We start from the raw sequence: 55,153 nt of genomic DNA, 5'->3' as shown, positions 1-55,153 counted from the left end.
TGCTCACCCGAGACCCCGAGCTGCGCGGCTCTCGCGCGATCACCGCGGCCCAGGCCAAGCGCGAAGCGGCGTCACCCGATGCGGCCTACGCACTGCTCGCGATCGCGGATTCCGCCTCGCTGTCTGCGCTGCAGCGAGCTCAGGTCGCGCGCATGCGCGCGCAGATGGACTTCGTCCGCAGCCGGGCCGGCGCAGCGGGAGCTCCGAAGGTCGGCGATGCGGCTGCGCACCTTCTCGCCGTCGCGCGGACCCTCGATGGACTCGACGATGACCTGGCCCGCGAGACGTACCTGGAGGCGCTCACCGCTGCGATGTACGCCGGGCGTCTCGCTGACCCCGGCCTGCTGGCAGAGGTGGCCGCGGCGGGCGGAACAGCGGTCGGCCGGGTGGCGCGGCTCGAACGTCCGCACGACTTCCTGCTGCGGGGCATGTCGTCGCGGATCATGAACGGACCCGGTGCGGGGTCCGCCGATCTGCGTGCGGCCCTTGAACTCTGGAACACCCACGCAGAACAGAGCCCGGGTCAATGGCTGTTCTGGCCGTTCCCCGTCGCGCAGGAATCGGCCGCGCATGAGATGTGGGACGACAAGGTATTGGAGCGCATCGCCACCGACACCGTGCGTCGGGCCCGGGAAGCGGGAGCGCTGGCCGCTCTGCCGCCCGCTCTCGGGTACCGGGCCGGCGTGCATTTCTATCGCGGCGAATTCGATGCAGCGACAAGGCTTATCGAAGAATCGAATGCTATCAACGCATCGATGGGTTATGTGCCGGTGCGCTACCACAGTTTGACGGTGGCAGCGTGGCGGGGCATGCACGACGAGGCCCTCGCCATCATCGCGGGAGCCGCCGCCGACGGGGCGGCCAGGGGCGAAGGACGGCTGCTCGGGCTTTGCGGCTTCAGCACCACGGTGCTCTACAACGGTCTCGGCCGCTACGAGGAGGCCCTGGCGGCGGCACAGACGGCCTGCGAATACGAGGACCTCGGGTTCTACAGCTGGTGCTTGTACGAACTCATCGAGGCGGCGGTGCATCTCGGTGACCGGGAGTCCGCCATCGCTGCGCTGCCGGCATTTCGGGAGCGGGCGGAAGTCAGCGGTACTGACTGGGGCCTTGGTGCACTGGCGGCGGCGCAGGCACTACTGGCCGACAACGAGAACGCCGAGGCCAGATTCGTCGAGGCGATCGAGCGATTGGAACGCGCCGATATCGCCTTGCACCTGTCGAGGGCCCGGCTGTCCTACGGGGAATGGCTGCGCCGGGTGAACCGCCGCACCGAGGCCCGGCGCCAACTCGCTGCAGCCCACGACATCTTCACCAAGATGGGCGCGCAGGGATTCGCCGAACGAGCCCGCCGGGAGTTGTTGGTGACCGGGGAGAAGGTCCGCAAACAACCGGTGGTGTCTGGTGATCAGCTGACCTCGCAGGAGGCGCAGATCGCCGGCCTGGCCCGCGACGGGCTGACCAATCAGGAGATCGGCACACAGTTGTTCATCAGCAATCACACCGTGGAGTGGCACCTGCGCAAGGTTTTCGTCAAGCTCGGCATCACCTCGCGCCGCCAATTGCGCACAGTGTCGTGGTCTGGATAGTTCTCGCCGCCCGGGGGCGTTCTACGGGAAAGGCAGGTCATGTCGACCGTGTCTCAGCCCTCAGAAGGAGAGAACATGAGCTTGGATAGCATTGCGCACCTTGGTAATCGGGGTCTCGATGAGTTGGTCCCGTCGCGCTACGCGGTGCAGGTCGGCGACATCGAGGTGCTGGTGATCAGCGATGGGGTGCTGCCGATCACCGCTTCGACGTTGGCCACCAACGCCGAACCAAGCGAGCTGGCGGGCTGGCTCGGCGACAATTTCCTGCCGCCCGAGGTGGTCGACTGGCCGCTGAATGTGGTGGTGGTGCGCACCGGCGAACGAACCATTCTCGTCGACGCCGGACTGGGGCTGGAGTTTCCGGATTTCCCGCGGGCCGGCAATACTGTGCAGCGACTCGAGGCGGCCGGTGTCGATCTGACGTCGGTGACCGATGTGGTGCTCACCCACATGCACATGGACCACGTCGGCGGGCTGATCACCAAGGGCGTCAAGGAAAGACTGCGCCCAGACCTGCGGGTCCACGCCGCGACGGCAGAGGCCGAGTTCTGGGAGTCACCCGATTTCTCCCGCACTGTCATGCCGCAGCCGATCCCGGACGTGCTGCGCCGGGTCGCCACGCAGTTCCTCGACGAGTACCGCGGGCAGTTGCGAACGTTCGAGACGGAGTACGAGGTCGCACCGGGCGTGCTCATCAGCCGCACCGGCGGACACACCCCCGGACACAGCGTGGTCCGCCTGGACTCCCGGGGCGAGAAGCTGACTTTCGCCGGCGACGCTGTGTTCGCGCCAGGTTTCGACAACCCCGAGTGGCAAAACGGATTCGAACACGACCCCGAGGAGGCGGCCCGCGTCCGGGTCGATCTGTTGCGGGAGCTGGCGGCGACCGGCGAGTCATTGGTGGCCACCCACCTGCCGTTCCCGTCGGTCTGCCGCGTTGCGGACGCCGGAGACGCGTTCCGCTGCGTTCCGGCTGTCTGGGACTACTGAACGCCTGTCGGATCGGGCTCGACGTGGCCGCCACCACGGATCGGACTACGGATTTTCAGGGGTCCGCGTAGGGCCCGCACAGGTGAGGCTGGATCCAGACGGAAACCAACTCTCACCTGGAGGTTCTCAACATGGATGTGCTCGACGCCAATACGCCGGCGGCGCAACAGTGACGCTGACATCTGTCCCGGACACATCGGACACCGCCGAATCCGACGCCGAGATGGCGGCGCGGTTCACCCGGGAGGCCGGCCCGCTGCGCGATGTGCTTCAACGCGGGGCCCGCCGGCTGACCCGAACCGAAGCCGACGCCGAGGATCTGTTGCAGGACACCCTGTTGCACGCTTATGCGGGCTTCCGCAAGTTCCAGGCGGGTACCAATCTGCGGGCGTGGTTGTTCCGGATCATGTACAACCGGTGGGTCAGCAACCACCGGGTTACGCAACGGCGGTTGGCCGAGATCGCGGTGGAGGACGTCACCGACCGTGATCTGGCTCGTGTTGCCGTGTACCGCTCCGACAGTCTGCGTTCCGCGGAGACCGAGGCGCTGGGCGCACTGCCCGATCCCAGTCTCACCGAGGCGTTGGCCGAACTCCCCGACGGCTACCCGGCGGTGCTGTATTACGCCTGCGTCGAGGGATACACCTACGCCCAAACCGCCGCCATCCTGAACATCCCGGTCGGCACCGTGATGTCGCGAGCATCCCGTGGGCGGCAGCGGTTACGGGAATCGTTGGCGCCGCCCGAACAACGTATCGCCTAGTCAAGGAGGCGCAGTGGAATTATCCCAGCAATGCGCGCTGGTCACCGGCGGCACCGCCGGTATCGGGCTGGCTTCGGCACGGCTTCTGGCCCAGGCTGGTGCGTCGGTCATGATCACCGGCCGTGATGCCGACCGCGGTGCCGCCGCGGCCGCCGGAATCGGACCGCGCGCCCGATTCATCCAGGCCGATCTGTCCGACATCCGCGCGGTGAAAGAGCTTGTGAAGCAGGTAGACACGGTCGACGTCCTGGTGAACAACGCAGCGAGCTTCCCGGCCGCGCTGACCGTCGACCAGGAAGTCTCGTCCTTCGAGCGGACGTATGGCACGAACGTCCGTGGACTCTATTTCCTCACCGCGGGGTTGGTGCCCGGGATGCTGCAGCGGGGACGGGGCAGCATCGTGAATGTGACCACCATGGTGGCGACGAAGGGTATCGCCGGTGCGTCGGCCTACAGCGCCTCCAAGGCGGCGGTGGAATCCCTGACTCGCACATGGGCGGTGGAATTCGGCCCAGCCGGGGTGCGGGCGAACAGCGTAGCTCCCGGACCGACCAGAACCGAAGGCGTGCAGGCGGAATGGGGCGAGTCCAACGAGGAGCTCGGTCGGTCGCTGCCGTTGGGCCGCACCGCGGACCCCGAGGAGATCGCCCAGGCGGTCCTCTTCTTGGCCTCGCCACGTTCGAGTTTCGTCACCGGTTCGACATTGCACGTCGACGGTGGCGGGAGTGCCCTGTGAACCGTTCGGTCGGTACCGGATTGAGGAGCAGCCATGACGAAGAAATATGACCCGGCTTGGGAAGGCGCACTGACCGTGGTGCACGAGGTGGTGCCTCCGTTCCTTCCCCACGGGGCACATGCGATGACGGTGGTCATCGAGTATCCACCGGGCAGCGCAGGTGCACCCCCGCACAAACATCCCGGTGGCCCCGCGTTCGGCTACATGCTCGAGGGGGAGATGCTCTTCGAGCTGGAGGGTGAACCGCCCCGTGTCATCCGCGCGGGGGAGGCGTTCTGGGAGCCCGGCGGCGATGTCATCCACTACTCGGATGCCAACCACCGCGACGACATCCGCAGCAGGTTCCTGGTCACCATGTTGTGCGTACCAGGGCAACCGATGCTGACCCTCGTCGACGACGAAGAGCTCGCTGCGCGGGCGCACCTGCGCGTTGTCGCCGAAAGCGAAGGGTGACGGCCCGTCGGCAGGAGGGCCTGGTGTATCGGCGAACGTGCCATGCGCCGAGGCGATTGCCAAGGGTATCGGCCGGCCGGCCCGTCAACGAACCACGGATTACTCGCCCCGCGCTGCGTAAGTAATGCCACGGGCGATCCCGCTGTACCGTGAGCGTGCGTGTCTGTCGGTGGACGCGGACTACGACAGTGCGCTCGCGCGGGTCAGGCAATTTACGTCGTGCCCGTCGCCGGCGGTTCCCGAGTCTGTCAACCGCCCACTGAGGATCTCGCAGGCCAGGCTCCCGGCATCGCCGATGATCGGGTCCGCACCCACCATCTGGTCGCCGACCCCGCTACTGAACAACGTCGCCTGGCCGCCGCAATGCGTGCCGGTCAGCAGAGTGCCCGCCGGACCCGAGGGCGTTGTGATGTCGATGCAGTTCGCGCCGGTCCATCTGACCACGGTCGTGTAGCCGCCTCCAGCTGTGGTGGCGGGGACGGCCGGAACCGGTGCGGCCGGGCCGGTCGCGGCCGGACCGCTGCCATTCCCGTCGTAGAGCGGGAGCCCTCCGCCGCCGGATGCCGACCCTCCTCCGGTCTCGCACGCGACGCCGTCGCCGTCCCGGTCCAGTTTCGTGCTGTAACCGGGTTGGCCCGCATAGAGGGGAGCGGCGCCGGCGGCTCGGGCCGCTGCGCAATTCGGGTAGGCGTTGGCGATCGGCGCCGCGAGGAGTGAGCTTGTTGCTGCGGCAGACATCAGGATGAGGGCGAGTAGGCGCATACCAGTGGTTCCGATCTTCAAATTGACAACTACGCAAATTGCTGACCACCGCATGATGCGCCGCCGGACTCAAGATCGAGAAGAAATCCGAGAAAATCGGGAATTGAATCGGACCACGGTCCGGTTAGTGTTTGGTGAAGGTGCCGGACCGACCGGCTCTCGAACCAAGGAGACACCATGACCGTCGCAGTAGCCACCGACCTGACCGCAGGCACCTGGGCCATCGACCCCGTGCATTCGTCGATCAACTTTTCGGTTCGTCACCTGATGGTGAGCAAGGTCCGCGGCAGCTTCGAGGCGTTCAGCGGCGCCGTCACGGTTGCCGAAGACGGCACCCCGTCGGTCAACGCCACCATCGACGTCACCTCGATCAACACCCGCAACGAGCAGCGCGACGCCCACGTGCGGTCCGCAGACTTCTTCGACGCCGAGAACCACCCGACCGCCACCTTCGTCTCGACCGGTGTGCGTCCCGACGGCGACGACTACATCGTCGACGGCGACTTCACCCTCAAGGGCGTGACCAAGCCGGTCTCGCTGAAGCTCGAGTACAACGGCGTCAACCCGGGTATGGGACAGGGTGCAGTCGCGGGCTTCGAGGCCTCGGTTGTGTTGAACCGCAAGGATTTCGGCATCGACATCGACATGCCGCTGGAGACCGGTGGCACCGTCGTCGGCGACAAGATCACCGTCACCCTGGAGATCGAAGCCCTCAAGCAGGCCTGATCCCGTGCCTTGTCGCGCTGGAGTGGCGCCGGCCAACTGCGCCACTCCAGCGCGACAACGGCGAGCTACAGGCGAGCAGCCAACTCCGTGCCCTGCTTGATGGCCCGCTTGGCATCGAGTTCGGCTGCGACAGCGGCGCCCCCGATGATGTGGGGCTCGATCCCGGCGGTGCGCAACGCATCCTCAAGATCGCGCACCGACTCCTGCCCGGCGCAGATCACCACGTTGTCGACGGGCAGCACCCGTCGGTCGCGGCGCTCGGTACCGAAGCTGATGTGCAAACCCTCATCATCGATGAGCTCATAATTCACCCCGGAAAGCTGTTGTACCCCTTTGGCTTTCAGTGACGCACGATGAACCCAGCCACTGGTCTTGCCGAGGTTGCGGCCCTGTGCGCCCTTGGTGCGCTGCAGCAGATACACCTCGCGGACCGCGGGGGCCGGCAATGCAGTGGTGAGTGCGCCGCGGGTTTCCTGGGGATCGGCCGCACCCCACTCGGCCTTCCACTCCTTGAGATTCAACGTCGGCGACTCGTCGGTTGTCAGGAATTCACTGACGTCAAAACCGATTCCGCCCGCGCCGATCACCGCCACCGACTTGCCCACGGGCGCACCGGTGATGGCCTGGGCGTAGGTGAGGACCTTCGGATGGTCGATGCCGGGAATGGCGGGAAGCCGCGGCGTCACCCCGCTGGCCAGGACCACGTCGTCGAAGCCGGACAGGTCGTCCACCCCAGCCTGGACCCCCAGTCGCACGTCGACCTCGAGCTTGTCGAGCATGGTGGTGTAGTACCGGATGGTCTCGTTGAACTCTTCCTTGCCGGGAATCCTTCTGGCCAGGTCGAATTGCCCGCCGATCGCCGACCCCGCCTCGAACAGGGTCACCCGGTGGCCGCGCTGGGCGGCGCTGACGGCAGCGGACAGTCCGGCCGGCCCGGCGCCGACGACGGCGACGGACCGGGCGCGGCGCGTCGGGCTGAGCACCAGCGAGGTTTCCCGCCCGGCCCGCGGGTTGAGCAGGCACGAAACCTTCTTGTGTACGAAGGCGTGATCGAGGCAGGCCTGATTGCAGGCGATGCAGGTGTTGATCTCACCGACGCGCTCCTCAGCGGCCTTGAGCACCCAGTCCGGATCGCTGAGGAAGGGCCGGGCCATCGAGATCAACCGCACGTGAGTCTCGGCCAGAGTCTGTTCCGCGGTCTGCGGCATGTTGATCCGATTGGACGCCACCACCGGGATGGAGATGTGCTCGGCCACCGCGCTACTGATGTCGACGAACGCGCTGTTGGGCACCGAGGTGACGATCGTGGGCACCCGTGCCTCGTGCCAGCCGAACCCGGAGTTGACCATCGTCGCTCCGGCCGCCTCGACTTCGGTTGCCAATGCGATGATTTCGTCCCAGCTCTGACCGTCCTCGACATAATCGGCCATCGACATCCGGTAGCAGATGATGAAATCGGAGCCCACCGCCTCGCGCACGCGGCGCACGATCTCGACCGGGAAGCGGCGACGTTTCTCCGGGGTGCCGCCCCACGCGTCGGTGCGCTTGTTGGTGCGCGGGGCCAGGAACTGGTTGAGCAGGTAGCCCTCGCTGCCCATGATCTCGACTCCGTCATAACCCGCCTCGCGGGCCAGCAGCGCGCAGCGGACGAAGTCGTCGATGGTGCCCTCGACATCGCGAAGCGCGCGTGGCCGGAACGGGTTGATGGGGGCCTTGATCGCGGAGGCGCTCACCGAAAGTGGATGGTAGGCATAGCGTCCGGCGTGCAGGATCTGCAACAGGATCTTGCCGTCGGCCTCGTGCACGGCGCCGGTGATCCGGCGATGCCGCCGTGCTTCTGACGAGGACACCAATTGCGAGGCGAACGGCAGCAGCCAGCCGGTCTTGTTCGGGGCGTAGCCGCCGGTGATGATCAGGCCGACGCCGCCGCGGGCCCGCTCGGCGAAGTACTCGGCCAGCTTCGCGGTGTCACTCGCGCGATCTTCCAGGCCGGTGTGCATCGAGCCCATCACCACCCGGTTGCGCAGGGTGGTGAACCCAAGGTCCAGCGGTGACAAAAGGTTCGGATACGCCAAGCCCATGTCGGCAGGGTAGGTGGGACCGTCGGTCCTATGCAACTAGTTGACTGACATTGCCGGGGGTACAAGTAATTGTCGTGGCGACTAGGCGAGGGGTATCTGCAACGTTTAGTATCTGTTACCACGCGCCACCCTTAAATGGTGACGCGCGAAGTTAGGGCACACTGAGACGAGCGTGCAGGTATGCGCAACGCATACTGTGACGTCGACTCATCAGAGTCCCGAACACCGAGCCCAGCAGCCCACTGGACAGGAGAGACATCAGTGACGTACGTCATTGCCGAACCCTGCGTCGACGTCAAAGACAAGGCATGTATCGAGGAGTGCCCGGTCGATTGCATCTACGAGGGTGCACGCATGCTGTACATCCACCCCGATGAGTGTGTGGACTGCGGCGCATGCGAGCCGGTCTGCCCGGTCGAGGCCATCTACTACGAAGATGACGTCCCGGACCAGTGGAGCAGCTACGCGCAGGCCAACGCTGACTTCTTCTCCGAGTTGGGTTCGCCCGGCGGTGCCTCCAAGGTCGGCCAGACGGACAACGACCCGCAGGCGATCAAGGACCTGCCGGCCAAGGCCGAGGACTGAGCACGGTCGAATCCGGCTTCGAGACTGACGTGGTGCGACAGCGTCGTTCGGCGGCATTGCCAGAGTTCCCATGGGACACCCTGGCCGACGTCACGGCTCTGGCTCGTTCGCACCCCGATGGGATCGTCGACCTTTCGGTAGGCACCCCGGTTGATCCGGTGGCGCCGGTGATCCGGGATGCGCTGGCCGCCGCCAGTTCCGCTCCGGGCTATCCGACGACCGCCGGCACCCCGGCCCTTCGTGCCTCCGCCGAGGCGGCGCTGCGACGCCGGTACGGCATCACCGACCTGGCGCCGGATGCGGTCCTGCCGGTGATCGGCACCAAGGAGCTGATCGCCTGGCTGCCGACGCTGTTGGCGATCGGTCCCGGCGATACCGTCGTCGTGCCCGAACTGGCCTACCCCACCTATGAGGTGGGCGCCCTGCTCGCCGGGGCGCAGGTCCTGCGGGCCGACTCGCTGACCCAGCTCGGGCCGCAGCGTCCCGCGCTGATCTACCTGAACTCACCCAGCAACCCCACCGGCCGCGTGCTCGGGGTGGACCACTTGCGCAAGGTGGTGTCCTGGGCCCGTGACCGCGGCGTGGTGATCGCCTCCGACGAGTGCTATCTGGGCCTGAGCTGGGAGGTCGAGCCGTTCAGCGTGCTGCACCCGTCGGTCTGCGACGGCGACCACACCGGGCTGCTGGCCGTGCACTCCCTGTCCAAGACTTCCTCGCTGGCCGGCTACCGCGCCGGGTTCGTCGCGGGCGACCCTGCCGTGGTGGCCGAACTGCTCGCGGTGCGCAAGCACGCCGGGATGATCGTGCCGACGCCGGTGCAGGCCGCGATGGTGGCCGCGCTCGACGACGACGAGCACGAGGCCGTCCAACGCGAGCGGTACGCGAATCGTCGTGCGGTTCTGCTGCCCGCCCTGCAGGCGGCCGGATTCACCGTGGAGCACTCCGAGGCGGGCCTGTACCTGTGGGCCACCCGCGGCGAGCCCTGCCGCGACACCGTGAAGTGGTTGGCCGAGCGCGGAATTCTCGCTGCGCCGGGCGAGTTCTATGGTCCGGCCGGCGCGCAGTACGTGCGGGTCGCGCTGACTGCGACCGACGAGCGCATCGCCGCCGCGGTCCAGCGGTTGGCCGCCTGAACCCTCGCGAGAGAAACCTCAGTCGAGCAACCCGAGCGACATCGCCGTGGTGACCGCCGCCGTGCGGTCGGACACCCCCAGCTTGTGGAACGCGCGCAGCAGGTGCGTCTTCACCGTGGCCTCGCTGATGTGCAGGGCGCGGCCGATATCGGCATTGGTGGCACCCGTGCCCACCAGCCCCAGCACCTCCGCCTCGCGCGCCGACAGCGTCACCGACGGTGCACGCACCGCATGCACCAATCGGTCGGCGACGCCCGGGGCGAGCACCGTCTTGCCGCGCGCGGCGTCGCGAACTGCGCGAGCCAACTCGGCCCGCGACGCGTCCTTGAGCAGATAGCCGGTCGCGCCGGCCTCCACGGCGCGAAGGATGTCGGTGTCGCTTTCGTAGGTCGTGACGACGACGATGTGCGTCGACGGATTGTCGGCCAGGATTCGCGCGGTCGCGGTGACGCCGTCGATCCCGGGCATCCGCAGATCCATCAGGATGACGTCGGGCCGCAGCGTGTGGGCCAGCCTGATCGCCTCGGCCCCGGAGCCGGCCTCGCCGATCACGGTCAGGTCGTCCTCGGCGTCGATCATGCCGCGCAGCCCTTCACGGACCACGGGGTGGTCATCGACCAACAGAACCGTCGTCATGCCGGCACCGCCACGACGACCCGCACCCCGCCGCCGTCCGGCGTGGAAACCGTCAACGTGCCGCCGACCTGATCCAGCCGGGCCCGCATACCGCGCAGGCCGAACCCGTCGACGTGATCGGTCTGTAGACCGATGCCGTTGTCGGACAAGGAAAGTCGTACTCCGTCCGCGGCCTTCTGCAGCCGCACGTGGAGCTCGCTGGCGTGGGCATGCCGGCGCACGTTCGCCATCGCTTCCTGCGCGCTGCGCAGCAGCACCACATCGGTGGCCATGCCCAGCTGCGGCAGGTCGTCGTCGATACGTACGTCGACGGCGATGCCGGTCTCGGCGGCGAGCCCCTCGGCCTGACGGCGCAGCGCGGCGGACAGGGTGCCCTCCTCCAACGCCGCGGGGGTCAGCCGGGTCACCATCGTGCGGGCCTCGGCCAGGTTGTCCCGCGCGGTGCTGCGGATCAGCTCGACGTGGCGGGTGGCGGCGGCCGGATCGCTCTCACCTTCGGCCTGCACGGCCTGAGCCAGCGCCACGATGCTGGTGAACCCCTGGGCCAGGGTGTCATGGATTTCCCGGGCCAGCCGCTCCCGCTCCGCGGCAACCCCGGCCTCGCGGGACAGCTGAGCCAGCTGGGCCCGGCTCGCCGCCAACTCGGCGACCGTGTCGGCTAACTGCTGCCGCTGCCGCGTGGTCGTCATGATCGTCGTGCCGATGATCGGGGCCGCCACCGCGCCTACCAGCGTCACCGCGGCCACCGCGGGCAGACTCGGCCACCCCAGCCCGTGGATCGCCACGGCAAGGCCCAACGGCGCCAGGGTGACCACGAACGTCAGCGTCAGCGCCGCCGCCAGCGGCAGCGTGGCGAAGATCAGCGGGAAGAGCGCCGGAATCGCCGCGACGGCCGGCGCCGCGGCCAGCAGGGCGATCAGCCACAGGCCGATCATCACCGCCACGAACGTCGCGGTGCGTGCCCGCACCGGGCCGGTGATCGGATCCGCCTCATGAATGACGTTGCGTCCGAACACCAGAACGATCACGACCATCGCGGTGAGGGCGCCGCAAGCTACCGGTACGTTGCCGCCGAGTGTGTGCCGCAGCACCACGACCGCGACGATCGCCGCGATGCACAGCCCGCAGACGTAGGTCTCCCACATCCAATGCCAGTCCGACGGCTCGCCTACGGCCGGCCTCGACGTTGTGGGTGGACCGGTTTCGGTCATCTGCCGATGCTAACGGTCTGAGGCCACCCAGTTGCCGTGGAAGCCGTGTGGAACTCGGACCGGAATATGCACGGTGGCAACGGGTGCCAGGCTCGCGGCATCGAGCAGCACGAGATCGCTGCGGTTCTCGGCGCGGTTGTAGACGAATCCCATGACCACACCGTCGTTCTCGTCGGCGTCCGGACCGGACGGGACGAAAACGAACTCGCCGGGTTCGCGCCCCGGACCGAAGTCGACCCGATCGGTTGTGCCGTCACGCAGGTCGTGACGCAGGATGGCGTCCGGTGCCGCGTCCGGTGCCGCGTCCGGTTCCGATGGGAGGCTGACGGTGTAGCCATACCTGTGCGGCAGTCCGGTGAGCCGATCGTCGACGCGCGGGAACTCCTGGGCCGAGTCGTCGAGTCGCTGCTCGCGCACCCGGCCGGTACGAAGGTCAATGGTCCAGCGGTCCAACGTGATCGAGTCGGTGAACAACCGGTCCCCGGTGGTGAACACCTCCGGGTGCCGGACGACGTCGAGCACGATCTGCTCGCCGTCGGGCCCGGTCTGGTCGTAACCGTTGAGGGCGTGGAACACGTAGCACGGCGGCACGTCGAACCAGCGGATGTCGGTGGCCGAACCCTCCCGCGGCAGCACCCCGAGACGGGCACCATGTTCAGGTGCCCACCGGTACGGCATCGACGTCGTCGGCAGTGCCGCGCGTTCGGATCCGCGCATCGCCGCGCGCAACACGAAGTCCGGTGCCGCGTGCCGCGCGGCGAATCCGGTCAGCAGCCGCGCCGCGGCCCGCACCGGAGCGCTCTTGACCATGGTGGTGAGATCCAGCTGTACCGGCAGGTCGTAGATCACCACGTGCTTCTCGGTCAGGGTGAAGTCATGCATCATCGTGTGTGTCGGCAAGGCGATGTCCACAGTGCGCCGCACCCTGCCGTCCACGCCGGTGACGGTGTAGCTCACCAGGTTTCCGCGCAGCGGGTTGTATGAGACGGCGTGCAGCTCACCTGTTTTCGGGTCGTGCTTGGGGTGGGCGGTGAATCCGCCGAACAGTGTCCCGCAGAAATCGGACGGCCCCACCGTGTCGAGTTCGTCGGTGAGCTCGTACGGCCGCGCACCGGCCTCGGTGATCACCAGCGTCTTGCCGGCGTGGCCGATGATGTTGGTGTTGGCCGGGAAATCGAATCCTCCCGCGTGCGCGCCGCCGGCCCACTTCTCGCCAAGTAGGCGGGCCACCGACGCTGACCGAACCCAGCGGTTGCGGTACCAGGTCGCGGCACCGTCGCGCAGCCGGATCCCGTGCGCCATGCCGTCGCCAAGGAACCAGTGGTGGTGCTGCGGGTCCGGTGCCTTCAGCGGGTTGGGCCCCGTGCGCAGATAGCGCCCATCGAGGTAGTCGGGAATGGTCCCGGTGATCCTGAGGTCGGTGACGGTGACCTCGTCGTGCACCGGTGCGAAGTTTCCGCTCAGAAACGGATGTTCGGATTCCTGCTGGACCGCTTCGGTAGTCATACCCATACGGTGCCGCTTCGGCGGCTTCGGCGCGACGACTTCACGGCTGATTCGTCTGTCAACCGAACGATGGACAGGGCCGCCTCACGCCGTCGCGCGCAGACTCAACGCGAGCAGCAGTCGCACATCGGCATCGTTGAGCGAGGCCCCCAACAGCTGCTCGGCCCGGCGGATCCGGTAGCGCACGGTGTTGGGGTGTACGTGCAGATGCTGTGCCGCCGCAGCGACGTCACCGAAGCAGTCCAGGTACACGCCCAGGGTTTCGGCGAGGGTCGGCTCCTCGGCCCGCAACTGTTGCACCCGTGGATCGATCAGCCGCTCGTCGGCCGCGATCGCGGTGACGATCTCGTCGAGCAGCACGGTGGTGCGTGCCTCGGCCAGTGAAGTGACCGGGGCCAGTGTCCCGGGGTGGCGTTCGGCGGTGTCGAGCACCCGGTCCACGTCGGTGCGGGCAGCGGCCGCACCGGACAACCCGGCCACCGGGCTCGCGATGACCGCATGCAACTTCAGCCCCAATTCGGCCCGCAGAGCCGCCACGGTGCCGCGTACCCACGAAGTCACTGCCTTGCCGGTGCTGGGGAACAAGACGTAGACGCGCGAACCCACCGAGGCCATCTGTGCGTCATGGCGAAAAGCGCTGGCGCTCAACGCCAGAACATCAGCGAGCCGAGTGCCGGCAGTTCCGCCGTCGAAGCCGATCACCGCGGCTCGGCCGTCGACTGCCACCCCCAGTTCGCGGGCGATCAGGCCGATGTCGGACGCCTCGTCCGGCTCTCGCAAGCCCAGCAGTTCCTGCACCCGCACGGCATGCGTCGACGGGGCGGCGGCCAACCGGGCCATGATGCGTGCGGCCAGCACCGCGGCGCCGCGCAGCACCTCCTCGGAGTCGTCGGCGAGCGGGCGGCTGCCCTGCTGCACCCAGATGGTGCCGACAAACGCCGGGGCCCGGCGCTCGTCGACCGCGGGTGCGAAGATGCCGATCGCCAGCCGGGGGCGCAGTCCGAGTTCGGGACGCTCGGCCACCCGTACCGCCTCCGGCCGGGAGCGCAGCGCGTCGAAGATGCCCCACTGCGCGATCCAGGCCAGATGCTCCGGTGGCCCGGCCCGGCCGAGGATGGAGAGCCGCCGTAACTCGTCGGCCTCGTCGCTGGACGCCGAATAGGCCAGCACGTGTGACTGGGCGTCCTCGATGCTGACCATGCCGTGCGTGCGTTCGGCCACGGATTGGGCCAGGCTGAACAGATCGGTGCCCGAATCGTGCAGGCCGCCGTCACCGTGGTGCTCGAAGACATGGTTGACCAACCGGTAGAGCCGCTCCCAGCGGGCCCGCGGATCGACGGCGACCACCGCGGTGCCTGCGGCCACTGCACGGCTGACCACCGTCGCCGACGGCTCCTTGACGAAGATCGCGGTGGGTGCGCGGCGCGCACTCTGCTGCTCGACCCAGCGCAGCGCATCGTTCTCGGAGACGCCGAGCAGGAAGAACACGTCGGCGGCCCCCGCGGACGGTGCCAGGCCCAGCCGCACATCGTCGGAATCGATCAGCGCGGCCGAGGCCACCGGCAGATCCAGGCCGCGTGGTGCCTGCACCAGCCGGACCAGCGTGGCGTCCAGCGCCAACAGCAGTTGGCCCAGGCTGACACCCGTCGTCCGCATGTTGTCCGATTCTACTGCTGTACGCGGTTAGGCTTGTCTGATCGGACAAGTGTTGTGTGGGTCACGTCGGGGATTCTTGACTCATGGATGCCATCACCGACGTGCCCTCGCCGGCCAACGAGCCGGTCCACGACTACGCACCGGGCTCGGGCGAACGCGCCCGGCTCATCACCGCGCTCGGCGACCTCGCCGGCGCCCCGATCGACCTGCCCCACGTCATCGGCGGCAAACACACGATGGGCAGCGGCGCACGGATTGACGTCGTGCAGCCGCATCGCCACAGTGCGCGGCTGGGCACACTGACCAACGCCGAACACTCCGACGCCGGCGCGGCCATCGAAGCCGCCCTGGCCGCCAAACACGAGTGGGCGGCGATGCCGTTCGACGAACGCGCCGCGGTATTCCTACGGGCGGCCGACCTGCTGTCCGGACCGTGGCGCGAGAAGATCGCCGCCGCCACGATGCTCGGCCAGTCCAAGACCGCCTACCAGGCCGAGATCGACGCCCCCTGCGAGCTGATCGACTTCTGGCGGTTCAACGTCGAGTTCGCCCGCCAGATCCTGGCCCAGCAGCCGGTCAGCAGCCCCGGCGTCTGGAACCGCACCGACCACCGGCCGCTCGAGGGCTTCGTCTACGCCATCACCCCGTTCAACTTCACCGCGATCGCCGGCAACCTGCCCACCGCGCCCGCATTGATGGGCAACACCGTGGTGTGGAAACCCTCACCCACCCAGACCTTCGCGGCCTACTTGACCATGCAGCTCCTGGAGGTCGCCGGGCTGCCGCCCGGGGTGATCAACCTGGTGACCGGTGACGGAATCGCGGTTTCCGATGTGGCGCTGGCCGATCCGCGTCTGGCCGGCATCCACTTCACCGGGTCGACCGCCACGTTCCAGCACCTGTGGCGCGAGGTCGGCGCGAACATCGATCGCTACCACACGTATCCGCGGTTGGTCGGTGAGACCGGCGGCAAGGACTTCGTCGTCGCGCACGCCTCGGCCCGCCCGCATGTGCTGCGCACCGCGCTGATCCGCGGCGCCTTCGACTACCAGGGACAGAAGTGCTCAGCGGCCTCGCGGGCCTTCATTCCGCGGTCGGTGTGGCACGAGATGGGCGACGATTTCCTTTCGGCCACATCGGACCTCAAGTACGGCGATGTCACCGACCTGACCAATTACGGCGGAGCCGTGATCGATGAACGCGCCTTCGCCAAGAATGTCGCGGCGATCGAGCGGGCCAAGGGCGCCGCGGGCGTCACAATCGCCGCCGGCGGCGAATATGACGACAGCGAGGGCTATTTCGTGCGACCCACCGTGCTGTTGTCCGACGACCCAACCGACGAGGCCTTCTCCACGGAGTACTTCGGCCCGATCCTGGCCGTGCACGTCTATCCGGACGGGGAGTACGAGCGCATCCTCGACGTCGTGGACACCGGCGCCCGCTACGCCCTGACCGGCGCGGTGATCGCCGACGATCGCGCGGCGGTGCTCACCGCCGCCGACCGGTTGCGCAACGCGGCGGGCAACTTCTACGTCAATGACAAACCGACCGGGGCGGTCGTCGGCCAGCAGCCGTTCGGCGGATCACGGGCCTCGGGCACCAACGACAAGGCCGGCTCGGCGCTGAACCTGTTGCGCTGGACCTCGGCCCGCTCCATCAAGGAGACGTTCGTGCCGCCCACCAACCACACCTACCCGCACATGGAGGCCTGAGATGGGCGTGTTTCAGCGGGTTGCCCGCCCGACGATCCTGGCCGCATCGCACTCGTTGCGGCTGCGCCACACGGCCGAACGCCTCCCGATCACCCGCAAGGTGGTGGACCGCTTCGTCGCGGGGGAGACCGTGCCCGACGCGCTCGACACCGTTGGTGCGCTGCGGGATTCGGGTCGGTTCGTCACCGTCGACTACCTCGGCGAGGACACCACGAGCAACGAGGACGCCGAACGTACCGTGCAGGCCTACCTGGCCCTGCTCGACGGGTTGGCACGCCGCGGTGACGGTGATGCGGCAGTGCGTCCGCTGGAAGTGTCGCTCAAGCTCTCGGCGCTCGGGCAGGCGCTGCCCCGCGACGGCGAGAAAATCGCCTACGAGAACGCGCACACCATCTGCGCCAAGGCCCGCGACGTGGGGGCCTGGGTGACCGTGGACGCCGAGGACCACACCACCACGGACTCGACCCTGTCGATCGTGCGTGACCTGCGCACCGAATTCGATTGGCTGGGAACGGTTCTGCAGGCCTATCTGCATCGCACCGAGGCGGATTGCCGCGAGTTCGCCGCGGCGGGGGCCCGGATCAGGCTCTGCAAGGGCGCCTACGACGAACCCGCCTCGGTGGCCTACCGCGACGCCGAGGAGGTCACCGGCTCCTACCTACGGTGCCTGCGGGTGCTTATGGCCGGGTCGGGCTACCCGATGGTGGCCTCACACGACCCGGTGATCATGGACGCGGTACCGGCACTGGCCTCTGAATTCGGCCGTGGCGTGGACGGTTTCGAGTACCAGATGCTCTACAACATCCGAGACGCCGAACAACGCCGGCTGGCCGAGGCGGGCAACCATGTGCGCGTGTACGTTCCGTTCGGCAACGAGTGGTACGGCTACTTCGTGCGGCGATTGGCCGAGCGGCCGGCCAACCTGATGTTCTTCCTGCGCGCCCTGGCCGAGCGGCACTGAGCCGGCCGCTATTTCAGCGTGTCGATCCGTGCCGAGAGCAGGTCGGCAAGGAGTTCGGTTTGCCGTGTCGTGAACCCGATTTCGCTGCAGCGATGAGGCCACTGTTGGGCCGCGTCAACGAGGTCGTCGGTCATCCGGGCCACCGCCCGGCTGCGCAGCCCGAGCCGTTCGGCAGCATCGAGGAACCAATTCCGATCAAGACGGTTGGCACGGCCATACAGGCTCATGGCCATCGGATCCCGCCAACCGGTGTAGGGCTGCGTGGTCAGCAGGTCGTATGCCGGTGTTGGCCGCCAGAAGCCATCGGGGCAGTAGATCGACAGGTTCTTCCCGTGCAGGTCACCGTTGCCGATCAACCAGGAGAACATCACGATTCGCAACAACTCGAGGGTGGCGGCTGCCCCCGATCCGCCGCCGCGAGCGCACGCGTCACCGAGGGCGCCGATCGCGGTTTCGGTGTGGATGCGGTACTTCGAGGCCGGATAGACGCCGGCGACCTGGCAGGCGTCCTCCTGCGCGATGCGTAGATCGCCTTGACGGTCGAAGCGCTCCACCAGCAGCGCGCTGCGTCCCTGTGCGTCATGCAGGAGATGTGTCCGAGCGGTTCGAAGTCCACAGTCAGCCGCCATCTGCATGAAGAAGTGCTCATTCTCCACCAGGCGCGGAAACCCACTGGGCGGGTTGAGTTTCAGGATTGCCGGCCCTGAGGTGGTACGCGCGGGAGTCGACCACATCGCGGCGCTGACCTTGGGCTGGACTCCGGACAGCCCGACGGGGTCCGCCGCGAGGGATCCGGTGAGGTCGGCGAAGACCGCGCGAAAGTCGTTGCTGTGCTTCGGGTCGAACATCGGGGTCAAACTGGGCGCGGCGGTGCCGGACGGCAGGACGCGGACATTGCCGACGGTGTCGGCGCCGATCGCGAGAAGCAAGGTGAAGTGATCATCGGCCGACGTCTTCGTCGACGCGGTCACGATCCCCAGCCGAACCCCTTCGGGCAGGAGCCCGGCGAAGAACGTCGGAACCGCACCGCCGTGCGTCACGAGCGGGTAGTCCCCGTCGCGGGGCAGCGACCACGACACCGACCGGGCGCGGTCTGACGACCCCGGCTCCGGCGCCGCACCGGTGTAATTGAAGACAATCTCGTCGCCGCGGTCACGGGCCAGCCTCGCGACTGCGTGATCGCCGAGATACACGTCGGCCTGCTCGATTTCGCGCAGCGCCTCGAAGTCGGTCATGTGGCGGTGACCTGAACCCTGAGGCCGAGAATGTCGGCGATCTCGATGACCGAGGCCAATTTGATTGAGCCCGTGCCGTGTTCGAGGGCTTGAATGCTGTAGCGCGAGACGCCGGCGAGGTCGGCCAGGACCTGCTGGGTGAGCCCCAGCTGGATTCGCCTGGCAGCGAAGGCTGCCCCCAGTTCGGCGATCTCGGGCGTCGTCGACCTGGGGGCCGGCTTGGTGCGGCGTGGCTCGGGCATCCGTCCTCCTTATGCTCGGATTTTCATGCACAAGGTGGGTTGGCCACTGCTATTCGGGCCGGAGCGGCCTTATGCTCAATTTTCCAGGCATTGAGCCCATGGTCTCGCTCTGGTGGGCCGTTGTCAACGATTATGAGTGAAATTTCAGGCATAGCGCTGGTGTAGCGCCAGTAAGGTCAGGGCCGCCAGGCTCTGGGCATCGGTGATCTCACCGTCCCGGATCATCCGGTCCAGCTCCCCGCGGGAGAACCACGCGCTGTGCATGTCCTGTTCCTCGGGCTCGCGTTCGTGCTCACCCTCGGTGAGCCCGGTCGCCAGGAACACCCACCCCCGCTGGCTACTCATCCCGGCAGCCACGTCGAGCTGGCCCAGACGTTCCATGCTCTCGGCGCGCAGCCCGGTCTCCTCACGAAGTTCGCGGTGGGCCAGCGCAGTCGGATCCAGATGTTGCTGTTCGGGTGCGGTGCCCTGCGGGAACTCCCAGCGCCGCAGCCCCAGCGGGTACCGGAACTGCTCGACGAGGTGAAACCGATCGTGAGCGGGGTCGTACGGGATCACCAGGGCATAGGTCGGCTTGTCCACAACGGCGTAGACGCCGGTGCTGCCGTCGGGCCGGACGACGTCGTCCTCGCGCAGTGTCAACCAGTTGTTCTGGTACACCTCGCGCGTCGCAGCCTGCCGGATCGTTCCCATCGTCTCCGTTACCCGTCCACGCGCAGGCGGATGTGCAGCCGCTGTGCTTCGACGTCGCCCTCGTCGATCTCGTCGGCGAGCGTGGCGGCGAACTCGGCCAGATTCGCCACATCGATGTCATGGGGCGACGGTTGGTCGACCAGAGAAAGCCGTGCCGACGCGCGTCTCAACAGGGCCGAGGCACCGGTCCGATTGCCGCGCTGCACATGGGTGATGCCCACGGCCAGCTGTGCCAATCCCTGCCAGAGCGCACGCTCGTGATCCGGGCCGTTCTTCCACGCCGCTTCGAGTACCTCGTGAGCACCGAACGCCTGACCACGGTCGAGCAGATCCTGGGCGTACGCGAGAGTTTCAGCCGGTGAGAGCTCCAGGTCATCGGGGATCCGGGCGACGCCTTCACTGCCGTACGGCAATGGCCGGCCAAGTGCGTCGCGCGGGCGGGTGCTGCGGGGCCGGCCGGAGTCATCGCGATCGCGCGTAGCTGTGCCCATGAGCACCAGCCTCGCGCCAACTCCGCATCCTGTCGAGTGCGTGGGATCGACGGACGGCACGCCGGTAGCCTCACAAGAGTGTTGCTGGCCTCCCTGAACCCCGCAGCCGTCGCCGCCGGCGCCGAGCTCGCCGACGCTGTATCCATCGACGGTGCTGTGTTGAGCCGCAGTGATCTCGTCGGCGCCGCCACCTCGGTGGCCGAGCGCGTGGCTGTCGCGCAACGCGTCGCCGTCCTGGCGACACCGACCCCGACGACCGTCCTCGCCGTCATCGGATGCCTGATCGCCGGTGTGCCGGTGGTCCCGGTACCTGCCGACGTCGGCGCGGCAGAGCGTCGACACATCCTCGCCGACTCCGGCGCCCAGGCCTGGCTGGGGGAGCGGCCAGAGGAGACCGAGGGACTGCCGCACATCCCGGTGCGGCTGCACGCCCGGTCCTGGCACCGCTATCCCGAGCCGGCACCGAATTCGACCGCGATCATCATGTACACCTCCGGGACGACCGGAGCGCCCAAGGGCGTGCCGATCAGCCGCCAGGCCATCGCCGACGACATCGACGCGCTGGCCGCGGCATGGCAGTGGACCGCTGCCGACACCCTGGTGCACGGGCTGCCGCTGTTCCACGTGCACGGCCTGGTGCTGGGTCTGCTCGGCTCGCTGCGGATCGGAAACCGCTTCGTACACACCGGGAAACCGACACCGGCCGCGTACGCGCAGGCGCAGGGCACGCTCTACTTCGGGGTGCCGACGGTGTGGTCGCGGGTGGTCAAGGACCTCGACTCGGCGCTGGCGCTGTCCACCGCACGGCTGCTGGTCTCCGGCAGCGCGCCGCTGCCGGTGCCGGTGTTCGACGAGCTGGTGCGACTGACCGGGCACGCGCCGGTGGAGCGCTACGGCAGCACGGAATCGCTGATCACCCTCAGCACTCGGGTCGACGGTGAGCGCAGGCCCGGCTGGGTCGGGCTGCCGCTGGCCGGAGTGCAGACCCGGCTCGTCGACGACGACGGCGCGCCGGTGCCTCACGACGGCGAGACGATCGGACGGCTGCAGATCAAGGGCCCCATGGTGTTCGGCGGCTACCTCAACCGGTCCGAGGCCACCGCCGACGCCTTCGATTCCGACGGCTGGTACCGCACCGGCGACGTCGCGGTCATCGATGCCGACGGGATGCACCGCATCGTCGGGCGGGAGTCGGTGGACCTGATCAAATCGGGCGGGTACCGCATCGGCGCCGGTGAGATCGAGACCGTGCTGTTGGGTCATGACGGCGTCGACGAGGTGGCCGTGGTCGGGGTGCCCGACGACGATCTGGGGCAGCGCATCGTTGCGTTCGTTGTCGGCAATGCCGCACCCGATACGCTGATCGAGTATGTCGCCCAAGAACTTTCAGTGCACAAACGTCCTCGCGAAGTGCGACTCGTGGACAGCCTGCCCCGCAACGCCATGGGCAAGGTGATGAAAAAGGAACTGGCGCAATGGGGTTGAGGTTCTCCGAGATCTGCATCGACGCACACGATCCCGAAGCGTTGGGCGCCTGGTGGTCGGAAGCGCTGGGCTGGCCCGCACACACCGATGCCGACGGCGACGTGCTGCTCACCCCGCCGCCGGGCGCCGGCCCGATCTGGCTGTTCACTGCCGTGCCGGAGGACAAGGTGGTCAAGAACCGTCTGCATCCGGACTTCACCCCCGACGATCAACAGGCCGAGGTGGACCGGTTGATCGGCCTCGGCGCCCGCCACGTCGACGTCGGCCAGGGTGACGAAACGTGGGTGGTGCTGGCCGACCCAGAGGGCAACGAGTTCTGCGTGCTTGCTGCCGAGCAGGGGTAGCTTGGGAAGTGACGGGGCGTAGATCGCACGTCACGCCCTGCCTCGGTTTGGAGGCACGTATGAGTTTCAAAAAAGTCGCGGGAACGGCGATGATCGCGGGTGCGCTCGGCCTCGGCTCCCTCGGGTTGGGCGCCGGTTCGGCACAGGCTGACCCTGGTTGGGGTCCCGATATTCCGTGGATTCCGGGGCCTGGTTGGGTTGACTGGAATCCTGGGGTCAACTGGGGCCCGCCCGGACAGGTCAAGAAGTGGTGCCCGTGGCAATCCCCGCCAGGTCACTGGGTGGGTGGCCCGCACGGGATTCCTTGCACCTAGGGCACACTCGCGCGCTGCTTGAGGTCCGACGACACCACGAGGACCGACAACACCGCGGCCACCAGAATCAGCGCAGCGACATCACCCCACAGATGTCCCATGTGGTGACCGTCGCCGAACGATTGCACCGCCATGATGACGGCGTGGACAAAGCTTGAGCACACGGTGAACCAGATCAGGCTGAGGTTCGCCTCGGGGCGCCGCGCCGCGATCCAGAGGAAAACACCGAGGGTGGCGTAGACCCCGACGATCATCATGAAGTAGTTGGACTGATAGGGGGCACCGGGATGCCAAGCCCATCCGGACGGCCAGACCACCGCCAGCGGATAGAGCAGAAGCATCACGGTGCCGAACAGGGCCAGCGCGATCTGTAGAAGTTTGTAGCTGGTTGAGGGTGCCATTGTGCGCTCCCAGGGACCGGTTTCATCGACCGCTGACGCGATCGTCAATTCACGGTACGCTGGCGGTCCCTGCTCCGGCGCTAGTTGGCGTGCAACGCCTCGTTGAGCGTGATGCCGGTGCCGTCACGCTTGACCACCTCGACCGCACCCGAGAGCGAATTGCGGCGGAACAGCAGGTTGTTGGCCCCGGAGAGCTCGACGGCCTTGGTGGTCTGCCCGTCAGCGGTGGTCACCTTGGTGCCGCCGGTGACATACAGCCCGGCCTCGATCACGCAGTCATCGCCGAGCGAGATGCCCAGGCCGGCGTTGGCGCCCAGCAGGCAGCGCTTGCCCACCGAGATCACCTCTTTGCCGCCACCGGACAGGGTGCCCATGATCGACGCGCCGCCACCGATGTCGGAGCCGTCGTCCACCACGACACCGGCCGAGATCCGGCCCTCCACCATCGAGGTGCCCAGTGTGCCGGCGTTGAAGTTCACGAAACCTTCGTGCATGACAGTCGTGCCCGCGGCCAGGTGCGCACCCAGGCGGACGCGGTCGGCGTCGGCGATCCGCACGCCCGACGGCAACACGTAGTCGACCATCCGCGGGAACTTGTCGACGCCGTAGACCGCGACGGCACCGCGGCGGCGCAGCTTGGCGCGCACCGTCTCGAAGCCCTCGACCGCGCACGGCCCGAAGTTCGTCCACACCACGTTGGCCAGCGCTCCGAAGATGCCGTCCATGTTGGCCTCGTGCGGCTTGGTCAGCCGGTGGGAGAGCAGGTGCAGCCGCAGGTAGGCGTCATGCGCATCGGCGGGCTTGTCCGCGAGGTCGGCGATCGTGGTCCGCACCGCCACCACCTCGACACCGCGGTCGGCATCGGGGCCGGTCAGGCCCGCGAACTCAGCGGGGATGTCATCGCCGCTGAGCTTCACCGTGCCGGCATCGCCAGAGGCGCTCAGCTCGGGGGCGGGAAACCAGGTGTCCAGGACGGTCCCGTCGGCGGTGATGGTGGCCAGGCCGACGCCAGATGCTGCAGTCACGTTGGCCAAGGTTACTGGACTACCGTTGAGCATCGTGGGCCTGGATTTGACTGCTGATCCGATCGCGCTGACCGCTGCCTTGGTGGACATCCCCAGCGAGTCACGTCATGAGCAGCGCATTGCCGACGAGATCGAGGCCGCGCTACGTGCGCAGGCGCCGTGGTTCGAGGTGATCCGCAATGGTGACGCGGTGCTGGCCCGCACCCACCTGGGCCGCTCGTCGCGGGTGATGCTGGCCGGACACATCGACACCGTGCCCGCTGCCGACAACCTGCCCAGCCACATCAAGAACGGCGAGATGTGGGGCTGCGGCACCTCGGACATGAAGTCGGGTGACGCGGTGTTCCTGCACCTGGCAGCCACCATTGCCGAGCCGAGCCACGACATCACCCTGGTGATGTACGACTGCGAGGAGATCGAGTCCAGCGCCAACGGGCTGGGCCGCATCGAACGAGAGCTGCCGGACTGGCTACAGGCCGACGTCGCGATCCTCGGTGAACCGTCCGGCGGCTTCATCGAGGCGGGCTGCCAGGGCACCATCCGCGTCGTCGTCGGCGCCACCGGCACCCGCGCGCATTCCGCACGTTCCTGGCTGGGCGACAACGCCATTCACAAACTCGGTGCGGTACTTGACCGGCTCACGGCCTATCAGCCCCGCAATGTCGACATCGACGGGTGCGTCTACCGGGAAGGGCTGTCGGCAGTACGTATCGACGGCGGCATCGCCGGCAATGTCATCCCCGACGCGGCATCGGTGACCGTCAACTTCCGGTTCGCCCCCGACCGCAGCGTCGAGCAGGCCCTCGCCCACGTGCACGAGGTGTTCGACGGCCTCGACCTTGACATCGAATTGACCGACGCCGCCGCGGGCGCCCTGCCGGGGCTGGCCAAACCGGCCGCCGCCGCGCTGGTGGCCGCAGCCGGGGGACAGGTCCGTGCCAAGTACGGCTGGACGGATGTGTCCCGGTTCGCCGCGCTGGGGATACCCGCCGTCAACTACGGTCCGGGCGACCCCAACCTCGCCCACAAGGTCGACGAACGGGTCGAGATCGCCCAGATCACCGCGGTCACCGACATGCTGCGGCGCTACCTGACATGAGCACCGTCCGCGTCGACAGCTGGATCTGGGCTGTGCGCCTCACCAAGACCCGGTCCGCGGCGGCGGCCGCCTGCCGGGGCGGACACGTCCGGGTCAACAACGTGCCGGCCAAACCGGCGCAGCACGTGAGCCCCGGTGACGAGGTGCGGGTCCGGCTCGACGGACGTGAACGAATCGTGGAGGTCATCCGGCCCATCGCCAAGAGAGTCGGTCCCGCCATCGCATCGGAATGCCTGATCGACCGCAGCCCGCCACCGCCGCCCAAGGAGATGGTGGCGTCCGTTCCGGTCCGCGATCGAGGCGCCGGCCGACCCACGAAACGTGAACGGCGACAACTGGATCGATTGCGCGAGACGTTCTGAACCGTAAATCGGTTGCATGCATGCGTAGTATGGGTCTCGCATCTGCTGTCAACCAAGGTGGGCCGAAAACATGCTGGGAGACGACATCTCCGGGTGATCCCGAGAGTCGATTCGTTCCTGCCCCTCAATGCGGTGCCTGTTGCCCGCATCACTTTGGAGTACCAGCATGTCTATCGTCTGTTCCCATTTGTCGTTCTCCTGGCCCGATGACGTCGAGCTGTTCTCGGACCTGTCGTTTTCCATCGGGCCCGGCCGCACCGGCCTGGTCGCACCCAACGGCGCCGGAAAGAGCACGCTGCTCAAACTGATTGCCGGCGAGTACCGGCCCTCCGCGGGCTCAGTGGTCGCCGATGGCGCCGTCGGCTACCTGCCCCAAAGCCTGCCGTTCACAGCCGATCTCACCGTGGCCGCGGTATTGGGGATCGCTCCGGTGCTCGACGCACTGGCAGCGCTGGCCGATGGTGACGCCAGCGAGGAGGTGTTCACCGCCATCGGCGAGGACTGGGACATCGAGGAACGCTCCCGTGCCCAGTTGGACCGGCTCGGCCTGGATGACCTGGCGTTGGACCGCCGGTTGGGAACCTTGTCCGGCGGGGAAGTGGTGTCTTTGGGGCTGGCTGCCCAACTGCTGAAGCGGCCCAGTGTGCTGCTGCTCGACGAGCCCACCAACAACCTGGACAGCGAGGCCCGGCACCGCCTGTACGACGCGCTGGACAGCTACACCGGTTGCCTGCTGGTGGTCAGCCATGACCGGGTGCTGCTGGACCGGATGGATCAGATCGCCGAGCTGTACCGCGGTGAAATCGTCTTCTACGGAGGCAATTTCACCGCCTACGAGGAGGCCGGCCGCGCTGCTCAACAGGTGGCCGAGGGCAATATCCGTAACGCCGAACAACAGCTCAAGCGGGAGAAGCGCCAGATGCAGGAGGCCCGCGAGCGGGCCGCCCGACGCTCGTCGACCGCGGCGCGCAACCTCAAGGACGCCGGGCTGCCGAAGATCGTGGCGGGCAAGCTGAAACGCGATGCCCAGGAATCGGCGGCCCGCGCCGACGACGTACACGCTCGGAGAGTCGACGATGCCCGGAGCCGGCTCGACGAAGCTGAACGAGCGTTGCGTGACGACAAGGTGATTGCGTTGGATCTGCCCGACACCGTGGTGCCTGCCGGGCGCACGGTGTTCGCCGGAGACGGCTTGCAGATCAGCCGCGGCGGCCGGAAACTGTTCGCCGACAACGGGATCGACCTCTCCATCCGCGGGCCGGAACGTATCGCCCTGACCGGTCCCAACGGAGCCGGCAAGTCGACACTCTTACGCATCATCGACGGCACCCTGGAACCCGACTCAGGAACGGTGCAACGGGTTGACGGGCGCATCGCCTCCCTGTCGCAGCGCCTGGACCTGTTGGACGACGAGCGTACGGTGGCCGAGAGCCTGGCTACCGCTGCGCCGAGCTTGTCACACACCCGGCGCATGCATCTGTTGGCGCAGTTCCTGTTTCGCGGCGACCGGATCCACCTGCCGGTGGCAGCGTTGTCGGGCGGGGAGCGGTTACGGGCGACGCTGGCGTGCGTGCTCTATGCCGAACCCGCGCCCCAGTTGCTGTTGCTGGACGAGCCGACGAACAATCTCGATCTGGTCAGCGTGGGACAGCTCGAATCGGCGCTGAACGCCTACCGGGGCGCGTTCGCGGTGGTCAGTCACGACGAACGGTTCCTGGAGGCCATCGGTATCGACCGGTGGCTGCGGCTGGACGGCGGAGAGTTGAGTGCTACTGGCGCCGCGGGTTGATGTTGTGGATCTGGGTCGGCACAGTGCCGACGCCGTAGCCGTCCTCAGCTGCGGCACCGGCTGAGGCGCGATTGCCGAGTTGCTCGTAGCTGCGATCAGCGGCGGCCCCGGCCTCGCCCACAGGAGCGCGATCACCGTCATGCTTGCGGGGCTCGGCGTCGTCCCTGCCGTCGTGCTTGGCGTCGTGCTTGGCGTCGGGCTGATCCGCTGGGCCGCCCCCAGCACCATCGCCGGGCCCCTGGTGGTCGGCGGCTTTGATGGCGTTCTCGGCTCCCGCGCCACCGGTGTCCGCGGCCGTGGCAGCAGCGTCCCCGCCGCCTCCCGCTGCCTGGGTAGCGGCTTCGACAATGCCCTGCACACCCTGCATGACTTGCTGTGGCGCCTGGGTCATCGCCTGGGTCAGTCCCTGCAGCGGCTGGGTGATCGACTGCGCCATCTGCGAAGCCATCTGGCCGAACTGGCCCAGCACCTGGCCCGCACCGCCCGCTCCTGCGCCCGCGGGATCGGCGCCGCCGCCGGCGCCGGACGCCGCGGAGCCTGCGCCCTCGAGCTGATCGGCCTGGGCCTTGAGCCGGCTGGCGGATTCCATATCGCCACGGGCATATGCCTGTGAGGCCTGGCCGAGCAATTCGGCCATCCTGCTCGCGGCAAACTGGGTGGCAGCTAAGGCGCCATCACGGGACGACTGGGCACCGCCGTGCGAATTCTGGAACGGAAAGCCGATCTGGCCGTGGCTGGACGCGAGGTCCGACGGGCCGGAGAACGCATTCTTGAAGTTGTTCATGTCTTCACTGACGCTGCCGACGGTCCCTTGCAGGCCTGTGATGGCGGCCGTGTCGGCGACGAACTGGTTCATCGAGCCCCCTGGAGATCGTGCGGTCCAACTGCGCATCCTACGTTCGGCGCGGGTGGGTGCCGAGCGGGAAGTTCACTCGGCTTTTGGCAGTCACGGTCCGGTAGACCTCACGCCGAGGCTTGGCGCGCCGCATCGTCCGCAGCGGCGAGCATCCCAACGTCGCGGTACCGAGCCGAAACCTCGGCCAGAGCCGCACCATCCCCGGCCGCCAACGCGCGGGCATGATCCAACGTCAGCTGCCCGAACACGCAGTCCAGATCCACCCTTGTCAGCGCGTCGACGGCCCGGGTGTCGCCCAGCCGCACGCCGTCGTGCAAGGCCCGCAGCATCACCGCGGATTGGCCGCCGCGCTCGGCGGCCTTGGCGGCCTCGCGCGCCGCGGTCACCGCGCCCACCGAATCCTTGCGGGCAGAGCAAGTCCAGGCTCGGGCCAGTGCCAACTCAGGTGCGAACAGCATCGACTTGAGCCCGTGCCGGGACTCCGCACGGGACAGTGCTTTTCCAGCCTCGACCGGCATGCCACGCTGACCGACGGCCTGCGCCAACAACATCCAGGCCAATGGTCCCCAGGAATACCCGGTCGGTGCCAGTGCGGCGGTTGCCTTGCGCAACAACGCAATCGCCTCGTCGAAACTGCCGCGGACCAGCAGCACGTCGGCCATCAACACCTCGCCGATGGCGCGGCCGGGCTGCAGCAGCTGGGTGAAATCGGTGATGCTCTTGGCCATTTCCTGCGCCTGGTCCAGCCGGCCGGTCATCATCAGCGCCGTGGTCTGGCCGAAGCCGCTGGTGAACCGCAACAGGCCCGGATGCCCTGCCGCGAGTGCACGGTGTGCCATCGCGTCCACCTGATCGAACTGGCCGATCCGCGCGCAACTCAGTGCTGCCGTCGACCCGGCCCAACCGACCGCGGTGTCATCGGCGGCGGGGGAGGCGAGTACTTCCAGTGCCAGTCCCAAAGCCCGTTGTGGCGCACCGGCATTCATCGCGAAAGTGGCCGCCAGCGCGTCGAGCGTGATCTGGGCCGTCGGTGTCGATACCCGGCGGCGGGTGGCGCGCAGGAACGCGGTGGCGCGTTCGGGCTCCGACAGCATCCAGAACTGATTGGCCGCCTGCGGCAGTGCCCACGCCATCAACTGGTCCTCGGTCAGGTCGGCGGGGTCGATCTGCGCCAGGACGGCATCGGCCTCACGGCCGCGGCCCTGCCAGGCCAACGCGTACGCCAGGGTGAGCAGCCCCTGGAATTCACCACCCGACGCCGTCGCGGCCCGCGCCAGTCGCTCACTCAATTCCAGGTCGCCCAGTCGAAGCGCCTCGCCGGCAGCGTCCACGAGTTCGGCCGCGGGCAGTGGGGAGTCGCTGTCGAGCGCCAGCACCGCCACCCGCAGCCGGTCCACCACACCGGGGCGGGGCGCCGCAGACAGCTGCTCGACCAGCGTGCTGCGCAGCCGCCGCAGGCCGGGCCCGCCGATCGTGGCGCGTATCGCGTTGAGAAACAGCGGATGCACACAACGCGCCACCGCCTCGTCGACGCACACGACGCCGCACTGTTGCGCCTCCTGCACCGCCTCGGTGCTGGTCAGGGCTGTCAGATCGGCAAGTGGCAGCGGATCGTGCACCGCCAGTTGACGCAATACGGCTCCCGCACCGTTGGGCAGATCGGCGAGAAACGTGGCCACCTGATCGGCCAGCCGGGCGTCATCGTGGCCCGGCGGGGAGATGTCGACACGACTCACCAAGCCGTCACCCCACAACGCCGCGACGTCATCGGGTGCCTGTGCCGCGGACGCGGTGACGATGAGTTTGGCCGCGCCGCTCACCGTGAGTTGGTACACCAGGGCTGCCGACAACCGGTCCAGCAGGTGCGCGTCGTCGACGACCAGCAACAGGTCGGACCCGAGCGCCTCGCGCGCGGCTCGCAGCACTTCGGCGGTCTTGCCCGCCGAGGGGATATCGATCAGGTGCGCCACCGCGGCGAACGGGACCGCCGCAGCCGATTCGGTGCCGGCGATCCACACGACCCGGCGGAAATCGCTGGCGAGATGTTCGGCCGCGGTGCGGGCGACGGACGTCTTGCCCACACCGGCCGGGCCGAGAAGAGCCGCGCCGCGGCGCTCGTGCAGGCCGGCCTCCAGACCGTCGAGCACGCGGTCACGCGGTGCGATCACCCAGTCGACAGCCATCCACCGGATCCTATGGCGGGCGGTGGCCGTTCAACGCCGAATCGAGGTCCGGGTGCGCCGACACCGCGTCGTCCAGGCCGCATTCGGTGATGATCCGCCTGATGCTCTGCTGACGGATGACCAGCCGGACCGTGATCCCTTGCTGACGGCTGTCGACGGTCTGCTTGGCCAGGGCGACGAGTGCCCCACAGCTCATGAAGTCCAGGAATCCGGCGTCGACGATGAGCATCGAGGATTCGGGCGCGGCAGCTGCCGACTCGCTGAGCATGCGTTGCCAGGCGGATTCGTTGTGGGCATCGACCTGTCCGGAGACCTGAACGATGAGGCCTTCGGGTGTGGTGCGAGCCGTCCAGTGCAGCTCGTGATTCTGCTGGGTCGATTCCACGGTGAAACCGAGCATAACCGCCGAAGTTTACGTTGTAAACGCCCCTGTTCAGGTCCCTGGTCAGGAGCCTGACCACGTTTCGATGCGGTCGAGCAGGGCCTCCAACGCGTCCTCGAACTCGTCGGTGCTGTGGTCCTCGGCCAGCATCGATTGCAGCCGACGCAGGTTCGGGTAATCGGCCAGCGACGTATCGGGCCGTGGCTCGGTGTCGAGCACCGTCTCGTCGGGACTGAGTGCGACACCGCGGGCGGACACCTCGAGCAGCAACTGGCCCACCAGGAATGTGGTGTACGTCCGGTACGCGGCCACGGCGGCGTCATCGCTGAACCCGTAGGAGATCAGTGTCTCCAGGAACGTCTCCATCCAGCGCAGGCTGCGCAGCGGCGGCCGCACCCACGGGGCTTCCGGCGCCTCAGTTGCCACAAGTGGGAACACCTCGGGGTGTTCGATCGCGATCTGGCGCACGCCATGGCCGAGCCGGAGCAGGAAGTCCTGCCAACCATCCTCCTGGCGGCGGGCGGCGAGCTGATCGGCGTAGAGGCGGTCCACGATGTGGTTCACGATGCCGGTCAGCAGGTCACCCCGGCTGTGCACATAGCGGTAGAGCGCCATCGCCTCGACACCGCAGGCCGTACCCAGCCGTCGCATGGTCAATTTCGTCAGACCGTCGCGATCGATCAGCCCGATCGCGGTGTCCAAGATGAACTCGCGGCTCAACCGTGTCGGTTGATCGACATCGTCAGTCACCAGGATCGTCCCTCCGCGTTCCGTTCAGTCTCCCTGCGAGCCGGGGCTGAGTCCATCACCGGCGGACATTGCCCACCCGTCATCGGCGGTTCACCAGCACCCTCTAGTTTGTGTAGGTGTCCGGTGAAACTGACCGCGAGTTTGCGGTGTGTGTCTATTGCGCTTCGGGGCCTACCCATCCCGAGCTGCTGGCATTGGCCAGTGAGGTCGGGGTGGCGATCGCCAAGCGCGGATGGACGTTGATCTCCGGCGGCGGCAACGTCTCGGCCATGGGTGCGGTCGCCCGTGCGGCGCGCTCGGCGAACGGCCGCACGGTCGGCGTGATCCCCAAGGCGCTGGTGCATCGTGAACTCGCCGACGTGGACGCCGAAGAACTCGTGGTGACCGACACCATGCGGGAACGCAAGAAGGAGATGGAGGACCGCTCCGACGCGTTCATCGCCCTGCCCGGCGGCATCGGCACGTTGGAGGAGTTCTTCGAGGCCTGGACGGCGGGCTATCTGGGGATGCACGAGAAGCCCGTCGTACTGCTGGACCCGTTCGGCCACTACGACGGATTGTTGAACTGGTTGCGTGGGCTCGTCGACTCCGGCTATGTGAGCAGCCAGGCCCTCGACCGGCTGATCGTTGTCGACGAGGTCGCCGCAGCGCTCGACGTGTGCGCGCCGCTTATGTAGAACCGGCGGTAACGCCCGGTTACCCGCGCGGCTATGGTGTTGCCCACACGAGAGCCATCTCGAGACCCACACAACGCGCAGGGGGAGACCGCATGACCGACCAGAAATCGGGCACCAGGAGCAGCGTCGGCCTACTCGACCTCGCCAGCCAGGTACCCGGTCTGCTGATGGACGCGCCGGTCATCGCGCGGGGCGTCCTCACCGGAATGATGGCCCGGCCGACGGCCAAGACCTCGATCGGCAAGGTGTTCCAGGAGCGGGCTGCCCAGTACGCCGACCGGGTTTTCCTCAAGTTCGGCGACGAGCGCATCACCTACCGCGAGGCCAACGAGACGGTCAACCGCTACGCGGCGGTGCTGGCGGCCAAGGGCGTCGGCCACGGTGACGTGGTCGGGGTGATGCTGCGCAACTCGCCCGACGCGGTGCTGCTGATGCTGGCGATCGTCAAATGCGGCGCCGTCACCGGCATGCTGAACTACAACCAGCGCGGCAAGGTCCTGGCCCACAGCATCGGGCTGCTCAATGCCACGGCAGTGGTCGCCGAGTCCGACCTGATCGAGCACATCAGCGAATGCGGGGCCGAGCCCAACGGCCTGATCACGGTCGAGGAGCTGCGTCGGCTCGCGGCCACCGCGCCGACCACCAACCCGGCCAGCGCGGCGGCCGTACTGGCCAAGGACAAGGCCTTCTACATCTTCACCTCGGGCACCACCGGCATGCCTAAGGCAAGCGTCATGAGCCACTACCGCTGGCTGCGGGCCCTGGCCGGGTTCGGCGGCCTGGGACTGCGCCTGCACAGCGATGACACCCTGTACTGCTGCCTGCCGCTCTATCACAACAACGCCCTGACCGTCTCGATCGGATCGGCGCTGAACTCGGGGGCGGCACTGGCCCTGGGCAAGTCGTTCTCGGCATCCCGGTTCTGGGACGAGGTCATCGACTACGGCGCGACCGCGTTCGCCTACATCGGCGAGATCTGCGGTTACCTGCTCAACCAGCCGCCCAAGCCGACCGACCGGGCGCACAAGGTCCGCGTCATCGTCGGCAACGGGCTGCGGCCGGCCATCTGGGATGAGTTCACCCAGCGGTTCGGCATCCCGCGGGTCTGCGAGTTCTACGCCTCCAGCGAGGGCAACACCGCCTTTGTCAACGTCTTCAACGTCTCCAAGTCCACCGGCATCTGCCCGAGCCCCGTCGCATTCGTCGAATACGACGCCGCCAGCGGCGAACCGGCCCGCGCCGCCGACGGCCGGCTGCGCAGGGTCAAACGCGGCGAGCCGGGGCTGGTGCTGTCCAAGATCAGCGCGCTGCAGCCGTTCGACGGGTACACCGATCCGTCGGCCAGTGAGAAGAAGCTGGTGCGCAACGCGTTCAAGGACGGCGACGTCTGGTTCAACACCGGCGACCTGATGCGTTCTCAGGGGCTGGGCCACGCCGCATTCGCCGACCGGCTCGGTGACACCTTCCGGTGGAAGGGCGAGAACGTGGCCACCACGGAGGTGGAGGCCGCGCTCGCCGGGGACCCGGTAGTCGACGAGTGCACGGTGTTCGGTGTCGAGGTGCCCGGTGCGGGCGGCCGCGCCGGCATGGCCGCCATTCAGCTCAAGGCCGACCACGAGTTCGACGGGAAGGCGATCGCCGACGCGTTCTACGGACACCTGCCGGCCTACGCCGTGCCGTTGTTCGTTCGCGTCGTCACCGAGCTGGCCCACACCTCGACGTTCAAGAGCCAGAAGGTGGACCTGCGCAAGCAGGGCTATGGATCGGAAATCAAGGACCCGGTGTACGTGCTGGCAGGCCGGGCGGACGGCTACGTGCCGTTCTACCCCGAGTACCCCGACGAAGTGACGGCCGGTCAGCGGCCCAAGTAGTAGACGCCAGGTTCCGCGCCGATTTCTACGCCTGGGTTGTCGATCGTGTCGGGCGACGACCAACAGGTAGAAAACGGCGCGGAATCTGGCGCCAATGCTGCCGTGCATGCCGCACCAGGCACTATGGAGGCGTGTTGTCGACGTGCAATGGCCTGTTCTGCGGGCGCCCGGTCGCGGGTGACCGTGCGCTGATCATGGCGATCGTCAACCGGACGCCGGACTCGTTCTATGACCGCGGGGCCACCTTCACCGACGACGCGGCCAAGGCCGCAGCGCAGCGGGTGATCGACGAGGGCGCCGATGTGATCGACGTGGGCGGGGTCAAGGCCGGCCCGGGCAGCATGGTCGACGCCGAGGAGGAGATCGCCCGCGTCGTGCCGTTCATCGAATGGCTGCGCACCACCTATCCCGACCAGCTGATCAGCGTCGACACCTGGCGCGCCGCGGTGGCCAAACAGGCCTGTGCGGCCGGAGCCGACCTGATCAACGACACCTGGGCGGGCGCGGATCCCGGGCTGCCCGAGGTGGCCGCCGAATTCGGCGCCGGGCTGGTGTGCTCACACACCGGCGGCGCCGTGCCGCGCACCCGGCCGTTCCGGGTGAACTACGGGATCACCGAACGCGGTGTCGTCGACGACGTCATCGCCGAGGTGACCGCCGCGGCCGAACGGGCGGTAGCAACGGGTGTGCCGCGAGACCGGATCCTGATCGACCCAACCCATGATTTCGGTAAAAACACTCATCACGGTCTTAGTTTGTTGCGCCACGTAAAAGATCTTGTTAAGACCGGATGGCCAGTCCTGATGGCGCTGAGCAACAAGGATTTTGTCGGGGAGACTCTGGGTGTGGATCTGACCGAACGCCTGGAGGGCACCCTGGCCGCGACGGCGCTGGCCGCCGCAGATGGTGCCGCGATGTTCCGGGTACACGAGGTCGGACCCACGCGGCGCGTGCTGGAGATGGTCGCGTCGATCCAGGGAGTGCGGGCACCCGCACGAACAGTGAGGGGACTGGCATGACTGCACTGCCTGAACTGGATGTCACCGATGGAGTGGTGGGCCACCGCTGGCTGACCGACCACAGCTGGAACCGGCCGAGCTGGACCATCTCCGAACTGGAGGCCGCCAAGGCCGGCCGCACGGTCTCGGTGGTGCTGCCCGCCCTCAACGAGGAAGAAACCGTCGCCTCCGTCGTCGGGACCATCACCCCGCTGCTGGGCGGGCTGGTCGACGAGTTGATCGTGCTCGATTCGGGTTCCACCGACGACACCGAGATCCGTGCGGTCGCCGCGGGGGCCCGGGTGATCAGCCGTGAGGTCGCGCTACCCGAGGTTGAGCCGCAGCCGGGCAAGGGCGAGGTGCTGTGGCGGTCGCTGGCCGCCACCACGGGCGACATCATCGCCTTCGTCGACTCCGACCTGATCGACCCCGATCCGATGTTCGTTCCCAAGCTGCTGGGCCCGCTGCTGACCACCGACGGTGTGCATCTGGTCAAGGGGTTCTACCGGCGGCCGCTCAAGGTCAGCGGCGCCGAGGACGCCAACGGCGGCGGCCGGGTCACCGAACTGGTGGCGCGCCCGCTGCTGGCCTCGCTGCGCCCCGAGCTGAACTGCGTGTTCCAGCCGCTGGGCGGCGAATACGCGGGTACCCGTGAGCTGCTGACCTCGGTGCCGTTCGCGCCCGGCTACGGCGTGGAGATCGGCCTGCTGGTCGACACCTACGACCAGCTCGGCCTGGACGCCATCGCGCAGGTGAACCTGGGCGTACGGGTGCATCGCAACCGGCCGCTGACCGAGCTGGCATCGATGAGCCGGCAGGTCATCGCGACCCTGCTGTCGCGCTGCGGGATCGCCGATTCGGGGGTGGGGCTGACGCAGTTCTACGCCGACGGGGACGACTTCACCCCGCGGGTGTCGTCGGTGTCGCTGGCCGACCGCCCGCCCATGGTGACCCTGCGCCCGCGCTAGGTGTCGTATGCGTGAGGCAGTATCGAGGACGTGACACTGATACTGCTGTACCTGGTGGTGCTGGTTCTGGTGGCCACGGTGCTGTTCGGTCTGGGCAGCGTCATCTTCGGCCGGGGTGAGACGTTGCCGCCGCTTCCGCGGGGGACGACCGCCACGGTCCTGCCTGCCTCGGGCGTCACCGGTGCCGATGTGGATGCCATCAAGTTCGCCCAGGTCGTACGCGGATACAAGACCAGCGAGGTGGACTGGGTGCTGGATCGGCTGGGCCGCGAACTCGATGCGGTCCGTGGGGAACTGGCGGCAGTTCGCGCGGCCTACGGTGTGCCCGCCGACTTCGATGACGACGCTGACCTGACTGTCGGCACCGCCGACGATGACCTGACTGTCGGCACCGCCGACGCCGAGGTGTCGGCCACCGCAGGCGAGGTCCGCACCCCGGAGGAGCCATGACCGACGATGGCCGGATTGTCGGCACCGCCGACGACGGCCGGATCCGGTGCGGTTGGGTGGTCCAATCCAGTAGTGCCGCCGCGGGCGACACTCTGTACCGCGACTATCACGACACCGAGTGGGGCCGGCCGCTGCGGGATTCCGGCGCGCTGTTCGAGCGGATCAGCCTGGAGGCCTTCCAGAGCGGGCTGAGCTGGCTGACCATCCTGCGGAAGCGGGAGAACTTCCGCGCCGCATTCGACGGGTTCGACGCGGCCACGGTCGCGAAGTACACCGACGACGACGTCGAGCGGTTGATGGCCGACACCGGCATCGTGCGCAACCGGGCCAAGATCCTCGCGACCATCGCCAATGCCAGGGCAGTCACCGAGCTCGACGTCGATTTGGGTGAGCTGCTGTGGTCATTCGCCCCACCGGCCCGGCCGCGGCCCGCTGACCTGGCCCAAGTGCCTGCGGTGACCACGGAATCGACAGCCATGGCCAAGGAACTCAAGCGCCGGGGCTTCAAATTCGTCGGCCCCACCACGGCATATGCGTTGATGCAGGCCACCGGGATGGTCGATGACCACATCGCGGCCTGCTGGGTCCCGGCACAGTAATTGTGACCGGTAAAACATGCCTTCGGTCGGTATCCGACGGGTCTTTGCACAACCATCGCCGCGGATAAGGAACAATAGGGGTAGTTCAGTAGCATTTCAACGCCGGGTGTCGCCAACGAGTGGGCGGCTTCGGCCCCAACCTGGCCCGCTGACGCGGGTCGGCGAAGTTGGAGGGAGCACTCGATGGCGGCGATGAAGCCCCGGACTGGTGACGGTCCACTGGAAGCAACCAAAGAGGGGCGAGGGATCGTGATGCGAGTACCGCTGGAAGGCGGTGGGCGCCTCGTTGTCGAACTGACTCCAGACGAGGCCGCTGCGCTGGGTGACGAACTCAAGGCCGTCACCAGCTGATCGACCTCGCAAGGTGTCCGCTCAGGCGGACACCTTGCGGTATATCTCCAGGGTCTGCTCAGCGATGTGCGCCCAGGAGAATTCTGCGATGCAGCGCTGGCGTCCTGCCTCGCCGTACTTCCTGGCGGTTTCCGGCTCGGCCACCAGTGAGTTGACCGCGTCGGCCAGCCGCATCTCGAAGAAGCGTGGGTCAGTCGCGTCGTAGTGCACGAGAAGCCCGGTCTGCCGGTCGGCGACGACCTCGGGGATACCGCCGACGTCGGAGGCGACCACCGGCGTCGAGCAAGCCATCGCTTCCAAATTCACGATACCCAATGGCTCGTACACCGATGGGCACACGAAAACTGTTGCAGCGGAGAGTATTTCGCGGATCTTGTTGATCGGCAGCATTTCGCGCACCCAGAACACGCCGGTGCGGGCCCGGGCGAGTTCGGCCACCGCCGAGGACACCTCCGCCGCGATCTCAGGGGTGTCGGGGGCGCCGGCACACAACACCAGCTGCACCTCGGGGCTGAACCGGTGGGCCGCGGCCACCAGGTGGGCCACGCCCTTCTGGCGGGTGATGCGCCCGACGAACGCCACGATCGGGCGGCTCATGTCCACCCCGAGCTCGGCGAGCACCGAGTCCTGGTCGGCCGGCGAAGTCGGGTACCAGACGTCGGTGTCGATCCCGTTGCGCACCACATGGACCCGGTTGGGATCGAGCGCCGGGTACGTGCGCAGCACGTCGTCGCGCATACCGGAGCTCACGGCGATCACCGCGTCGGCCGCCTCGACCGCGGTGCGCTCCACCCACGAGGACACCCGGTAGCCCCCGCCGAGCTGTTCGGCCTTCCACGGGCGCAGAGGCTCCAGTGAATGCGCGGTCAGCACATGGGGGATGCCGTAGAGCAGACCGGTCAGGTGCCCGGCCATTCCGGCATACCAGGTGTGCGAGTGCACCACCGTGGCCGCCGCCGCGGAGTTGACCATGTTGAGGTCCGCCGACAGTGTCGACAGCGCCGCGTTGGCCCCGCGCAGCGCAGGATCGGGCTGCGCCACGAAAGCCCCGTCCCGCGGGGCTCCCATACAATGGACGTCGACGTCGCAGAGCTGACGCAACTGCGCGACAAGTTCGGTCACGTGCACACCGGCACCGCCGTACACCTCGGGTGGATATTCCCGAGTCATCATGGCCACCCGCATATCCGAGACGGTAGTAGGTCGCCGTGGGTCCAGCTACACGCCGCACACTTCTGTTGCCATTGGCTGGCCGCGGTGCTGGTTGGCGGATAGGTTTGGACGCATGAGGGAGTTGCCACATGTGCTGGGCATCGTTCTGGCCGGGGGAGAGGGCAAACGGCTGTATCCGCTGACGGCCGATCGCGCGAAGCCGGCAGTTCCCTTCGGCGGCGCCTACCGGCTGATCGACTTCGTGTTGTCCAATCTGGTGAACGCCCGATATCTACGGATCTGCGTTCTGACGCAATACAAGTCGCATTCACTGGACCGTCACATCAGCCAGAACTGGCGCCTGTCGGGCCTGGCCGGTGAGTACATCACCCCGGTGCCGGCCCAGCAGCGGCTCGGCCCGCGCTGGTACACCGGATCGGCGGATGCGATCTACCAGTCGCTCAACCTGATCTACGACGAAGACCCGGACTACATCATCATCTTCGGTGCCGACCACGTGTACCGCATGGATCCCGAGCAGATGCTGCGGTTCCACATCGACAGCGGAGCCGGCGCAACCGTCGCCGGGATCCGGGTGCCGCGCGCGGAGGCCAGTGCGTTCGGCTGCATCGACGCCGACGACTCGGGGCGCATCAGGGACTTCGTGGAGAAGCCCGCGGATCCGCCGGGCACGCCCGACGATCCCGAACAGACCTTTGTGTCGATGGGCAACTACATCTTCACCACCAAGGTGCTCATCGACGCGATCCGCGCCGACGCCGACGACGACCACTCCGACCACGACATGGGTGGCGACATCATTCCGCGGCTGGTGTCCGACGGGATGGCGGCGGTCTACGACTTCAACAACAACGAGGTGCCAGGGGCCACCGAACGCGATCACGGTTACTGGCGCGACGTCGGAACGCTGGACGCGTTCTACGACGCGCACATGGACCTGGTGTCGGTGCACCCGGTGTTCAACCTCTACAACAAGCGCTGGCCGATCCGCGGTGAATCGGAGAACCTGGCGCCGGCCAAGTTCGTCAACGGCGGTTCGGCACAAGAGTCGGTGGTCGGTGCCGGAAGCATCATTTCGGCTGCCTCGGTGCGCAACTCGGTGTTGTCCTCCAACGTGGTGATCGATGACGGCGCCATCGTGGAGGGCAGTGTGTTGATGCCCGGGGTGCGGATCGGCCGCGGCGCGGTGGTGCGCCACGCGATCCTCGACAAGAACGTGGTGGTGGGTCCGGGCGAGATGGTCGGCGTGGACCTCGACAAGGACCGGGAACGGTTCGCGATCAGCGCGGGCGGTGTGGTCGCCGTCGGCAAGGGTGTGTGGATCTGACCCGTCTGGACGTCAGTCCGGGTTCATTCCCAGGGGTCGACCGCGGCCGGTCGGGGTGCCGCATTGCTGCGGGCGTTCACGCCGATCTTGGCCTCGCCCCGTCGCTTTCGCCACCGCCAGAGCCGGAAGGCGCCCCAGATCAACACCAGCAGCGCCACGAGCACCAGGATCGGTAGCAGGATCGCCACGAAGACCAGACCGACGCTCGTGACGTCTTCGACGGTGGACAGCACGGGTGCGGCGACCCCGGCGGTGGCGACGTTGGCGGCTGGTCGCACCGTCGACTTGGTCAACGACACGACCAGAGCGGTGACGGCGCCGATCGCCACCGGAATCCACTGGCCGGAATGGGCGAATGCGCCCGGGTCGGCCACGGCGGCGGTCTGGGACGCGGTGCCCGATCCGAACACGATGCCGCCCGCGGTCGGGCGGACGAAGGTCTGGATGGTGTCGTTGACGGAGTCGAGCGCGGGGATCTTGTCGGCGACCACTTCGACGATCAGCAGCACCGCGACGATCGCCATCACCCAGCCGTTCTCCAGCCAGGACCATCCCGACGGCAGTGACACCAGATGGGTGAAGCGTGACAGCAGACCCAGCGCCAGCAACGGGATGTAGGCATTGAGCCCCGCCGCAGTCGCCAGGCCGAAGCCGGTCAACAGTTCCATCACTGCAGTATGCGGCTAACTCGCACTGGTGCCGGGCGGTTCGCCGTTATCCGCTCTGGGTCGCGTTGCGCCAAGCCAGCGGGTTCAGTTCGCGGTAGGGATCCTCAGCCCGGAGGGTCAGCAGTTCGTCCAGGCTCTGCTCCAGCGATTCCTGGGTGCGCTGCTTGACGGTGGCCACCCAGTTGTCGTTCGCCACCCGTGCCGGTTTCGCGGTGCCGATCGGCTCGGCGAAGCGCAGATACATGCGCTGCGGCCGCGGGATCAGAGTGGGGCCGAGGCCGCGGACCAGCGGTATGGCCATATCGCGCTGACCGGTCAGCTTCTCGCCGACGGTCCGGCTGAGCCGGCCCAGCCAATGGTCACGGGTCGTCACTCCCACGTAGACGTCGTCGCCGCCGACGAGCGCCACGGGGACGATGGGATAGCCGTGTTCGACGGCGACGCGCGCGAATCCCGCGCGGCCCTCCCAGCGCAGTTTGTATTGCTCGCCCTTGAACTTGCCGATCTCGCGGCCACCGCCGGGAAACACCATGACCGGCTCGTCGTGTTGCATCAGTTCGCCGGCGCCCTCGGGTGATCCGACGACGGCCCCGCACGCCGCCATGAGGTCGGAGACAGGCCGGGGCATGTCACCGAACCGGCGGTCGGTGAGTGGCCGTACCCGTATCCCGATCTCGCGGCGCACCACGTACGGGATCAACAGGGTCTCGGTACCGAACTGGGTGTGGTTGCCCACCAACAGAAATCGTCCGTCGCGGGGCAGATTCTCCAAGCCGTCCACATAGGGCCGGTAGAGATTGACCAGCGGGTCGACGCCGTCGGCGACGGTCTCGACCGCGCGGCGCAGGGTCTGGACGTGGCTGGGTTGATTCATGATCTCGTCGATCTTGGTGACGGACATCGCCGCGGCTCCTCGGGCTGTGTTGATTCGAGTAGGGCTGGTGCCGTCCGGTCGGGGGATTCGCCGATGCGTTCGGACCTGTTGGCACCACGATACCGAACGAACTAGTTCGTCTGGTTATGATTCTGCGGTGAGAAGCACGACGGAACTGCGTGGTGAGATCCTGGCGGCGGCGCGCGCCGAGTTCGCCCGGTACGGACTGGCCGGGGCGAGGATCGACCGGATCGCCCGTACCGCACACGCCAGCAAGGAACGCCTCTACGCACACTTCGGTGACAAGGAGGCCCTGTTCCGCGAGGTGTTCGCCGCCGACGGGGCCGAGTTCTTCCGATCGGTCACCCTGCGTGCGGACGATGTCCCCGAATTCGTCGGGGACATCTACGACCTGGCCTGCCGTCGGCCCGAGCATCTGCGCATGATCACCTGGGCCCAGCTGGAGGGTTTCACCCTCGATGAGCCCCAGGCCGACGGCGCACCCGTGCACGCGCAGGCGGTGGCCGCCATCGAGGCGGCCCAGGCCGGCGGCCACGTCGACCCGGCCTGGAACCCGGCCGATCTGATCGCGATGTTGTTCGGGATCGGCCTGGCGTGGGCCCACCTACCGCATCCCGACGCGGCCACCGATGATCCGGCCGTCCTGACCTCGCGCCGGGCGGCCGCCGTCGAAGCCGCCACCCGCGTCGTGGCTCACCAGACGTAGGGCAGAAGCCGGTCGCGGACCTTCCGGGCGTACGCGTCGTAGCCGTCGAGCTCGGCGCGCAGCAGCTTCTCCTCGTCGACGATGCGCATGGCGAGTACCGCCATGCCCGGGAGCATGAACAGCAGCCCCCAGTACGAACCGAGGGCAAGCGGGATGCCGGCCATCATGACGACGTTTCCGGCGTACATGGGATGGCGGACGAACCGGTACAGGCCGGTGGTCACCACGGTTTGACCGGACTCCACGATGACGTTGGCGGCCGCGTAGCTGTTCTGGCTCACCACCAACATCGCGATCCCGAGTCCGGTGGCCACCAACGCGTTTCCCACCACCGACACCCAGGCGGGCACCACCGACCAGCCGAACCGGTGGTCCAAGACGCTCACGATGATCATCGCCGCAAGGAACGTGAATGCCAGTGCGCTGGCGATCTTCTGCACCGGTCTGGTCTCGGCGGCCGGTCCGGCCCGCATTCGTCGTCGCAGTGCGTCCGGATTGTGCACCGACAGGTATCTGCTCGGAACGAGGGTGGTCAAGGCGAACACCACGATGAATGCCCACCCCTGCCAGTAATGGAACGTTCCGGCCGGGCCGAACACCAGCGCACCGAATACGACCAGTCCGATGACGGCCGACACGGCGGTCAATAGACCGATTTTCACCTCACCCTCCTCACCAGACGTAGGGCAACAGCCGGTAGGGGACCTTCTGGGTGTACTCGTCGTAGCCGTCGAGTTCGGCGCGCAGCATCTTCTCCTCGTCGGCGATCCGTACTCCGAAAACCGGTATCGAGACGATGGACACGAGCAACGCCCAGTAGGACCCCAGCGCCAGCGGGGTGCCGAACATCATCAACACCGCGCCGAAGTACATCGGGTGACGGACCAGTCCGTAGAGACCCGTAGAGACAAGCTGTTGTTCGTCCTCCACCTGGATGCTGGCGCCGGCGAAGCTGTTCTGGAAGACCACTGTCTGCGCCAGGACGAGGCCGACCGCGACCAGGGCGTTGCCGAGGACGACCACCGCGGTCGGCACGCTGGACCAGCCGAACCGGTGGTCGAGGGCGCTGAGGACGAACGCTGCGACGGCCGAGCCCGTGACGGCCCAGATGACGATCTTCTGCACGATCCTGGTCTCCGCTGTCGGCCCGCCGTGTAGGCGCCGCTGCAGGGCCGCGGGGTCCTTGACCGCGAGGTACATGCTCGGTACCACGGTGGTGGCCATGAACACGGCGATGAAAACCCAGGCCTGCCAATAGTGGAACGTGCCGGCCGGCCAGAACAGCGTCGCGGCGAAGAATGCCAGACCGAGCACTCCCGATGCGATTGCCTGAAGCACGAGTTTCATCAGTTGTCTCCTATCGGGTTCACACCGCGTCACGGTTGCGATAGATCCAGCCCGCGACGGCCGCCAAAGCCGTTGCGGCGATGAGCATCACTGCCAGTGCCATGGCGGGGAACTGGCTCGGCACGGTGGTCTGCCCCACCGGGGACAGCTCGATCAGCCATCGCGGCAGCCGCAGCAGCGCCCCGAGATACAGCGCGGTGATCACGAACGTGACTGCCAGCCAGGCGATCCAGGGCGCGCGCAATGCCACGGCCAGCGCCGCGATCGAGGCCACCACGGCCAGCGCGGGCAGAAAGGCCAGCGCGGCCAGGGTGAGGCGGATGATCGTGCCCGGCTCGCCCAGCGTCAGTCCGGCGCCCAGGCCGTTGCCCAGGCCGGCGCAGAACATCAGGATCGCCGCCCCCGCCAGTGCACACCACACCGCACCCAGCAGCCACCGCCACCGCGACACCGAACCGGCCAGCACCGGCTCGCCCAGCCCGTTCTGCTCGTCGGCGTACACCCGCAGCACCACCGAGGCGACGTACGCGCTGGCCGCCGCGGCCAGGAACTGGGTCATGGTGGTGTAGATGCCGTCGTTGCCCGTCGTGGACAGCAACCGGGCGATCAACTCGTTGGTCTTGGCGGCATCGAGCAGCGCCTTGGTCATCGAGCCGAACACCAGCCCGGCCACGAACAGTCCCACGGCCCAACCGATCGTCTGGCCCCGTTGCAGCGTGAGGTGCAGTCGCAGCGGGCCGGTGATCGTGGGCGCGTCGGGCTTCTCTCCCGTCGATGCGATGGTGCCCGCGTCGTATTGACGACGACTCTCCAACACCGCGGCCAAGGTCATCAGCCCGACGGCCAGGATGGCCAACAGCCCGAACGGCCACCAGCGCAGATCGGTGAACGGACGCATCTGCTGTGCCCACGCGATGGGGGAGAACCAGCTCAGGGCGCTGCCGGAGTTGTTGATGACGTCCCCGGCCCCGCGTACCAGCGCGGCCACCGCGAGCGTCCCCATCGCTGCGCCCGACGCGGTGCGGGCCTGGCGCCAGAATTGGGCGGTCACGGCGGCGACCGCGCCGAACACCATGGCTACCCCGGTGATGCCCAGACACATGGCGGCGGTGTCGATCACCGCGAAACCGGTGGATGCCATCGCCAGGGTCATGGTGAGTGCCAGCACGGCGTTGAGCCCACCGACCAGGATCAGTGCGGCCGCGGTCCGGGCGTACCGACCAACCACCGAGGAGAGCACCAGTTCGGCGCTGCCGTTCTCCTCCTCGGCCCGGGTGTGGCGAATCACGGTGAGAATGGCCAGGATCGAGGTCGCGATGGTCAATGTGAGAGTCAGCTCGTTGGCCATCATCACGCCGAGGTCGGTCTCGTTGACGCCGAACATCGGGCCGCCCAGCATCGTCCCGGCAGGTGTCTTGAGCAGGTTCACCCGGGCCAGCCGCTGTTCCTCACCGGGGTAGGCCAATCGAATAGCGTTGGGCGCGTAGACCATCATCAGGGTCAGCGCGCCGGCCCACACGCTGAGCCGTACCCGGTCCCGGCGTAGCGCCAGCCGCAACAGTGTCGCGGTACCGGTGAACGGCGATGTGGTACTGCGGACCGGACCGGTGGGCCTGACCGGAGCGCTCGCGGTGGTCACCGGCTCGCCTCCTGGTACTCGCGCAGGAACATGTCCTCCAGGGATGCCGGTGCGACGTTGAGATCTTCGATTCCGAGGTCGGCCAGGTGCTCCAGGACGAACTCCAGTTCGGCCCGGTTCACCGAGAAGCTCACTGTGCCATCGCGGCTCGTGAAGTCATGCACGTACGGGGTGTTCTGCAGTGCGCGGCCATCGGAGCGGGTGCGCGCCGTGACCTTGGTGCGCATCAGGTGCCGCAGTTCGGCGAGGGAGCCGGAACGCACCGTGCGCCCGGACCGGATGATCGTCACGTTGTCGCAGAGCTTTTCCACTTCGGCCAGGATGTGGCTGGACAGCAGGACCGCGGCGCCCTGGCCGGCGACCTCGGCCACACATTGCTGAAATGCCCTTTCCATCAACGGGTCCAGTCCTGATGTCGGCTCGTCGAGAATGTAGAGCTCGGAATGGCAGCTGAACGCCGCGACGATGGCGACCGTCTGCCGGTTGCCCTTGGAGTAGGTGCGGGCCTTCTTGTGCGGGTCCAGCTCGAACCGTTCGATCAGGTCGTCGCGGCGCCGGGTGTCCACGCCGTTGCCGCGCAGCCGGCACAGGAAGTCGATGGCCTGCATGCCGGTCAGGTTGGGCCACAACGTGACATCGCCGGGGACGTAGGCGATTCGGCGGTGTAGGGCGACCGCGTCGCGCCATGGGTCGCCGCCGAGCAGTCGCACGGAACCCCCGTCGGCGCGCAGCAGACCGAGCAGCACCCTGATCGTGGTGGACTTGCCCGCGCCGTTGGGCCCGAGGAAGCCGGTGACGTCGCCGGGGGAGACCGTCAGGTTCAGTCCATCGAGGGCCTTGGTGTGCCCGAAAGACTTTGACAATCCGCGGATTTCGACGGAGTTGTTCACGCTGGCTCCTTGGTGTCGGTCTTGGTTTCGGACTCTGAGCTGAACGGGATGCCTTGTTCGCGTTGGTGCAGGAACGCCTCGTACATGGTCGAGTCGGTCATCAGGCCCTCGGTGTAGAGCTCAAGGGCGGGCAGCATCATGTCTTCGCCGTAGTCGCGCAGCACCCGGCGCAGATCCGTTGGGTCGTCATGCATCTGGAGGTACAGCAGAAACCCGCCGCCACTGCAGATCGCCATGAACCGCGCCCGGGCCCGCGGGTCGCGGCTGGGTTTGAGCACTCCGGTGCGCACGCCCTCTTCCAGGTATTCCTCGGCGTTGGCAACCATGGTGCGCCAGAACGTAGTCGCCAGGTCACTGCCGGACTGCATGCTGCGGACCAGGTAGGCCATCAGCGGCGCATAGGACTCGATCTCGGACATCTGGGCCAGCCAGGTCGCGGGGTCGCTGCTCTGCAGGGATTCGGTCTTGGCCTCGCGCACCACCTCTGCCACGTAGGCGTCGCACGCCTTGCGTAGCCCTTCCTTGGAGCCGAAGTGGTGGATCACCAGGGCGGCGCTGACGCCGGCGGCCTCGGCGATGGTGCGCAGCCCCACGCTGAATCCGCGCTGCCCGTACTGCTCGATCGCGGCGTCACGGATCCGGGCCATCGCTGTTCGATCATCGACTGAACGCATGTTTAATACGCTAAACATGCGTTCAGTTCGCGGTCAAGGGGATGCCGCGTCAGGAATCTGTAAAGAAAAATCCGGCCTCACCCCAAAGCGAGGGGTGAGGCCGGGAGGGAAGCGAGGAAAGTCAGTCTCGAGCGGCGGCCAGCAGGCCGTCGCCCAACGGGATCAGCACCGGGGTGAGTCGTTCGTCCTCGGCGATCAGCCGGGCCGCTTCGCGCACGGCGCTGACCTCGGCATCATTGGCCGAGGCGTCGCCGGCCCGGCCGCCGAGCGCGGCCCGGTGCAGCACGATCGCGCCGCCGGAACGTAGGAGGCGCACCCCCTCGGTCACGAACTGCGGCTGGTCGATCGGCTCGGCATCGATGAACACCAGGTCGTAGGACTCGTCGGCCAGGCGGGTCAGCACCTCCTGGGCGCGCCCGCTGATCAGGCGGGTCCGCCCGGGGCCGACACCGGCCTCGTGGAACCCCTGCTTGGCGATGCGCTGATGCTCGGGTTCGACGTCGATCGTGGTCAGCACGCCGTCGTCGCTCATGCCGGACAACAGCCACAACCCGCTGACGCCGGCGCCGGTGCCGACTTCGACGACCGCCTTGCCCCCGGTGAGCCGCGCGAGCACGCTCAGCAGGGCTCCCACCGCCGGGGTTACGGCGCCTGCGCCGAGTTCTTCGGCCCGCTCACGCGCAGCCGCGACGATCTCGTCTTCGGAGATCGACCGTTCGGCATGCGTGACGATCGCCTCGGCGTGACCGGGGTTGGAGCTGACCATGCCCGCAGCGTAGGCCAGACCCCGGGGGCGCCGTCGCGACACGCCCGTGCGTGGCGGTTATCACCGACGGATATTCGCTGGTTCGGGCAGGTGACCGGACGTATCGTCGGCATTCTCAGGGAAAGTTCAGATTGCTCATATATCCGCCACACCGGGATCAGGAACGGTATCCGCATGGAACACGGCGCCCGCTGGCGCACTGCCCAGCACAACCAGGACAGCAATCGGAATAACGAAGTGATCAGTCGTGTTGAGCTGAGTGAAATCTGTGATCAGGAGGATCCGACGAGCACCACCGCTGTTACCTCGAACCCCGCCACCCAACACGCCCCGGTGTCAATGGCACATCTGGAGCAGTTCACCGCGGGCGAGTGGGTCGAGCCGTCCGATGAATTGACCGGTACCGCGGTTTTCGACGCCACCGGCGACCAGGCCGCCATGCCGTCATGGGACGAGCTGGTGCGTCAACACGCGGACCGGGTGTACCGACTGGCCTACCGGCTCTCGGGTAACCAGCACGATGCCGAGGACCTGACCCAGGAAACCTTCATCCGGGTGTTCCGCTCGGTGCAGAACTACCAGCCGGGAACCTTCGAGGGGTGGTTGCACCGCATCACCACCAACCTGTTCCTGGACATGGTCCGTCGCCGTGGCCGCATCCGGATGGAAGCGCTGCCCGAGGACTACGACCGGGTGCCCGCCGACGACCCGAACCCCGAGCAGATCTACCACGACTCGCGGCTGGGGGCCGACCTTCAGGCCGCCCTGGACTCACTGGCGCCGGAGTTCCGCGCCGCGGTGGTCCTGTGCGACATCGAGGGTCTGTCCTACGAGGAAATCGGTGCCACGCTGGGCGTGAAGCTCGGAACCGTGCGCAGCCGCATTCACCGCGGTCGTCAGGCGTTGCGCGATTATCTGGCGAAGAACTCGCCGGAAACCGCCAAATCCGCCTAGCGGTGGTTGGTGTCCAGCGCGCCCGGTCGCGCTACATTCGGGTCAGGACATTTGGTCGTGGCGAGAGGAGCTGGGCGATGGTCGACCCGGGACATGTGTTCCGTCGGGCATTCTCCTGGCTGCCCGCGCAGTTCGCTTCCCAGAGCGATGCGCCGGTCGGCGCGCCTCGCCAGTTCGGTTCCACCGAGCACCTCTCGACCGAGGCCATCGCGGCCTTCGTCGATGGTGAGCTGCGGATGAGCGCTCACCTTCGGGCCGCACACCACTTGTCCCTGTGCCCGGATTGCGCGGCCGAGGTCGATGCCCAGGGCCAGGCCCGGGCCGCATTGCGGGACTCCTGTCCGATAGCCATTCCGAATTCCCTGTTGGGACTGTTGTCGCAGATACCGCACCACAGCCCGCAGCCTTCGGCCGAGGTCGATGAACAGCCTCCCTTTGCTGATGACCCGACGCAGAGTCGGCGTAAGCGCCGGTAGGCTGGACACAAGGCGATCAGTGACCGGCGTCGGCCTATCTGGCTGGGGCGGGCGCTCCAACAGAGAGTGATACACCGGTGACCAACCAGGACCAGTCCGACGAGAGCGGCCGTCTGGAACCGCGCCCTGTCGAGCGGCCTCCCGTCGACCAGTTGTCGCAGCGGACGTTCGGCCGTCCCACCGGCGTCGATGGCTCGTTCCTCGGTGCGGACAAGTACCAGGACCAGGGCGAGTACGCCCCCAAGGACCAACCTCCGGATCCGGTGCTGGCCGAGGCGTTCGGACGTCCCGGGGGTGCCGGTGACTCACTGCAGCGCCACCCCACCGACGCCGGCGCGCTGGAGGCCGAGAAGTACGCCGGTGACGACGATTTCGACGATCCCTGGCGCGATCCGGGCGCCATGCCGGCGCTGGGCGTACCCGCACAGGCCCCGGCCGCACCCGTGATCGTGGCGGCCCCGATCGGCAAGCTGGGCGCCCGCGAGGTGCTGTTCGGCGGCCGGGTGTCGTGGCCGTCGCTGTTCATCCTGTTCATCGTCGCCGGATTGATCGCCTTCATCGGCGGCTGGGTCGGGCAGAAGACGGCAGGCACCGTGCAGGCGTTCACCACCTCCAAGGTGACGCTGGAGACCGGTGACCTCCCGTCGCCGGACGCCGGCCGGTTCGCCACGGTCGCCGCGGCGGTCGAGGACTCGGTGGTGACCATCGAGGCCAAGAGCAAGACCGAGGGCTCACAGGGCTCCGGCGTCGTCGTCGACGGCAAGGGCTACATCGTCACCAACAACCACGTGATCTCCGATGCCGCGAGCAAGCCGGCTGACTACCAGATCACCGTCGTGTTCAACGACGGCAAGGAAGTACCGGCCAACCTGGTCGGCCGTGACCCCAAGACCGACCTGGCGGTGCTCAAGGTCGACAACGTCGACAACCTCGTCGTGGCGCGGATGGGTGATTCCGAGAAGGTGCGCGTCGGCGAGGAAGTCATCGCGGCCGGCGCCCCGCTGGGGCTGCGCAGCACGGTCACCCACGGCATCATCAGCGCGCTGCACCGGCCGGTGCCGCTCTCGGGTGAAGGTTCCGACACCGACACCGTGATCGACGGGCTCCAGACCGACGCCTCGATCAACCACGGCAACTCCGGTGGCCCGCTGATCAACATGTCCTCCGAGGTGATCGGGATCAACACGGCCGGAAAGTCGTTGTCGGACAGCGCCAGTGGCCTCGGCTTCGCGATCCCGGTCAACGAGGTCAAGCAGGTTGTCGAGAACCTGATCAAGGACGGCAAGGTCGCGCATCCGACGTTGCTGCTCAGCGCCGTCACGGTGAGCAACAGCGTGGCCTCGGGTGCTCAGGTCCGCAACGTCAACGCCGGTGGCCCGGCCGACAAGGCCGGCATCCTGGAGAACGACGTCGTGGTCAAGGTCGGGGACCGCAAGGTCGCCGACGCCGATGAGATGGTGGTCGCGGTACGTCAGCTCAAGATCGGGCAGGAAGCCCCGATCGAGGTGCTCCGCGACGGTCGGCCGATGACGTTCATGGTCACGCCGATCGGCGACGATCAAAAAGCGCAGTAGCAATGTTTGCGAACATCGGGTGGGGAGAGATGTTGGTCCTGGTGATCGCCGGTTTGGTGATCCTGGGGCCCGAGCGCCTGCCCGGTGCAATCCGATGGACATCGAATGCCCTGCGTCAGGCACGTGACTACGTCAGCGGTGCCACCAGCCAGTTGCGCGAGGACCTCGGCCCGGAGTTCGACGATCTCCGGCAGCCCCTTGCCGATCTGCAGAAGCTGCGCGGCATGACCCCGCGGGCCGCGATCACCAAGCATCTGCTCGATGGTGACGACTCGTTCCTGACCGGTGCCTTCGATGACCGCAAGACGGACCAGCCGTCGGTGCCGGGCGACCGGCCGGCGGATGCGCTCAACGGGCAGCCCGCGGCCGAACCGCCCGCCACGCCGGCAGACAAGCCGGCCGGCACGACGTTCGACCCCGACGCCACCTAGCGGCGGGTGGTATCCAGACCCAGCGACATCCCGGCCAGGCCGCGTTTGCGGGCCGACAATCCCTCGGCGATCTTGCGCAGCTCGGCGCCTGCCGCTGACTCGGGCGCCGACAACACGAGCGGCACACCGGAATCACCGGCCGCCACGAGCGCCGGGTCCAGCGGAACCTGGCCCAGCAGCGGCACCTCGGCGCCCACCGAGCGGGTCAGCGAGTCGGCCACCTGACGGCCGCCGCCCTCACCGAACAGTTGCATGACCGTGCCGTCGGGCATCTGCAGGCCCGACATGTTCTCCACCACGCCCGCGATGCGCTGGCGCGTCTGCAGGGCGATCGCACCGGCCCGCTCGGCCACCTCGGCGGCAGCCATCTGCGGAGTGGTCACCACCAGGATCTCGGCACCCGGGATCAACTGGGCCACCGAGATGGCGATATCGCCGGTGCCAGGTGGCAGGTCGAGCAGCAGCACGTCCAGATCGCCCCAGTACACGTCGGCCAGGAACTGCTGCAGGGCCCGGTGCAACATCGGCCCGCGCCACACCACAGGGGTGTTCCCCTGGGTGAACATCGCGATCGAGATGACCTTCACGTCATGGGCGATCGGCGGCAGGATCATCGAGTCGACCTGCGTGGGCCGGTCGCCGGTGCCCATCATGCGCGGCACCGAATGGCCGTAGATGTCGGCATCCAGCAGGCCGACGGACAGCCCGCGGGCGGCCATCGCGGCGGCCAGGTTGACCGTCACGCTCGACTTGCCGACGCCACCTTTCCCGGAGGCCACCGCGTAGACCCGGGTCAGTGAGTTGGGCTGGGCGAACGGGATCACCGGCTCGCGGGAATCGCCGCGCAGCATTTTGCGCAATTCGCCGCGCTGCTCGTCGTTCATCACGTCCAGGCTCACCTTGACGGCGCCGGTGCCGGGAACGTCGGTGACGGCAGCCTTCACCAGGTCGGCGATCTCGTTCTTCTTGGGGCAGGCCGCGGTGGTCAGGTAGATCTCGACGTGCACGCCCTGGTCGGCCTCGATCGAGATGTTCTTGACCATGCCAAGTTCGGTGATCGGCTTCCGCAATTCGGGGTCGATCACCTTGGCCAGCGCGGCGCGAACCGCGGATTGCAGCTCAGTGGCAGATTCGGACATCACCGCCGAGTCTACGGCGACGGCACTGCCACCAGGATTCAGCCCGGCCTCAGGCCGGTCCCGGGGCGGGCCCGGGGGCCGGTCCGGGCATCGGACCGAGTACCGGTGCCGAAGGCGCGGCCTCGATCGGCGGGCCAGCCGGAGCCGGAGCCGGGGCCGGCGGCGGGGCCAAGGGGCCGATCGGAGCGGGCGCCGCAGGTGGCGCCTGCGGCGGTCCTGGGGCGGGTGGCGGCGGGGGAGCCTGCTCGCCCAGGCAGAACACCACACACGCGGGCTGACGCGGTTGCTCCCACGGCGGGACCCACGGCGGCGGGGCGGCCGGCGTCTCCGACGGGATGGCCTGCGCCGGACCCGGCAACGGGCCGAGCACCTGCCCGGGGGCGAAACCGGGAACGTTCTGGGTACCGGTCTCATTGCGGTTGAGCAGCGGAATCAAGGCCAGCGGATCGCCTGCGGGGAGCCCGGTGGCATCCGCGGGCAGTCCCGGGCCGAGGCCTTCCGCGTGGTCCAGATGGGAATCGCCGATCGGCGGAATGGACCCGGTGATCTCGGGCAGGTCGACCGGCACCACGCCCGTGGCATACGCCGCGGCCCAGCCCAGGACGTTGCGGGCGTAGGCCACCGAGTTGTTGTACCGGAGGATGGCCGTCATGACCTGGGATTGATCACGCAGGTTGAGCCCGCCGCTGCACAGGTAACGGGCGGCGGCCAGCGCCGAGTCGAACACGTTCTGCACGTCGGCCTTGCCGTCACCGTCGCCGTCGGAGGCGTAGCGGGCCCAGGTTCCGGGCAGGAACTGCATCGGCCCCATGGCCCGGACGTACGAGACCCGTCCGGCCTGCGCGCTCTGGATGATGATCTCGTTGCCGGGCAAGGTGCCGTCGAGTGCCGGGCCGTAGATCGGGCGGACGGCAGTGCCGCGGGCATCGGTGGCGCCGCCGTTGGCGTGCCCGGATTCGATCCGCCCGATACCGGCGAGCAGATTCCAGCTGATGCCGCAGCCGGGGTAGGCCGCGGCCATCATCCGTTCGGCATTGCGGTACGCCTTCAGTGATGTTCCTGGAATGCCAAGGGCGCCAGGGCTGTTGACGACGAACGCGGGCGGGGGAGCCGAAATCGTGTTCATCGCCTTGATGCGGAAGTTCGTCGGCGGCCTGGCCGCGGCGACCACCGCGGGACCCGAGCGGTCGATTTGGGGTTCGACAGAGGCCAGCGGGGTGACGGCGGTGTTGGACACGCCGGCACCCGGGGCGGCCGATCCGGCGCCGGCGACCAGCACGATGGGGGCCAGGACGGCTACGCCGAGCGCAGGTGAGCGCACAAGCTGGCTCATCCGGCGCCGAGCGGTGGCGATCACCGCTCCTCCCCCTACGCGCACTTACCCGTCCTTAGGTCAGCTTTGGCCAAATACCATGTTGTGAACCAAGTCACCATACATAGTCCTGGTTTCTGTTGTTACGACAATCGTTGACAGCGAGATCAACCACTGCGTTTGGACCTGCGCTCGCCGCCGTCGGCTTTGCTCGCGACTGCGCGCTCGGTATCGGCCGGCAAGGTGAGTTCGGTGATCAGATCGCGCAGTTCTTCCAACTCGCGGCGCAGGTAATCGCGCGTCGCGACCTCGCCCACCGCCAGCCGGAGCGACGCCAGCTCGCGGGCCAGGTACTCGGTGTCGGCCTTGGTCCGCTCGGCCCGGCGCCGGTCCTCCTCCAGCGAGACCCGGTCCCGGTTCTCCTGCCGGTTCTGGGCCAGCAGGATCAGCGGGGCGGCATAGGCGGCCTGGGTCGAGAAGGCCAGGTTGAGCAGGATGAACGGGTAGGGGTCCCACTGAAACGCGAAGACGCCGATGTTCAGCGCGATCCAGATCAATACGAAGATCGTCTGGATCGCCAGATATCGGCCGGTGCCGAGGAACCGGGCGACGGATTCTCCCACCTGGCCGACGGCTTCGACGTCGACGCGCAACCCGAAGCTGCGGCGCGTGCGCGGCGTGTCCAGCCGCTGGCGCGCGGTCGATTCGCTCATGAGCCCGCCACCGGCAGCTCGGGTTCATCGCGTTCCCGCCAGTCGTCGGGCAGCATGTGGTCGAGCACGTCGTCCACCGACACCGCACCCAGCAGGTGGTTCTCCTCGTCGAGCACCGGCCCGCACACCAGGTTGTAGGCGGCGAAGTAGCGGGTCACCGCGGCGAGCGAATCGTCCGGGCTCAGACTCGGCAGGTCGGTGTCGATGATGCCGCTCACCAGGGCGGAAGGGGGTTCTCGCAGTAGTCGCTGCAGGTGGACGCAGCCCAGGTACTGACCCGTCGGAGTGGCGGTCGGCGGCCGGGTGACGAAGGCCATCGAGGCCAGAGCGGGCGTGAGGTCCGGGTCGCGTGCCCGCGCCAGCGCCTCTGCGACGGTGTTGTCAGGCGCCAGGACCACGGGCTCGCTGGTCATCAGACCGCCCGCGGTGTCGGGTGAGTGGGCCAGCAGCCGTCGCACATCCTCGGAGTCCTCGGGGTCCATCTCCAGCAGCAGCGCCTCGGCGTCGGCCGGGGTCATGGAGCCGAGGACGTCGGCGGCATCGTCGGGATCCATCGCTTCGAGGACGTCCGCCGCGCGTTCGGTTTTCAGCTGGCGCAGCACCGCTGCCTGCTCGTCCTCGGGCAGCTCCTGCAGCACGTCGGCCAGACGCTCGTCGTCGAAGGCCCGGTACAACTCGTAGCGCCGCTTGACCGGCAGTTCGCGGAGCGCCTCGGCCACCTCGACCGGGCGTTGACCCTCGAACTGCTCGAGCAGCGAGGCCACGCCCTGGTCGGGCATCGCGAGACCCGACGGGGTCAGCCCGTGCACGTTCTGCCACTCGACGACGTGGATGTTGCTGCGCCGCCCCAGACGTCGCTGTGGGCGCACCGCCACCCGGGTCACCACCCAGTCCCGGGTCCGGGTCTGTTCGATGCCCAGATCGACTACCACGAGGTCGATTCCGGCCAGCTGTTCCAGATCCGGATCGTCGATCCGCACCCGGGTCTCCAGCACCTGGCCCAACACCAGCACCTCGCCGGGGCGTTGGGCGAAGCGGCGCAGCGACACACTGCCGGTGGCCAGTGTCACCGAACCCGGTTCGATCGCGGTGACCCTCAGGATAGGAACGAAAATCCTTCGCCGGGTGAGCAATTCGACGACCAGGCCGAGAACCCGCGGTTGCTGGCGGACGATGCTGATACTGATCACCACATCGCGGACACGGCCGACAGACTCCCCGTCGGGACCCAGCACCACCATCCCCGCTAGCCGGGCCGCGTAGACCCTGTTCACCGCCGCCATGAGTCAAAGGGTAGAGAGTGTTGTCGTGGAGAACACGTATCGACCCCGTAGAACGTGCCTCTCGGTTCCGGGAAGCAGCCTGAAGATGATCGAGAAGGCCAAAAGCCTGCCCGCTGACGAG

Annotated in this window: 58 protein-coding genes (2 of these 58 running past the window's edge); 29 read left to right on the top strand and 29 right to left on the bottom strand. The window is 67.7% G+C overall.

Features of this window, described 5'->3' with window-relative positions; all coding sequences use genetic code 11:
• From ACWEFV_RS09120 to ACWEFV_RS09100, 5 genes are all read left to right on the top strand, one after another.
• Nucleotides 1-1,589 carry the 3' portion of a helix-turn-helix transcriptional regulator gene (locus tag ACWEFV_RS09120; RefSeq protein ID WP_450069903.1) on the top strand. 1,204 nt of this gene lie to the left of the window's left edge, so only the last 1,589 of its 2,793 coding nucleotides appear in the window; its start codon lies off the left edge, out of view; it ends in the stop codon at nt 1,587-1,589.
• 75 nt (nt 1,590-1,664) lie between these two features.
• The gene (locus ACWEFV_RS09115; RefSeq protein ID WP_135457351.1) at nt 1,665-2,579 is read left to right on the top strand and encodes an MBL fold metallo-hydrolase; all 915 of its coding nucleotides are present in this window, start codon (nt 1,665-1,667) and stop codon (nt 2,577-2,579) included.
• A gap of 169 nt (nt 2,580-2,748) precedes the next feature.
• Nucleotides 2,749-3,342 (top strand): sigma-70 family RNA polymerase sigma factor, encoded by a 594-nt coding sequence (locus tag ACWEFV_RS09110; RefSeq protein WP_450069902.1) that lies wholly within the window; start codon nt 2,749-2,751, stop codon nt 3,340-3,342.
• Between the two features lie 13 nt (nt 3,343-3,355).
• Nucleotides 3,356-4,078: an SDR family NAD(P)-dependent oxidoreductase gene (locus ACWEFV_RS09105; protein ID WP_450069901.1), complete on the top strand. Its 723-nt coding sequence runs from the start codon at nt 3,356-3,358 to the stop codon at nt 4,076-4,078.
• A 33-nt stretch (nt 4,079-4,111) separates the two neighbouring features.
• On the top strand, nt 4,112-4,531 hold the full coding sequence (locus ACWEFV_RS09100; RefSeq protein WP_450069900.1) for a cupin domain-containing protein: 420 nt from the start codon (nt 4,112-4,114) through the stop codon (nt 4,529-4,531).
• A 180-nt stretch (nt 4,532-4,711) separates the two neighbouring features.
• Here the strand turns inward: ACWEFV_RS09100 and ACWEFV_RS09095 are convergent, their stop codons facing one another.
• On the bottom strand, nt 4,712-5,269 hold the full coding sequence (locus tag ACWEFV_RS09095; RefSeq protein WP_450069899.1) for an excalibur calcium-binding domain-containing protein: 558 nt from the start codon (nt 5,267-5,269) through the stop codon (nt 4,712-4,714).
• 201 nt (nt 5,270-5,470) lie between these two features.
• On the opposite strand from ACWEFV_RS09095, the gene ACWEFV_RS09090 reads away from it, so the two are divergent.
• Entirely contained in the window at nt 5,471-6,019 is a 549-nt protein-coding gene (locus ACWEFV_RS09090; RefSeq protein ID WP_135457345.1) for a YceI family protein, read from the top strand.
• Between the two features lie 65 nt (nt 6,020-6,084).
• Here the strand turns inward: ACWEFV_RS09090 and ACWEFV_RS09085 are convergent, their stop codons facing one another.
• On the bottom strand, nt 6,085-8,100 hold the full coding sequence (locus tag ACWEFV_RS09085; RefSeq protein ID WP_450069898.1) for an FAD-dependent oxidoreductase: 2,016 nt from the start codon (nt 8,098-8,100) through the stop codon (nt 6,085-6,087).
• Nucleotides 8,101-8,361: 261 nt separating this feature from the next.
• Between ACWEFV_RS09085 and fdxA the strand changes: the two genes are divergently transcribed.
• Together fdxA and dapC are read left to right on the top strand one after the other, a co-directional pair.
• The gene (gene fdxA / locus ACWEFV_RS09080) at nt 8,362-8,685 is read left to right on the top strand and encodes a ferredoxin (RefSeq protein ID WP_036448192.1); all 324 of its coding nucleotides are present in this window, start codon (nt 8,362-8,364) and stop codon (nt 8,683-8,685) included.
• Between the two features lie 29 nt (nt 8,686-8,714).
• The gene (dapC, locus tag ACWEFV_RS09075) at nt 8,715-9,818 is read left to right on the top strand and encodes a succinyldiaminopimelate transaminase (RefSeq protein WP_450069897.1); all 1,104 of its coding nucleotides are present in this window, start codon (nt 8,715-8,717) and stop codon (nt 9,816-9,818) included.
• Between the two features lie 18 nt (nt 9,819-9,836).
• Here dapC and ACWEFV_RS09070 read toward each other — a convergent pair whose 3' ends face one another.
• The 4 genes from ACWEFV_RS09070 to ACWEFV_RS09055 form a co-directional block, all read right to left on the bottom strand.
• Nucleotides 9,837-10,454 (bottom strand): response regulator, encoded by a 618-nt coding sequence (locus ACWEFV_RS09070; RefSeq protein ID WP_450069896.1) that lies wholly within the window; start codon nt 10,452-10,454, stop codon nt 9,837-9,839.
• Nucleotides 10,451-11,665 carry a sensor histidine kinase gene (locus ACWEFV_RS09065; RefSeq protein WP_450069895.1) on the bottom strand — a complete coding sequence of 405 codons (1,215 nt, stop codon included), beginning with the start codon at nt 11,663-11,665 and terminating at the stop codon, nt 10,451-10,453. Before ACWEFV_RS09065 ends, ACWEFV_RS09070 begins: the two co-directional genes overlap by 4 nt.
• A gap of 9 nt (nt 11,666-11,674) precedes the next feature.
• Nucleotides 11,675-13,171: a carotenoid oxygenase family protein gene (locus ACWEFV_RS09060; RefSeq protein WP_450069894.1), complete on the bottom strand. Its 1,497-nt coding sequence runs from the start codon at nt 13,169-13,171 to the stop codon at nt 11,675-11,677.
• A gap of 84 nt (nt 13,172-13,255) precedes the next feature.
• Nucleotides 13,256-14,827, bottom strand: a complete 1,572-nt coding sequence (locus ACWEFV_RS09055) for a PucR family transcriptional regulator (protein WP_450069893.1) — start codon at nt 14,825-14,827, stop codon at nt 13,256-13,258.
• A gap of 83 nt (nt 14,828-14,910) precedes the next feature.
• On the opposite strand from ACWEFV_RS09055, the gene pruA reads away from it, so the two are divergent.
• Both pruA and ACWEFV_RS09045 read left to right on the top strand, forming a co-directional pair.
• Complete coding sequence (pruA, locus tag ACWEFV_RS09050) at nt 14,911-16,539, top strand: L-glutamate gamma-semialdehyde dehydrogenase (RefSeq protein WP_450069892.1); 1,629 nt, start codon at nt 14,911-14,913, stop codon at nt 16,537-16,539.
• A gap of 1 nt (nt 16,540) precedes the next feature.
• Nucleotides 16,541-17,500, top strand: a complete 960-nt coding sequence (locus ACWEFV_RS09045) for a proline dehydrogenase family protein (RefSeq protein ID WP_450069891.1) — start codon at nt 16,541-16,543, stop codon at nt 17,498-17,500.
• 8 nt (nt 17,501-17,508) lie between these two features.
• Here ACWEFV_RS09045 and ACWEFV_RS09040 read toward each other — a convergent pair whose 3' ends face one another.
• The 4 genes from ACWEFV_RS09040 to ACWEFV_RS09025 all read right to left on the bottom strand — a co-directional run bounded on the left by ACWEFV_RS09040 (nt 17,509) and on the right by ACWEFV_RS09025 (nt 20,161).
• Entirely contained in the window at nt 17,509-18,735 is a 1,227-nt protein-coding gene (locus ACWEFV_RS09040) for a type II toxin-antitoxin system HipA family toxin (protein ID WP_450069890.1), read from the bottom strand.
• Complete coding sequence (locus ACWEFV_RS09035) at nt 18,732-18,977, bottom strand: helix-turn-helix domain-containing protein (RefSeq protein WP_450069889.1); 246 nt, start codon at nt 18,975-18,977, stop codon at nt 18,732-18,734. Before ACWEFV_RS09035 ends, ACWEFV_RS09040 begins: the two co-directional genes overlap by 4 nt.
• A 144-nt stretch (nt 18,978-19,121) precedes the next feature.
• Nucleotides 19,122-19,670 carry an NUDIX domain-containing protein gene (locus tag ACWEFV_RS09030; protein ID WP_450069888.1) on the bottom strand — a complete coding sequence of 183 codons (549 nt, stop codon included), beginning with the start codon at nt 19,668-19,670 and terminating at the stop codon, nt 19,122-19,124.
• 8 nt (nt 19,671-19,678) lie between these two features.
• Entirely contained in the window at nt 19,679-20,161 is a 483-nt protein-coding gene (locus ACWEFV_RS09025; RefSeq protein WP_450069887.1) for a DUF309 domain-containing protein, read from the bottom strand.
• A 78-nt stretch (nt 20,162-20,239) separates the two neighbouring features.
• Here ACWEFV_RS09025 and ACWEFV_RS09020 point away from each other — a divergent pair, with 78 nt between their 5' ends.
• Both ACWEFV_RS09020 and ACWEFV_RS09015 read left to right on the top strand, forming a co-directional pair.
• Complete coding sequence (locus ACWEFV_RS09020; RefSeq protein WP_450069886.1) at nt 20,240-21,646, top strand: acyl-CoA synthetase; 1,407 nt, start codon at nt 20,240-20,242, stop codon at nt 21,644-21,646.
• Nucleotides 21,637-21,990 carry a VOC family protein gene (locus tag ACWEFV_RS09015; protein ID WP_450069885.1) on the top strand — a complete coding sequence of 118 codons (354 nt, stop codon included), beginning with the start codon at nt 21,637-21,639 and terminating at the stop codon, nt 21,988-21,990. Before ACWEFV_RS09020 ends, ACWEFV_RS09015 begins: the two co-directional genes overlap by 10 nt.
• Before the next feature lie 310 nt (nt 21,991-22,300).
• Here ACWEFV_RS09015 and ACWEFV_RS09010 read toward each other — a convergent pair whose 3' ends face one another.
• Nucleotides 22,301-22,705 carry a DUF6632 domain-containing protein gene (locus tag ACWEFV_RS09010; RefSeq protein ID WP_450069884.1) on the bottom strand — a complete coding sequence of 135 codons (405 nt, stop codon included), beginning with the start codon at nt 22,703-22,705 and terminating at the stop codon, nt 22,301-22,303.
• Nucleotides 22,706-22,785: 80 nt separating this feature from the next.
• Nucleotides 22,786-23,730, bottom strand: a complete 945-nt coding sequence (gene dapD / locus ACWEFV_RS09005) for a 2,3,4,5-tetrahydropyridine-2,6-dicarboxylate N-succinyltransferase (RefSeq protein ID WP_450069883.1) — start codon at nt 23,728-23,730, stop codon at nt 22,786-22,788.
• A gap of 34 nt (nt 23,731-23,764) precedes the next feature.
• Between dapD and dapE the strand changes: the two genes are divergently transcribed.
• From dapE to ACWEFV_RS08990, 3 genes are all read left to right on the top strand, one after another.
• Nucleotides 23,765-24,829: a succinyl-diaminopimelate desuccinylase gene (dapE, locus tag ACWEFV_RS09000; RefSeq protein WP_450069882.1), complete on the top strand. Its 1,065-nt coding sequence runs from the start codon at nt 23,765-23,767 to the stop codon at nt 24,827-24,829.
• Nucleotides 24,826-25,191: an RNA-binding S4 domain-containing protein gene (locus ACWEFV_RS08995; RefSeq protein WP_450069881.1), complete on the top strand. Its 366-nt coding sequence runs from the start codon at nt 24,826-24,828 to the stop codon at nt 25,189-25,191. The genes dapE and ACWEFV_RS08995 overlap by 4 nt, the downstream gene beginning before the upstream one ends.
• A gap of 166 nt (nt 25,192-25,357) precedes the next feature.
• A complete protein-coding gene (locus tag ACWEFV_RS08990) occupies nt 25,358-26,980 on the top strand; it encodes an ABC-F family ATP-binding cassette domain-containing protein (protein WP_450069880.1) in 1,623 nt (540 codons plus the stop codon).
• Here the strand turns inward: ACWEFV_RS08990 and ACWEFV_RS08985 are convergent.
• The 4 genes from ACWEFV_RS08985 to ACWEFV_RS08970 all read right to left on the bottom strand — a co-directional run bounded on the left by ACWEFV_RS08985 (nt 26,961) and on the right by ACWEFV_RS08970 (nt 31,151).
• Entirely contained in the window at nt 26,961-27,836 is an 876-nt protein-coding gene (locus ACWEFV_RS08985; RefSeq protein ID WP_450069879.1) for a type VII secretion target, read from the bottom strand. The two genes, ACWEFV_RS08990 and ACWEFV_RS08985, sit on opposite strands and share 20 nt — an antisense overlap.
• A gap of 107 nt (nt 27,837-27,943) precedes the next feature.
• The gene (locus ACWEFV_RS08980) at nt 27,944-30,019 is read right to left on the bottom strand and encodes an AAA family ATPase (protein WP_450069878.1); all 2,076 of its coding nucleotides are present in this window, start codon (nt 30,017-30,019) and stop codon (nt 27,944-27,946) included.
• A gap of 10 nt (nt 30,020-30,029) precedes the next feature.
• Nucleotides 30,030-30,419, bottom strand: a complete 390-nt coding sequence (locus tag ACWEFV_RS08975; RefSeq protein WP_450069877.1) for an anti-sigma factor antagonist — start codon at nt 30,417-30,419, stop codon at nt 30,030-30,032.
• Nucleotides 30,420-30,464: 45 nt separating this feature from the next.
• Nucleotides 30,465-31,151 carry a TetR/AcrR family transcriptional regulator gene (locus ACWEFV_RS08970; protein ID WP_450069876.1) on the bottom strand — a complete coding sequence of 229 codons (687 nt, stop codon included), beginning with the start codon at nt 31,149-31,151 and terminating at the stop codon, nt 30,465-30,467.
• A 116-nt stretch (nt 31,152-31,267) separates the two neighbouring features.
• On the opposite strand from ACWEFV_RS08970, the gene ACWEFV_RS08965 reads away from it, so the two are divergent.
• The 7 genes from ACWEFV_RS08965 (at nt 31,268) to ACWEFV_RS08935 (ending at nt 37,065) form a co-directional block, all read left to right on the top strand.
• Nucleotides 31,268-31,828, top strand: coding sequence for an LOG family protein (locus ACWEFV_RS08965; protein ID WP_135457299.1), 561 nt, complete (start codon nt 31,268-31,270; stop codon nt 31,826-31,828).
• A gap of 92 nt (nt 31,829-31,920) precedes the next feature.
• Nucleotides 31,921-33,699, top strand: coding sequence for a long-chain-acyl-CoA synthetase FadD6 (gene fadD6 / locus ACWEFV_RS08960; RefSeq protein ID WP_450069875.1), 1,779 nt, complete (start codon nt 31,921-31,923; stop codon nt 33,697-33,699).
• A 194-nt stretch (nt 33,700-33,893) separates the two neighbouring features.
• Nucleotides 33,894-34,718: a dihydropteroate synthase gene (folP, locus tag ACWEFV_RS08955; RefSeq protein ID WP_135460211.1), complete on the top strand. Its 825-nt coding sequence runs from the start codon at nt 33,894-33,896 to the stop codon at nt 34,716-34,718.
• Complete coding sequence (locus ACWEFV_RS08950) at nt 34,715-35,665, top strand: glucosyl-3-phosphoglycerate synthase (protein WP_450069874.1); 951 nt, start codon at nt 34,715-34,717, stop codon at nt 35,663-35,665. The genes folP and ACWEFV_RS08950 overlap by 4 nt, the downstream gene beginning before the upstream one ends.
• Nucleotides 35,666-35,695: 30 nt before the next feature.
• Nucleotides 35,696-36,115, top strand: coding sequence for a DivIVA domain-containing protein (locus ACWEFV_RS08945; RefSeq protein WP_450069873.1), 420 nt, complete (start codon nt 35,696-35,698; stop codon nt 36,113-36,115).
• A complete protein-coding gene (locus ACWEFV_RS08940) occupies nt 36,112-36,714 on the top strand; it encodes a DNA-3-methyladenine glycosylase I (protein ID WP_450069872.1) in 603 nt (200 codons plus the stop codon). Before ACWEFV_RS08945 ends, ACWEFV_RS08940 begins: the two co-directional genes overlap by 4 nt.
• A 183-nt stretch (nt 36,715-36,897) precedes the next feature.
• Nucleotides 36,898-37,065 carry a DUF3117 domain-containing protein gene (locus tag ACWEFV_RS08935; RefSeq protein WP_003885506.1) on the top strand — a complete coding sequence of 56 codons (168 nt, stop codon included), beginning with the start codon at nt 36,898-36,900 and terminating at the stop codon, nt 37,063-37,065.
• 21 nt (nt 37,066-37,086) lie between these two features.
• Here ACWEFV_RS08935 and glgA read toward each other — a convergent pair whose 3' ends face one another.
• A complete protein-coding gene (gene glgA / locus ACWEFV_RS08930; protein WP_450069871.1) occupies nt 37,087-38,250 on the bottom strand; it encodes a glycogen synthase in 1,164 nt (387 codons plus the stop codon).
• A 100-nt stretch (nt 38,251-38,350) separates the two neighbouring features.
• Between glgA and glgC the strand changes: the two genes are divergently transcribed.
• Nucleotides 38,351-39,565, top strand: a complete 1,215-nt coding sequence (glgC, locus tag ACWEFV_RS08925; protein ID WP_066898792.1) for a glucose-1-phosphate adenylyltransferase — start codon at nt 38,351-38,353, stop codon at nt 39,563-39,565.
• A 23-nt stretch (nt 39,566-39,588) separates the two neighbouring features.
• Here the strand turns inward: glgC and ACWEFV_RS08920 are convergent, their stop codons facing one another.
• Entirely contained in the window at nt 39,589-40,233 is a 645-nt protein-coding gene (locus ACWEFV_RS08920) for a DUF4126 domain-containing protein (RefSeq protein WP_450069870.1), read from the bottom strand.
• 46 nt (nt 40,234-40,279) lie between these two features.
• Nucleotides 40,280-41,134: a lysophospholipid acyltransferase family protein gene (locus tag ACWEFV_RS08915; protein ID WP_135457287.1), complete on the bottom strand. Its 855-nt coding sequence runs from the start codon at nt 41,132-41,134 to the stop codon at nt 40,280-40,282.
• Between the two features lie 130 nt (nt 41,135-41,264).
• On the opposite strand from ACWEFV_RS08915, the gene ACWEFV_RS08910 reads away from it, so the two are divergent.
• Nucleotides 41,265-41,834, top strand: coding sequence for a TetR family transcriptional regulator (locus tag ACWEFV_RS08910; RefSeq protein ID WP_450069869.1), 570 nt, complete (start codon nt 41,265-41,267; stop codon nt 41,832-41,834).
• Here ACWEFV_RS08910 and ACWEFV_RS08905 read toward each other — a convergent pair.
• The 6 genes from ACWEFV_RS08905 to ACWEFV_RS08880 form a co-directional block, all read right to left on the bottom strand.
• Nucleotides 41,822-42,496, bottom strand: a complete 675-nt coding sequence (locus ACWEFV_RS08905; RefSeq protein WP_135457283.1) for a methyltransferase family protein — start codon at nt 42,494-42,496, stop codon at nt 41,822-41,824. The genes ACWEFV_RS08910 and ACWEFV_RS08905 overlap by 13 nt on opposite strands.
• Nucleotides 42,497-42,506: 10 nt before the next feature.
• Nucleotides 42,507-43,181 carry a methyltransferase family protein gene (locus ACWEFV_RS08900; protein ID WP_135457281.1) on the bottom strand — a complete coding sequence of 225 codons (675 nt, stop codon included), beginning with the start codon at nt 43,179-43,181 and terminating at the stop codon, nt 42,507-42,509.
• Nucleotides 43,182-43,200: 19 nt separating this feature from the next.
• On the bottom strand, nt 43,201-44,820 hold the full coding sequence (locus ACWEFV_RS08895) for an ABC transporter permease (RefSeq protein WP_450069868.1): 1,620 nt from the start codon (nt 44,818-44,820) through the stop codon (nt 43,201-43,203).
• The gene (locus ACWEFV_RS08890; protein WP_450069867.1) at nt 44,817-45,710 is read right to left on the bottom strand and encodes an ATP-binding cassette domain-containing protein; all 894 of its coding nucleotides are present in this window, start codon (nt 45,708-45,710) and stop codon (nt 44,817-44,819) included. Before ACWEFV_RS08890 ends, ACWEFV_RS08895 begins: the two co-directional genes overlap by 4 nt.
• Entirely contained in the window at nt 45,707-46,384 is a 678-nt protein-coding gene (locus ACWEFV_RS08885) for a TetR/AcrR family transcriptional regulator (protein WP_064932060.1), read from the bottom strand. The genes ACWEFV_RS08890 and ACWEFV_RS08885 overlap by 4 nt, the downstream gene beginning before the upstream one ends.
• 121 nt (nt 46,385-46,505) lie before the next feature.
• Nucleotides 46,506-47,150 carry an O-methyltransferase gene (locus tag ACWEFV_RS08880; protein WP_064932061.1) on the bottom strand — a complete coding sequence of 215 codons (645 nt, stop codon included), beginning with the start codon at nt 47,148-47,150 and terminating at the stop codon, nt 46,506-46,508.
• A gap of 174 nt (nt 47,151-47,324) precedes the next feature.
• Here ACWEFV_RS08880 and sigE point away from each other — a divergent pair, with 174 nt between their 5' ends.
• The 4 genes from sigE to tatB all read left to right on the top strand — a co-directional run bounded on the left by sigE (nt 47,325) and on the right by tatB (nt 50,585).
• Nucleotides 47,325-48,104, top strand: a complete 780-nt coding sequence (gene sigE, locus ACWEFV_RS08875; RefSeq protein WP_353653690.1) for an RNA polymerase sigma factor SigE — start codon at nt 47,325-47,327, stop codon at nt 48,102-48,104.
• Nucleotides 48,105-48,181: 77 nt separating this feature from the next.
• A complete protein-coding gene (gene rseA / locus ACWEFV_RS08870; protein ID WP_064932063.1) occupies nt 48,182-48,580 on the top strand; it encodes an anti-sigma E factor RseA in 399 nt (132 codons plus the stop codon).
• 77 nt (nt 48,581-48,657) lie between these two features.
• A complete protein-coding gene (gene htrA / locus ACWEFV_RS08865) occupies nt 48,658-50,154 on the top strand; it encodes a serine protease HtrA (protein WP_135457269.1) in 1,497 nt (498 codons plus the stop codon).
• Nucleotides 50,155-50,156: 2 nt separating this feature from the next.
• Nucleotides 50,157-50,585 (top strand): Sec-independent protein translocase protein TatB, encoded by a 429-nt coding sequence (tatB, locus tag ACWEFV_RS08860; protein ID WP_135457267.1) that lies wholly within the window; start codon nt 50,157-50,159, stop codon nt 50,583-50,585.
• On the opposite strand, the gene ACWEFV_RS08855 is transcribed toward tatB, so the two are convergent.
• From ACWEFV_RS08855 to ACWEFV_RS08840, 4 genes are all read right to left on the bottom strand, one after another.
• Nucleotides 50,582-51,724: an Mrp/NBP35 family ATP-binding protein gene (locus ACWEFV_RS08855; protein WP_167857941.1), complete on the bottom strand. Its 1,143-nt coding sequence runs from the start codon at nt 51,722-51,724 to the stop codon at nt 50,582-50,584. The genes tatB and ACWEFV_RS08855 overlap by 4 nt on opposite strands.
• A gap of 49 nt (nt 51,725-51,773) precedes the next feature.
• Nucleotides 51,774-53,057, bottom strand: a complete 1,284-nt coding sequence (locus tag ACWEFV_RS08850) for a lytic transglycosylase domain-containing protein (protein ID WP_450070158.1) — start codon at nt 53,055-53,057, stop codon at nt 51,774-51,776.
• A gap of 146 nt (nt 53,058-53,203) precedes the next feature.
• A complete protein-coding gene (locus ACWEFV_RS08845; protein ID WP_135457263.1) occupies nt 53,204-53,749 on the bottom strand; it encodes a DUF1003 domain-containing protein in 546 nt (181 codons plus the stop codon).
• The gene (locus ACWEFV_RS08840) at nt 53,746-55,032 is read right to left on the bottom strand and encodes a magnesium transporter MgtE N-terminal domain-containing protein (protein WP_450069866.1); all 1,287 of its coding nucleotides are present in this window, start codon (nt 55,030-55,032) and stop codon (nt 53,746-53,748) included. The genes ACWEFV_RS08845 and ACWEFV_RS08840 overlap by 4 nt, the downstream gene beginning before the upstream one ends.
• 25 nt (nt 55,033-55,057) lie before the next feature.
• Between ACWEFV_RS08840 and ACWEFV_RS08835 the strand changes: the two genes are divergently transcribed.
• Nucleotides 55,058-55,153: the 5' end (the start) of an HpcH/HpaI aldolase/citrate lyase family protein gene (locus ACWEFV_RS08835; protein WP_135457259.1), read on the top strand. The gene runs 870 nt beyond the window's last position; the window shows 96 of its 966 coding nt (coding positions 1-96); it begins with the start codon at nt 55,058-55,060; the stop codon falls past the right edge of the window.

Source organism: Mycobacterium sp. NPDC004974 (genome assembly GCF_053600815.1).
The sequence above is the reverse complement of the archived record's forward strand: the minus strand, read 5'-3'. Positions and strand labels throughout refer to the sequence as shown.

What these genes read in the sequence shown, in the direction of transcription:
- rseA (WP_064932063.1), top strand. Translation starts at nt 48,182, where the DNA reads ATGGTCGACCCGGGACATGTGTTCCGTCGGGCATTCTCCTGGCTGCCC.
- ACWEFV_RS08940 (WP_450069872.1), top strand. Translation starts at nt 36,112, where the DNA reads ATGACCGACGATGGCCGGATTGTCGGCACCGCCGACGACGGCCGGATC.
- ACWEFV_RS09030 (WP_450069888.1), bottom strand. Translation starts at nt 19,670, where the DNA reads ATGGGAACGATCCGGCAGGCTGCGACGCGCGAGGTGTACCAGAACAAC.
- sigE (WP_353653690.1), top strand. Translation starts at nt 47,325, where the DNA reads ATGGAACACGGCGCCCGCTGGCGCACTGCCCAGCACAACCAGGACAGC.
- ACWEFV_RS09040 (WP_450069890.1), bottom strand. Translation starts at nt 18,735, where the DNA reads ATGACCGACTTCGAGGCGCTGCGCGAAATCGAGCAGGCCGACGTGTAT.
- tatB (WP_135457267.1), top strand. Translation starts at nt 50,157, where the DNA reads ATGTTTGCGAACATCGGGTGGGGAGAGATGTTGGTCCTGGTGATCGCC.
- ACWEFV_RS08885 (WP_064932060.1), bottom strand. Translation starts at nt 46,384, where the DNA reads ATGCGTTCAGTCGATGATCGAACAGCGATGGCCCGGATCCGTGACGCC.
- ACWEFV_RS09035 (WP_450069889.1), bottom strand. Translation starts at nt 18,977, where the DNA reads ATGCCCGAGCCACGCCGCACCAAGCCGGCCCCCAGGTCGACGACGCCC.
- ACWEFV_RS08855 (WP_167857941.1), bottom strand. Translation starts at nt 51,724, where the DNA reads ATGTCCGAATCTGCCACTGAGCTGCAATCCGCGGTTCGCGCCGCGCTG.
- ACWEFV_RS08950 (WP_450069874.1), top strand. Translation starts at nt 34,715, where the DNA reads ATGACTGCACTGCCTGAACTGGATGTCACCGATGGAGTGGTGGGCCAC.
- ACWEFV_RS08975 (WP_450069877.1), bottom strand. Translation starts at nt 30,419, where the DNA reads ATGCTCGGTTTCACCGTGGAATCGACCCAGCAGAATCACGAGCTGCAC.
- fadD6 (WP_450069875.1), top strand. Translation starts at nt 31,921, where the DNA reads ATGACCGACCAGAAATCGGGCACCAGGAGCAGCGTCGGCCTACTCGAC.
- ACWEFV_RS08900 (WP_135457281.1), bottom strand. Translation starts at nt 43,181, where the DNA reads ATGAAACTCGTGCTTCAGGCAATCGCATCGGGAGTGCTCGGTCTGGCA.
- ACWEFV_RS08980 (WP_450069878.1), bottom strand. Translation starts at nt 30,019, where the DNA reads ATGGCTGTCGACTGGGTGATCGCACCGCGTGACCGCGTGCTCGACGGT.
- ACWEFV_RS09085 (WP_450069898.1), bottom strand. Translation starts at nt 8,100, where the DNA reads ATGGGCTTGGCGTATCCGAACCTTTTGTCACCGCTGGACCTTGGGTTC.
- pruA (WP_450069892.1), top strand. Translation starts at nt 14,911, where the DNA reads ATGGATGCCATCACCGACGTGCCCTCGCCGGCCAACGAGCCGGTCCAC.
- glgC (WP_066898792.1), top strand. Translation starts at nt 38,351, where the DNA reads ATGAGGGAGTTGCCACATGTGCTGGGCATCGTTCTGGCCGGGGGAGAG.
- ACWEFV_RS09045 (WP_450069891.1), top strand. Translation starts at nt 16,541, where the DNA reads ATGGGCGTGTTTCAGCGGGTTGCCCGCCCGACGATCCTGGCCGCATCG.
- ACWEFV_RS09025 (WP_450069887.1), bottom strand. Translation starts at nt 20,161, where the DNA reads ATGGGCACAGCTACGCGCGATCGCGATGACTCCGGCCGGCCCCGCAGC.
- ACWEFV_RS08840 (WP_450069866.1), bottom strand. Translation starts at nt 55,032, where the DNA reads ATGGCGGCGGTGAACAGGGTCTACGCGGCCCGGCTAGCGGGGATGGTG.
- glgA (WP_450069871.1), bottom strand. Translation starts at nt 38,250, where the DNA reads ATGCGGGTGGCCATGATGACTCGGGAATATCCACCCGAGGTGTACGGC.
- ACWEFV_RS09100 (WP_450069900.1), top strand. Translation starts at nt 4,112, where the DNA reads ATGACGAAGAAATATGACCCGGCTTGGGAAGGCGCACTGACCGTGGTG.
- ACWEFV_RS09095 (WP_450069899.1), bottom strand. Translation starts at nt 5,269, where the DNA reads ATGTCTGCCGCAGCAACAAGCTCACTCCTCGCGGCGCCGATCGCCAAC.
- ACWEFV_RS09070 (WP_450069896.1), bottom strand. Translation starts at nt 10,454, where the DNA reads ATGACGACGGTTCTGTTGGTCGATGACCACCCCGTGGTCCGTGAAGGG.
- ACWEFV_RS09010 (WP_450069884.1), bottom strand. Translation starts at nt 22,705, where the DNA reads ATGGCACCCTCAACCAGCTACAAACTTCTACAGATCGCGCTGGCCCTG.
- ACWEFV_RS08915 (WP_135457287.1), bottom strand. Translation starts at nt 41,134, where the DNA reads ATGTCCGTCACCAAGATCGACGAGATCATGAATCAACCCAGCCACGTC.
- folP (WP_135460211.1), top strand. Translation starts at nt 33,894, where the DNA reads ATGGCGATCGTCAACCGGACGCCGGACTCGTTCTATGACCGCGGGGCC.
- ACWEFV_RS09015 (WP_450069885.1), top strand. Translation starts at nt 21,637, where the DNA reads ATGGGGTTGAGGTTCTCCGAGATCTGCATCGACGCACACGATCCCGAA.
- ACWEFV_RS09065 (WP_450069895.1), bottom strand. Translation starts at nt 11,665, where the DNA reads ATGACCGAAACCGGTCCACCCACAACGTCGAGGCCGGCCGTAGGCGAG.
- ACWEFV_RS08845 (WP_135457263.1), bottom strand. Translation starts at nt 53,749, where the DNA reads ATGAGCGAATCGACCGCGCGCCAGCGGCTGGACACGCCGCGCACGCGC.
- ACWEFV_RS09115 (WP_135457351.1), top strand. Translation starts at nt 1,665, where the DNA reads ATGAGCTTGGATAGCATTGCGCACCTTGGTAATCGGGGTCTCGATGAG.
- ACWEFV_RS08880 (WP_064932061.1), bottom strand. Translation starts at nt 47,150, where the DNA reads ATGGTCAGCTCCAACCCCGGTCACGCCGAGGCGATCGTCACGCATGCC.
- ACWEFV_RS08850 (WP_450070158.1), bottom strand. Translation starts at nt 53,057, where the DNA reads ATGAGCCAGCTTGTGCGCTCACCTGCGCTCGGCGTAGCCGTCCTGGCC.
- ACWEFV_RS08990 (WP_450069880.1), top strand. Translation starts at nt 25,358, where the DNA reads ATGTCTATCGTCTGTTCCCATTTGTCGTTCTCCTGGCCCGATGACGTC.
- ACWEFV_RS09060 (WP_450069894.1), bottom strand. Translation starts at nt 13,171, where the DNA reads ATGACTACCGAAGCGGTCCAGCAGGAATCCGAACATCCGTTTCTGAGC.
- ACWEFV_RS08985 (WP_450069879.1), bottom strand. Translation starts at nt 27,836, where the DNA reads ATGAACCAGTTCGTCGCCGACACGGCCGCCATCACAGGCCTGCAAGGG.
- ACWEFV_RS08995 (WP_450069881.1), top strand. Translation starts at nt 24,826, where the DNA reads ATGAGCACCGTCCGCGTCGACAGCTGGATCTGGGCTGTGCGCCTCACC.
- ACWEFV_RS09055 (WP_450069893.1), bottom strand. Translation starts at nt 14,827, where the DNA reads ATGCGGACGACGGGTGTCAGCCTGGGCCAACTGCTGTTGGCGCTGGAC.
- ACWEFV_RS09090 (WP_135457345.1), top strand. Translation starts at nt 5,471, where the DNA reads ATGACCGTCGCAGTAGCCACCGACCTGACCGCAGGCACCTGGGCCATC.
- ACWEFV_RS08920 (WP_450069870.1), bottom strand. Translation starts at nt 40,233, where the DNA reads ATGGAACTGTTGACCGGCTTCGGCCTGGCGACTGCGGCGGGGCTCAAT.
- ACWEFV_RS08935 (WP_003885506.1), top strand. Translation starts at nt 36,898, where the DNA reads ATGGCGGCGATGAAGCCCCGGACTGGTGACGGTCCACTGGAAGCAACC.